The sequence below is a fragment of the Aquimarina addita genome (assembly GCF_039539305.1).
GTDB lineage: Bacteria > Bacteroidota > Bacteroidia > Flavobacteriales > Flavobacteriaceae > Aquimarina > Aquimarina addita.
This window is the reverse complement of sequence record NZ_BAABCW010000003.1, coordinates 230687-288357: the sequence shown is the minus strand read 5'-3', so window position 1 is coordinate 288357 and position 57671 is coordinate 230687. Positions and strand designations below refer to the sequence as shown.

General features: G+C 34.0%; 52 protein-coding genes and 2 pseudogenes (2 of these 54 running past the window's edge). 35 read left to right on the top strand and 19 right to left on the bottom strand.

What is annotated here, in order from left to right:
• Nucleotides 1-1545, top strand: the 3' portion of a protein-coding gene (locus ABD816_RS06165) for an immunoglobulin-like domain-containing protein (protein ID WP_344925625.1). The gene continues 414 nt to the left of window position 1, outside the view; the window shows 1545 of its 1959 coding nt (coding positions 415-1959); its start codon lies off the left edge, out of view; its stop codon occupies nt 1543-1545.
• A gap of 477 nt (nt 1546-2022) precedes the next feature.
• Here the strand turns inward: ABD816_RS06165 and ABD816_RS06160 are convergent, their stop codons facing one another.
• Entirely contained in the window at nt 2023-8127 is a 6105-nt protein-coding gene (locus ABD816_RS06160; RefSeq protein ID WP_344925622.1) for an alpha-2-macroglobulin family protein, read from the bottom strand.
• Nucleotides 8128-8434: 307 nt separating this feature from the next.
• Between ABD816_RS06160 and ABD816_RS06155 the strand changes: the two genes are divergently transcribed.
• A complete protein-coding gene (locus ABD816_RS06155) occupies nt 8435-9787 on the top strand; it encodes a UDP-N-acetylmuramate--L-alanine ligase (RefSeq protein ID WP_344925620.1) in 1353 nt (450 codons plus the stop codon).
• Between the two features lie 88 nt (nt 9788-9875).
• On the opposite strand, the gene ABD816_RS06150 is transcribed toward ABD816_RS06155, so the two are convergent.
• The 3 genes from ABD816_RS06150 to ABD816_RS06140 form a co-directional block, all read right to left on the bottom strand.
• A complete protein-coding gene (locus ABD816_RS06150) occupies nt 9876-10475 on the bottom strand; it encodes an FMN-binding negative transcriptional regulator (protein ID WP_344925618.1) in 600 nt (199 codons plus the stop codon).
• A gap of 6 nt (nt 10476-10481) precedes the next feature.
• Entirely contained in the window at nt 10482-10925 is a 444-nt protein-coding gene (locus tag ABD816_RS06145; protein ID WP_344925617.1) for a DUF1569 domain-containing protein, read from the bottom strand.
• A gap of 129 nt (nt 10926-11054) precedes the next feature.
• Complete coding sequence (locus tag ABD816_RS06140; RefSeq protein ID WP_344925615.1) at nt 11055-11513, bottom strand: hypothetical protein; 459 nt, start codon at nt 11511-11513, stop codon at nt 11055-11057.
• 228 nt (nt 11514-11741) lie between these two features.
• Here ABD816_RS06140 and radC point away from each other — a divergent pair, with 228 nt between their 5' ends.
• The 6 genes from radC to ABD816_RS06110 all read left to right on the top strand — a co-directional run bounded on the left by radC (nt 11742) and on the right by ABD816_RS06110 (nt 17389).
• Nucleotides 11742-12440, top strand: a complete 699-nt coding sequence (gene radC / locus ABD816_RS06135; RefSeq protein ID WP_344925614.1) for a RadC family protein — start codon at nt 11742-11744, stop codon at nt 12438-12440.
• A 118-nt stretch (nt 12441-12558) separates the two neighbouring features.
• The gene (locus ABD816_RS06130) at nt 12559-13869 is read left to right on the top strand and encodes a polysaccharide deacetylase family protein (RefSeq protein ID WP_344925612.1); all 1311 of its coding nucleotides are present in this window, start codon (nt 12559-12561) and stop codon (nt 13867-13869) included.
• Nucleotides 13853-14539, top strand: a complete 687-nt coding sequence (locus tag ABD816_RS06125; protein ID WP_344925611.1) for a YjjG family noncanonical pyrimidine nucleotidase — start codon at nt 13853-13855, stop codon at nt 14537-14539. Before ABD816_RS06130 ends, ABD816_RS06125 begins: the two co-directional genes overlap by 17 nt.
• A 47-nt stretch (nt 14540-14586) precedes the next feature.
• Nucleotides 14587-15177, top strand: a complete 591-nt coding sequence (locus ABD816_RS06120; protein WP_344925609.1) for a hypothetical protein — start codon at nt 14587-14589, stop codon at nt 15175-15177.
• Between the two features lie 29 nt (nt 15178-15206).
• A complete protein-coding gene (locus ABD816_RS06115; RefSeq protein ID WP_344925607.1) occupies nt 15207-16574 on the top strand; it encodes a DUF5723 family protein in 1368 nt (455 codons plus the stop codon).
• 5 nt (nt 16575-16579) lie between these two features.
• Nucleotides 16580-17389, top strand: coding sequence for a hypothetical protein (locus tag ABD816_RS06110; RefSeq protein WP_344925606.1), 810 nt, complete (start codon nt 16580-16582; stop codon nt 17387-17389).
• A gap of 115 nt (nt 17390-17504) precedes the next feature.
• Here ABD816_RS06110 and ABD816_RS06105 read toward each other — a convergent pair whose 3' ends face one another.
• Both ABD816_RS06105 and ABD816_RS06100 read right to left on the bottom strand, forming a co-directional pair.
• The gene (locus ABD816_RS06105; RefSeq protein ID WP_344925604.1) at nt 17505-18785 is read right to left on the bottom strand and encodes a replication-associated recombination protein A; all 1281 of its coding nucleotides are present in this window, start codon (nt 18783-18785) and stop codon (nt 17505-17507) included.
• A 20-nt stretch (nt 18786-18805) separates the two neighbouring features.
• Nucleotides 18806-20449: an aryl-sulfate sulfotransferase gene (locus ABD816_RS06100; RefSeq protein ID WP_344925602.1), complete on the bottom strand. Its 1644-nt coding sequence runs from the start codon at nt 20447-20449 to the stop codon at nt 18806-18808.
• Between the two features lie 202 nt (nt 20450-20651).
• Between ABD816_RS06100 and ABD816_RS06095 the strand changes: the two genes are divergently transcribed.
• Nucleotides 20652-21356, top strand: a complete 705-nt coding sequence (locus ABD816_RS06095) for a rhomboid family intramembrane serine protease (RefSeq protein ID WP_344925600.1) — start codon at nt 20652-20654, stop codon at nt 21354-21356.
• Here the strand turns inward: ABD816_RS06095 and rlmB are convergent.
• The 7 genes from rlmB to ABD816_RS06065 all read right to left on the bottom strand — a co-directional run bounded on the left by rlmB (nt 21351) and on the right by ABD816_RS06065 (nt 30329).
• Nucleotides 21351-22085 carry a 23S rRNA (guanosine(2251)-2'-O)-methyltransferase RlmB gene (rlmB, locus tag ABD816_RS06090; RefSeq protein ID WP_344925598.1) on the bottom strand — a complete coding sequence of 245 codons (735 nt, stop codon included), beginning with the start codon at nt 22083-22085 and terminating at the stop codon, nt 21351-21353. The two genes, ABD816_RS06095 and rlmB, sit on opposite strands and share 6 nt — an antisense overlap.
• 240 nt (nt 22086-22325) lie before the next feature.
• Complete coding sequence (locus tag ABD816_RS06085) at nt 22326-23066, bottom strand: hypothetical protein (RefSeq protein WP_344925597.1); 741 nt, start codon at nt 23064-23066, stop codon at nt 22326-22328.
• Between the two features lie 181 nt (nt 23067-23247).
• Nucleotides 23248-24153 carry a hypothetical protein gene (locus ABD816_RS06080; RefSeq protein ID WP_344925596.1) on the bottom strand — a complete coding sequence of 302 codons (906 nt, stop codon included), beginning with the start codon at nt 24151-24153 and terminating at the stop codon, nt 23248-23250.
• A 21-nt stretch (nt 24154-24174) separates the two neighbouring features.
• Nucleotides 24175-25917, bottom strand: a complete 1743-nt coding sequence (locus ABD816_RS06075; RefSeq protein ID WP_344925595.1) for a SusD/RagB family nutrient-binding outer membrane lipoprotein — start codon at nt 25915-25917, stop codon at nt 24175-24177.
• Between the two features lie 10 nt (nt 25918-25927).
• Complete coding sequence (locus ABD816_RS06070; RefSeq protein WP_344925593.1) at nt 25928-29167, bottom strand: SusC/RagA family TonB-linked outer membrane protein; 3240 nt, start codon at nt 29165-29167, stop codon at nt 25928-25930.
• A gap of 453 nt (nt 29168-29620) precedes the next feature.
• Nucleotides 29621-29797: a RagB/SusD family nutrient uptake outer membrane protein gene (locus tag ABD816_RS22280; protein WP_425549109.1), complete on the bottom strand. Its 177-nt coding sequence runs from the start codon at nt 29795-29797 to the stop codon at nt 29621-29623.
• 79 nt (nt 29798-29876) lie between these two features.
• Nucleotides 29877-30329 carry a RagB/SusD family nutrient uptake outer membrane protein gene (locus ABD816_RS06065; RefSeq protein ID WP_344925592.1) on the bottom strand — a complete coding sequence of 151 codons (453 nt, stop codon included), beginning with the start codon at nt 30327-30329 and terminating at the stop codon, nt 29877-29879.
• Nucleotides 30330-30867: 538 nt separating this feature from the next.
• On the opposite strand from ABD816_RS06065, the gene tnpA reads away from it, so the two are divergent.
• Nucleotides 30868-31305, top strand: a complete 438-nt coding sequence (gene tnpA, locus ABD816_RS06060; RefSeq protein WP_344925590.1) for an IS200/IS605 family transposase — start codon at nt 30868-30870, stop codon at nt 31303-31305.
• A gap of 1175 nt (nt 31306-32480) precedes the next feature.
• Here tnpA and ABD816_RS06055 read toward each other — a convergent pair.
• From ABD816_RS06055 to ABD816_RS06045, 3 genes and pseudogenes are all read right to left on the bottom strand, one after another.
• On the bottom strand, nt 32481-33965 hold the full coding sequence (locus tag ABD816_RS06055; RefSeq protein WP_344925589.1) for a RagB/SusD family nutrient uptake outer membrane protein: 1485 nt from the start codon (nt 33963-33965) through the stop codon (nt 32481-32483).
• A 14-nt stretch (nt 33966-33979) separates the two neighbouring features.
• Nucleotides 33980-37066, bottom strand: coding sequence for a SusC/RagA family TonB-linked outer membrane protein (locus ABD816_RS06050; RefSeq protein ID WP_344925587.1), 3087 nt, complete (start codon nt 37064-37066; stop codon nt 33980-33982).
• A gap of 308 nt (nt 37067-37374) precedes the next feature.
• Nucleotides 37375-37587 (bottom strand): annotated as a pseudogene (locus ABD816_RS06045) (transposase); the annotation flags it as partial.
• 75 nt (nt 37588-37662) lie between these two features.
• On the opposite strand from ABD816_RS06045, the pseudogene ABD816_RS06040 reads away from it, so the two are divergent.
• Nucleotides 37663-38548: pseudogene (locus ABD816_RS06040) on the top strand (IS982 family transposase).
• A 205-nt stretch (nt 38549-38753) separates the two neighbouring features.
• On the opposite strand, the gene ABD816_RS06035 reads toward ABD816_RS06040, so the two are convergent.
• From ABD816_RS06035 to ABD816_RS06025, 3 genes are all read right to left on the bottom strand, one after another.
• Nucleotides 38754-40307 (bottom strand): SusD/RagB family nutrient-binding outer membrane lipoprotein, encoded by a 1554-nt coding sequence (locus tag ABD816_RS06035; protein ID WP_344925586.1) that lies wholly within the window; start codon nt 40305-40307, stop codon nt 38754-38756.
• Nucleotides 40308-40317: 10 nt separating this feature from the next.
• Nucleotides 40318-43599 (bottom strand): SusC/RagA family TonB-linked outer membrane protein, encoded by a 3282-nt coding sequence (locus ABD816_RS06030; RefSeq protein WP_344925584.1) that lies wholly within the window; start codon nt 43597-43599, stop codon nt 40318-40320.
• A gap of 143 nt (nt 43600-43742) precedes the next feature.
• Entirely contained in the window at nt 43743-45437 is a 1695-nt protein-coding gene (locus ABD816_RS06025) for a ShlB/FhaC/HecB family hemolysin secretion/activation protein (protein ID WP_344925581.1), read from the bottom strand.
• 182 nt (nt 45438-45619) lie between these two features.
• On the opposite strand from ABD816_RS06025, the gene rpsL reads away from it, so the two are divergent.
• The 24 genes from rpsL to rplO all read left to right on the top strand — a co-directional run.
• The gene (rpsL, locus tag ABD816_RS06020) at nt 45620-45994 is read left to right on the top strand and encodes a 30S ribosomal protein S12 (protein WP_024770883.1); all 375 of its coding nucleotides are present in this window, start codon (nt 45620-45622) and stop codon (nt 45992-45994) included.
• A gap of 25 nt (nt 45995-46019) precedes the next feature.
• A complete protein-coding gene (rpsG, locus tag ABD816_RS06015; RefSeq protein WP_344925579.1) occupies nt 46020-46496 on the top strand; it encodes a 30S ribosomal protein S7 in 477 nt (158 codons plus the stop codon).
• Between the two features lie 6 nt (nt 46497-46502).
• The gene (gene fusA / locus ABD816_RS06010; RefSeq protein WP_344925577.1) at nt 46503-48629 is read left to right on the top strand and encodes an elongation factor G; all 2127 of its coding nucleotides are present in this window, start codon (nt 46503-46505) and stop codon (nt 48627-48629) included.
• 10 nt (nt 48630-48639) lie between these two features.
• Entirely contained in the window at nt 48640-48945 is a 306-nt protein-coding gene (gene rpsJ / locus ABD816_RS06005) for a 30S ribosomal protein S10 (protein WP_010181931.1), read from the top strand.
• Between the two features lie 228 nt (nt 48946-49173).
• The gene (gene rplC, locus ABD816_RS06000; RefSeq protein WP_344925575.1) at nt 49174-49791 is read left to right on the top strand and encodes a 50S ribosomal protein L3; all 618 of its coding nucleotides are present in this window, start codon (nt 49174-49176) and stop codon (nt 49789-49791) included.
• Nucleotides 49791-50420, top strand: a complete 630-nt coding sequence (gene rplD, locus ABD816_RS05995) for a 50S ribosomal protein L4 (protein WP_344925573.1) — start codon at nt 49791-49793, stop codon at nt 50418-50420. The genes rplC and rplD overlap by 1 nt, the downstream gene beginning before the upstream one ends.
• Before the next feature lie 5 nt (nt 50421-50425).
• Nucleotides 50426-50716 carry a 50S ribosomal protein L23 gene (gene rplW / locus ABD816_RS05990; protein ID WP_344925571.1) on the top strand — a complete coding sequence of 97 codons (291 nt, stop codon included), beginning with the start codon at nt 50426-50428 and terminating at the stop codon, nt 50714-50716.
• Between the two features lie 9 nt (nt 50717-50725).
• Nucleotides 50726-51550, top strand: a complete 825-nt coding sequence (gene rplB, locus ABD816_RS05985; RefSeq protein ID WP_344925568.1) for a 50S ribosomal protein L2 — start codon at nt 50726-50728, stop codon at nt 51548-51550.
• Nucleotides 51551-51556: 6 nt separating this feature from the next.
• Nucleotides 51557-51835: a 30S ribosomal protein S19 gene (rpsS, locus tag ABD816_RS05980; RefSeq protein WP_027392549.1), complete on the top strand. Its 279-nt coding sequence runs from the start codon at nt 51557-51559 to the stop codon at nt 51833-51835.
• 8 nt (nt 51836-51843) lie between these two features.
• Complete coding sequence (rplV, locus tag ABD816_RS05975) at nt 51844-52251, top strand: 50S ribosomal protein L22 (RefSeq protein WP_344925566.1); 408 nt, start codon at nt 51844-51846, stop codon at nt 52249-52251.
• A 5-nt stretch (nt 52252-52256) separates the two neighbouring features.
• Complete coding sequence (gene rpsC / locus ABD816_RS05970; protein WP_344925564.1) at nt 52257-52988, top strand: 30S ribosomal protein S3; 732 nt, start codon at nt 52257-52259, stop codon at nt 52986-52988.
• 20 nt (nt 52989-53008) lie between these two features.
• Nucleotides 53009-53428: a 50S ribosomal protein L16 gene (gene rplP / locus ABD816_RS05965; RefSeq protein ID WP_344925562.1), complete on the top strand. Its 420-nt coding sequence runs from the start codon at nt 53009-53011 to the stop codon at nt 53426-53428.
• A gap of 15 nt (nt 53429-53443) precedes the next feature.
• On the top strand, nt 53444-53638 hold the full coding sequence (gene rpmC, locus ABD816_RS05960) for a 50S ribosomal protein L29 (RefSeq protein WP_344925560.1): 195 nt from the start codon (nt 53444-53446) through the stop codon (nt 53636-53638).
• A 12-nt stretch (nt 53639-53650) separates the two neighbouring features.
• Nucleotides 53651-53908, top strand: coding sequence for a 30S ribosomal protein S17 (gene rpsQ, locus ABD816_RS05955; protein ID WP_344925559.1), 258 nt, complete (start codon nt 53651-53653; stop codon nt 53906-53908).
• Between the two features lie 2 nt (nt 53909-53910).
• Nucleotides 53911-54279: a 50S ribosomal protein L14 gene (gene rplN, locus ABD816_RS05950; RefSeq protein WP_344925558.1), complete on the top strand. Its 369-nt coding sequence runs from the start codon at nt 53911-53913 to the stop codon at nt 54277-54279.
• 13 nt (nt 54280-54292) lie between these two features.
• Nucleotides 54293-54604, top strand: coding sequence for a 50S ribosomal protein L24 (gene rplX, locus ABD816_RS05945; protein WP_344925557.1), 312 nt, complete (start codon nt 54293-54295; stop codon nt 54602-54604).
• 2 nt (nt 54605-54606) lie between these two features.
• Nucleotides 54607-55158, top strand: coding sequence for a 50S ribosomal protein L5 (gene rplE / locus ABD816_RS05940; protein ID WP_344925556.1), 552 nt, complete (start codon nt 54607-54609; stop codon nt 55156-55158).
• Between the two features lie 2 nt (nt 55159-55160).
• Nucleotides 55161-55430, top strand: coding sequence for a 30S ribosomal protein S14 (rpsN, locus tag ABD816_RS05935; protein ID WP_010521648.1), 270 nt, complete (start codon nt 55161-55163; stop codon nt 55428-55430).
• A gap of 68 nt (nt 55431-55498) precedes the next feature.
• Nucleotides 55499-55897: a 30S ribosomal protein S8 gene (gene rpsH, locus ABD816_RS05930; protein ID WP_344925554.1), complete on the top strand. Its 399-nt coding sequence runs from the start codon at nt 55499-55501 to the stop codon at nt 55895-55897.
• A gap of 20 nt (nt 55898-55917) precedes the next feature.
• Nucleotides 55918-56460: a 50S ribosomal protein L6 gene (gene rplF, locus ABD816_RS05925; protein WP_344925552.1), complete on the top strand. Its 543-nt coding sequence runs from the start codon at nt 55918-55920 to the stop codon at nt 56458-56460.
• 10 nt (nt 56461-56470) lie between these two features.
• Entirely contained in the window at nt 56471-56827 is a 357-nt protein-coding gene (rplR, locus tag ABD816_RS05920; protein WP_344925549.1) for a 50S ribosomal protein L18, read from the top strand.
• Between the two features lie 6 nt (nt 56828-56833).
• A complete protein-coding gene (gene rpsE / locus ABD816_RS05915; RefSeq protein WP_344925548.1) occupies nt 56834-57358 on the top strand; it encodes a 30S ribosomal protein S5 in 525 nt (174 codons plus the stop codon).
• A 12-nt stretch (nt 57359-57370) separates the two neighbouring features.
• Entirely contained in the window at nt 57371-57550 is a 180-nt protein-coding gene (rpmD, locus tag ABD816_RS05910) for a 50S ribosomal protein L30 (RefSeq protein ID WP_344925546.1), read from the top strand.
• Between the two features lie 9 nt (nt 57551-57559).
• On the top strand, nt 57560-57671 hold the beginning of the coding sequence (gene rplO / locus ABD816_RS05905) for a 50S ribosomal protein L15 (RefSeq protein WP_344925544.1). It continues 341 nt past the right edge of the window; 112 of the gene's 453 nt are visible here — the first part of the coding sequence; its start codon is at nt 57560-57562; the stop codon falls past the right edge of the window.

The window sequence follows — 57671 nt, the reverse complement described above, 5'->3', positions numbered from 1 at the left end:
ACTGATACTGCTTTTATATTGAGTGCTTCTCTTTCTTCTGAAACCGCATATTTAGGGGAGCCAGTGGATATAAACTTAAACATTACTGGATTAGATACAGATGACTATAGTTTAGAATATGCTTTTGTAACCCTGGATGATATAGATGTTATTGGAGCAGGAACTATAAGTATAGATCAAACAACCTTAGATCAGAATACAGCTATTGAAGTTGCTACAGGAGATTTTGTTTGGCAGTTTGAAGGAAATACTATGGGGACTGTTGATATTTTGTTTACGGCAACCAATAGTTTTGGAATCACAGTAGAAGAGTTGTTTCGTTTTGAAGTAGGAGATGCTCCTCTTTTTGCATTTGAAGCCACTTCTGATGCTGTAGATTCAAACCAACTGTCCACTGTTCCAGTAGATATTGTTATTGATATAAGCGAAGCAATAGGGACTTCTTCTTCATATACAATGGTGTACAGTTCTTCTAAAGCAGGAAACTTTACCTATGATAATGTTGTCTATGAACCAGGAGATGAAATCCCTGTAGTAATAGGAACATCTGTAGGAAAATACAGTGCTTCTGGATCCGGGGTTCATGAGATTACTTTTACCGTATCTAATGGGAATGCCAGTCCACTAAGTCTTGTGTCATCGCTTACCATAGAATTTTTCCCACCAGATTCACAAGCACCATTTTTGATTTTAGGAGGAGAAGGATCTATAGTTACTTTAAATGTTTCAGAACCTTTTATAGAAACCATTACAGCGCGAGATATTACTGATGGTGATCTAACCGATCAAATTGTTATTGGAGGAGATACAGTAAATACCAATGTTATAGGAACATATAACATAACATATAATGTGCAGGATTCTTCTGGTAATGAAGCAAATCAGCTAGTTAGAACTATAAAAGTGGTAGATACAGAAGCACCAGTCATTCGTCTTAATGGTCCGGATTTAGTGATTTTAACTATCGGAGATGCATATTCAGAGGAAGCTACAGTGTCTGATAATTCTAATGAAAATATAACCATTACTTTTGGAGGAACATTTGTAAATACAAATATAGCGGGCGATTTTCTGATAACCTATGATGCAGTAGATTCATCTGATAATGAGGCTATTCAATTGACTAGAAGAATAATAGTGCAACCAGAGCAAGGAAATACCGCCAGTTTTGATAAATTAACAGGTGTTTTAATAGCTCCGTTAGAATCAGAAATTGTAATCACTATGCTATCTGTAGAAGATAATAATGAAGAACATGGAGCGGCTAGAATTTCTATTGAAGGGTCTGATTTTTTTGCTGAAATCGCAACGTGTTTTGGCTCTCTGGGCGATTGTGATTTATCAGATCAAGATACTGACCCCTCTAATGAAAGTGCAAAAATTACCTTTTCTTCTAGAACCATAAATTCATTTGTGCTCATTGGTTCTCATACACCACGATTTGATTTCTCACTAGATACAAGTACAACAGCGGTTGTTATATCCGTAGATGGCGTAGAAGTATTTAATGGAATTATGGATGCTGATAATGGTATCCCGAATTAATTTAATAATAGAACAAGAATAGATAGTAAAAAAATCCCTGGAACAATATTGTTCTAGGGATTTTTCTTGCTTATAAAATATCGATAACCGTTTCCGGTCGGTGTACTCATAATAGTATTCTTGTGTTTTATAATAGTAAATTACTCTATAAGTTTAATATAATCGTACACGGTTTTTTTATTAATGGTATAATTCATAATTCCCATACATTTATCGCTGTTGGATTCTAGAATTTTCATAGTGAAATTACCTATTTTGATATTATATTTATGATGAAGGGATCTTTAATTACCTTCTCAAATTCCGATATTTTTTTCAGAATCACTCATTTTTTTTAAACTGTTACTCTTCTTACTATAGAAAAACTAACTACAACCGTCATATATGGTTCCTGAATTCAAAAAAATAAATCTTTGTGTGATATATAAGCGAATAGTGATTGATAAGCCTAAAATCAAATCAATTCAATACTACAAATTATTCCACCGTAACTCTTACTCCCTCAGAATGACTGCTAAACTCTGGAGCATACATACTCTGTATGGTATTAATACCATTAGAGAACGCTCCTTTGTTATTAACACGCAAATCGTATTCAAAAACATACACCCCTTTTGGTAAATAATCAAAGAAGAAATTGGTAGACGCATCTTTAGTACTTTCATAATATCCTAAACCATCCTGATACTTGTATCTGGAGATGACATTGACTGGTTCTAATCCGGATGCTCTCATATCTTTCATATGTACAAACTCCATCGCACGATCTGATCTTAGTTCAATTCTTACACGTACGAGATCCCCTAATTCTAATATTGTTTTTGAAGTGATCTCTTTGATTTCTTCGCCTCTATCGGTATTCTCTTTTAGAAATAGTTTTTTCTTTAACTGCAAGGGGGTTTCTGCTGAAGTGATTTTATCCAGATTTTCAAAATATTGCCAGTATAGTGCACCCCATGCAATGCCTTTCCCTTTTTTAGTGATTTTAGCTGTCGCCATATCAGGCTTGATCTCCTCCCCATTCCATGAAGTTTTGAAATACCCGGTACCTGCTTCTACTTGTACGTCTTCCATCTTGCTTGGGTCAATTTTCTGACCTCCTAATACAATATCCACCATATCGGTAACAGAGAGCCAGTCACTACCTTGTAGTAATAATGCATAAATAGCTTCTGTAGTTGCTTTAGTAGTACTCCATCGGTTGGTTTGCTTATTTTTCAGTAACCATACTTTTAAGTTATCTACCGTTTTAGTTCTTTTAGGCTCTTGCTCTATTTCATTAAAAACTTCAATCATCAATGCCTGAGTTTCTATAGGTGCCTGATACCAATACCAACTGGCAGTATTAGACTTCCAGTACATCCCAAGTTCTTCATTGTTAATACTGCGTTCGTCCAGTGATCTAATGATTTTAGTAGCAGTAGTAGTATCATTATTTCTATGTAAAATCAGTGATAACATGCCTTGTGCATATAAGCTTCGATTTAACCAATACTTTTTTGATTGTCCTAAATAATAATTCCAGGCTTCATCTGTGTTCTTTGCTCTTTTGATATCTGTAAAGAAGCTACGCATATACAGATAATGCATCTGTGTGTAACTCAGGTGATCATCATTAATATTCGTTTTATACTTTTTACAATCCGCTTTCATTTTTTCATATTCACGTACAAATTCTTTGTCCAGATACCGCACTGCTTTTTGAAGCATGTTCTGAGTAGTACCATCATACTTAGTAACACCTAATTTTTGTAAATGCCCGAACCCTGATGCAATATGTTGAGTGATATATCGATTCTCTTTACCGCCCTGAAACCAAGGGAATGCTCCTGATCCATATTGCATTTGTTGTAGCTTATTGATAGCAGCTTGCAATTCTGAATTCATCTTATTAAGATCAAAAAGTAAGGCGATTCTCTTCTTTTGCTCTGTTTCGCTTTGTGCATCCCGTAGCCAAGGTGTCTCCTCAATAATCAATGATTTTAGTTCTTGATTTTTTTCGAGATTGCTAAGGAGTGCATCTGTATTTTTCCATTGATTAAATACTTCCTGTATTCTTGGATTAGCATTTGCAATATGACTAGCCAGTGAATTGGCATAAAATCTGGAAAATGTTTGTTCTGCACATTCATGAGGATATTCCATCAAGTAGGGGAGAGCCTGTACTGCGTACCAAGCAGGATTAGACGTCATCTCCAGAGTCAGCTTATGATTTTTTAAGGTAGTAGAGGTATTGTTTTTTAATTTATCTAATGTAAACGTTTTAGTCTGATCCGAACGAATCCACATAGGGAGCGTTTCTGTGACCATCATTCTATTAGATAAAACGGGCAATACATTTTGTTCACCATCAGAAAATGTTCCGGCTTTAGCTACAATTTTATATTGTACCGTTTGTACATTGTCAGGAATCTCTAATAACCAAGAAACATTAGTATTACCTGTGGCTTTTACAGAAAAATCCTGACGAATTTTATTGTTTTTTAATTCACTATTAATGGGTTTTCCTGTAAGTGCATCCGTTAATTGCAATTCGATGACGCCAGTTAAGTCTTTTGAAGAGATGTTAGCGATTTTAGAACTAAATTGAATCTGATCACCTTCTCTCAGGAATCTGGGTGGATTGGGTAGAATCATCAGTTCTTTTTGCGTCACAGTTTCCAGTGTTTGCGTAGCTGCATTAAGTTCTTTTGTATGTGCGACTAATTGTAATTTCCACTTTGTCAATGCTTCCGGAGCTGAGAAATTAAAACTCACATTTCCTTCTGCATCTGTGGTCAACTGCGGAAAGAAAAAGGCAGTTTCCTGTAGGTTTTTACGAATACTTACCCCATCCAGTGATGGGGGTTGCTGATCTTTGTTTATCTCTGTAGTATCTGCTTCTTTTTTTTGATTGGATCCTAAAGCACCAGCCATATCTGCTGATTCTTCTACTTCCTCCATCATTATTTCATCATCCATCCTAGATAGTTCTGCAGAAGCCATGGGAGCGGCAGCTTTTGCCATTCTTCTCTTTTGTATTTGATTACCGTAAAAATAAGTACGACCAAAATATAGCCCAAACCAATTCAGCCGGTCGTAACTATGGCTATAATATGAAAATGAATTGTTTGAATAGTTATGTATTCTAAAACCGGCGTTCATAAAACTTTTAGAAGCATTACGGTACGAATTTATATGATAATATGGTCGTACAATTGGATTAAATGCCCATTGATGGGGTCTAAATTGATCCAGAGAAGCATCATACATACTTGCTAATAACTCTGCAGTGACTTTGTCTCCTTTAGGTCCTTTTATAGTGAAGCTCCAGGTTTCATCTTGCCCAGGTTGTAACTTATCTCTAAAGGTCTTGGTTTCTATGGTCAATTCTGTGGGTGCATATGGTACTTCTATATGTTGAGCGCCATGTTGATACGCGTTATATTTTACAAAACTATAATGTACAGAAAAGCCTCCTAAATCCTCAGTAGTCACGGGTATTTTGATAATTTCACTACTGTTAGATAAAGTAACAAGTTGCGTTTTAATGATCTGATAATTTTTTACGATATCTATCGTCACCGTCATATCTTCTGCAGCAGAACTTATTTTTAAAAGCACTTCATCACCAGGTGTATATGTAGGCCGATTGGTAGTTATTTCAAATAGTTGTTGATCAGTTATTTTAGTATCTGATTGGTCATACACATGAACATATCTGATGTCCTTTACATCTTGCCCAAACTTATCTTTTGTTTGCAATTCGATACGATACTTACCAGATTTCCAATTTTTGATGCTTCCTAGGGAGAGTTTTTGAGTTCCTTTTGGAGAATCTCCTTTCTCTTTGGTATCATAAGTTTTGTCATAAACCAAGGTGCCTTTTTCCCAATTTCGGAAATCATCTCCATTCTGATACGCTTCATGCGGAAATAATTTTTTAAATGCTTCTTTTGTAAAATTACTGTAATCAGGGGCTTTCCATGGGCGCTTACGAACGGGGATTTTTGGAGCTACCAATTTATAAATTTTAATATCCCCACTGCTTGCTATAAATTCATTATTTAAATTTTGGGTAGTAACCGTAAGAGAATGATCTTTCTTTGTTTTATCCAGTGTGTCAGGAATAGCTACCGAAGCAGTTATGGCGTGATATCCAACTTGTACATAGGTTGTAGTACTTCTGGTTTCACCATTGATATCAGTGACATCTGCAGTAATCTCATACGTAAAAACGGGTTGATTATCCTTAGAAACACTTTTGTCAGGGATCGCTGCAAACGTAATGTTATATGTTCCTTTTTCATCAGTGATAGTTTCTCCATGTATAATTTCCTGAGATGCAGAATTATAGCTGGGATACCAATAGCACCATCGAGGATACTGTACTTTTCTTTGTACTCGATAGACAACTTTAGCATCGGTAATATTACTGCCGGCATATGCGGTAGCAGTACCAACAAGCTGAATACTATCATTAATCTTGTACGTCTCTGTGACTGGCTCAAAACTAGTTTCGAACTTAGGACGTTTATATTCCTCTACAGAAAAAGTTGTGGTATGGTAACCTGCAGTTCTGATACTATAGTTGCCGGGTAAGCCCGATGAAGGAAGTATAAATTCTCCAGCAAAAGATCCATACTCATTCGTAACAAATGTGAGGCTTTTAACAATTTGTCCGTTTACATCGATCAATTCTACAGAGGTTGATGCATTGGCAGTTACCTGAGCATTTCCATTTTCTGCGCCAGACATCATAATACCTTTAAAAAAGACCGTTTGCCCGGGGCGGTAGATACTTCTGTCTGTAAACAAAAATGTATTGGATCTGATACCAGGTCTGGAGGGTTTATATTCTCTATACTCATCAATATAGAAACCATTAAAATACGCGAAGTCTTTTTCATGGGTTACTTCTGCTTTTACCTGATAATAATAAGTGTTACTTCTATACGAAGCATGTCCTTTTTCATCTGTTGTTATCGTAGTATTTAGTTTTTTATTATTGTAACCTTTTGCAGTCAATTTTATTTTTGCGCCGGCAATTGGTGTTCCATTGTTTCTGTCCAAAATTTGAAAACTTAGGTCCCTCTGACCTTGATCTTGATTCTGAACCAGTACTAAATCTGATACCTGAAAATCTCCATAGGCAAATGTCTCCTGATGACTTAATTCTTTAGATAGAGAGCCTACCACCATGTAGGTACCCGCTTTTTCTATAGCTGGAACAGCTACTTCTATACTATGATTTTGATAGTCCTTTTTATCAATGACTGATGATTGCCAGGTCGTGGTTACCGGAAGGCTGTTAAGAAATTTTACTTGTTCTTCTTTGTTATATAGTTTTTTGAATGCAGCTAATTGTGTTTGATTAATTGCTATCGTTTTAAAATAAAGTTGATCAATGTTTTTGTAGTTTACTAAAAGCTTAGCAGGTTTATGGATAGGTATAAAAGCTTCTGCCGTAATCGTATTCACGTTTTTGACCAGGATGGTCTGCTTAAGATGTGCACAGTTTTTTGCTCCTTCAGATGATGGATATCTTTCTAATGCACTATCACATACTTCTATTGCGGTTTTAAAAGTCCATCTTTCGGTCTCATTTTGCTCTGGGATATAGGTAGTAACTGCACGTTGTTGATACAATTTTGCAATTTCATAATCATACGCTGTAGAGAAACTACTACTTTTTGTACGATCTCTTTCTGAAATAAAAGTCTGTAATAACAGCTCATTTTTGTCTTCAAATGTAGCGTGGGTTGATATAAAATGTAATCGCTCTATATTGACATCGATTAATGCCTGCGGTTCAGCATCTCTTTTGTGAAAATTAAGTAAGTTTTGATATATTTTTAGGGCATGAAATTGTAGTGATAAAGAATCTTTAGTAGTGATAGTAAGTGCTTCAAACTGCTGGTATCCTTTTATATAATCAGGAGTGTTAATTTCAAAAGCGTAAGCAGGTTTTGTAATATTAGTCTCAGAAGTTTTGTAGAATTCTAATGCATTATGGGATAAAAAATCATAAAGTGTCGGTCTGTAAATTTTAGAATTATATCCTTTTGATAGAATTTCATCAAATTTCTCCAGACTTGTTTGTTGAGCTAAAACTCCATTTTGAAGTGATTTTTGATAATAGAGATGGATTTCTTCAAATAAGGTTTCTAAATCCCAGGTTCTAAAATCTTCTGCATCTACTTTTTCTGAAGTTTTAGTTCTATTATAAAATTTCCATCGGTTTTGTTGAAAATATTGCCAGTATAGGTTAGCAAGGACGCTCTCCATAATATTTCTGGTAGGAAATTCGCTGGCACTAATTTCGGATTTTAACTCATCAATAATAGTGAGTTGTGCATTTTCTTCCAGGGTAAGTGTATATCGTGATTTATAAATTAAGGCTTTTATGATTTGATTGGTATTTTTATCTTTTTTTGCTTGACTGTAGATGTTTTTAACTATTTCTAATGCAGTTTTAGGTAAGCCTTGATTGTCAGAATCTTCTACTTTTTTCCAGTCACTTTGATAATTTTCCTGTTGAGCCATTAGATAGGATATGTTAATGATAGAGAATATAAAAACTAAGATGAGGTACTTTTTCATTTTCTTTATTGATTTTAGATATACACCCTAAAGATAAACTTACATTGATGCTTCTTTAAGTTGTAAAAGAACTATATAAAACTACATAATTACAATGATAAATTAGGGAAACAGTAAAAATGTTTAGTTAAAGTATTGAATTGTTTAGTTAATTGAAGGATTATTTAATGAAATGGTGTCTTGATAAAAATGTAATAGTATACTTTTTATTGTTATGTTTTTTTGTTGATCATTTGAATTCCTTACTGCATCTTTTCATTACCTCAAGGTTAATTGTATATTTACTTTTTTATCAAAGAATAAAACTATGCGTGTACATTTTATAGCGATAGGAGGAAGTGCGATGCACAATCTGGCTATGGCACTACATCAAAAAGGCGATCAGGTAACTGGAAGTGATGATGTGATTTTTGAACCTTCTAAATCTCGATTAGATCAATATGGATTGCTTCCTGTAACATTTGGTTGGTTTCCTGAAAAAATCAATGAGAATCTGGATGCGATTATTTTGGGAATGCACGCAAAAGAAGATAATCCAGAATTATTAAAGGCACAAGAACTAGGGGTAAAGATATATTCATATCCTGAATTTTTATATGAACAGTCAAAAAATAAAACGAGAGTAGTTATCGGGGGTTCTCATGGTAAAACAACGATTACCTCTATGATCCTACATGTGTTACATTACCACGATAAGGATGTTGATTATATGGTGGGTGCACAATTAGAAGGATTTGATACCATGGTGCACCTTACAGAAGAGAACGATTTTATGGTATTAGAAGGAGATGAATACCTTTCATCACCCATTGATCTCAGACCAAAATTTCATTTATATCAGCCTAATATTGCATTGGTTAGTGGGATTGCCTGGGATCATATTAATGTATTTCCAACCTTTGATGGGTATGTAGATCAATTTAGAATTTTTATGAATTCTATCGTACACGGGGGAGCCTTAGTGTATAATGAAGAAGATCAGGAGGTAAAGAAATTAGCGGAGAGTGCAGAAAATCCAATGAGAAAGTTTCCATATACTACTCCCATATACAAGGTAGACGATGGTCAGACATTATTAGAAACTCCAGAAGGCGATATGCCAATAGCTATTTTTGGTGCGCATAACTTAAGTAACCTTGCTGGGGCTAAATGGATTTGTCAACATATGGGAGTGGATGAAGATGAGTTTTACGAGGCGATAGCATCTTTTACCGGGGCATCAAAACGATTAGAAAAGATAGCAGAAAGTGCAACCTCGGTAGCTTATAAAGATTTTGCTCATAGTCCTTCTAAAGTAAGTGCTACTACTGCTGCAGTGAAGGAACAATATCAAAATAGAAAAGTAGTAGCTTGTCTGGAGTTACATACATATAGTAGTCTTAATGCAGAGTTTCTAAAAGAATATGAAGGTGCACTGGATGCAGCCGATGAAGCGGTAGTGTTTTATTCACCAGATGCTGTAAAAATTAAACAATTAGAAGAAGTCTCAACAGCGCAAATTGAACAGGCTTTTAAGAAGAATGATTTGATTACCTATACCAATCCAGCAGAATTTAAAGCCTATTTGACACAAAAGGATTTTTCTAATTCAGCGCTATTGCTAATGAGTAGTGGTAATTACGGAGGTTTGGATTTTGATGAGGTAAAATCGATGATATGACCCTAGCAAGCGTTTGTTAAGTCTCAGTAAATTGATGATAGAAAAAAGGGTATTGATTAGCTGCTTTTTGAAAATGTATAGTTTTTAACTAGAAATGTTTCTTAAATAATTCATTCACAAAATCAGCAACACTTTTCTGATTGTTTTTGATTAATTCTTGTTTTGCATTTTCAATATCGGCAGGAGTTTTATCCTGACTTAGTTTAAATTTTCCTTCCCATTGGATGTCTGTTATTTCAAAACAATGGATATATGGTACTAGCCGATTCATTCTAGGGTCATCTATGTCCAGAGTAAATTGCTGAGAAGGAGTTTCCAGAAATTCAGTCATCTTTACGATAGAAGCCTTGACCAGATAAGAATTTGTTATTTCTTTTGCTAAACCAATGGCATGTGCAATGATGTAGTTCCATGTGGGTAATTGTTTTGTAGTATAAATTGAAGGGGAAATATAGGTCTGTGGTCCTTGAAAAATTGCAATACAAGGATGGTTATCTTTTAATAATTGGCAATGGGGATTATTAGCATCAATATGACCTACCAGTTTGTTTTCATGAAGGATTAAGGGGGCGTGAGTTATAAGAGGAGCTTTTCCGTCAGCAGAAGCCAGAGTGGCAAAAGGATATGCATAAGCAACATCCATTATTTTTTCAGGATGATATTCCTGATGATGTTTTGGTGGGTACATGAAGGTCTATACATTAAATTGTCGGAGGTGATGATCAAGATGTTTATACTGCATTTTACCCCATTGTTCATAGGTGAATTTCCCGAACATAGGATGAGGATTCCATTCCTGCACTTGTCTTTTATTGTAAAATTCTAAGATTAATGATAATAGAAGTTTTTGCTCCTCATTAAAATTTTTAGAAGTATTTACTTTTAATTTAACATGTGTAGGTAGGTTTTTTCTCCAAAGTTTATCATTATACAAAGCCTTTTTAAAAAACAACCTTGCCAGAAGGCTATTTTTCAATCTAGGATGTTCCTTTTGTAGTACTATTTTAAGCGGGAACTGACAATGATGCAGCATTTGAGAAACATCCATGGTGCCCCAGACGGGTGTACTTGTATTAGATAATCTGAGAATACGTTTTTCTATTTCCTGATACACACGTTCATTAAAGAGGGATTTCATCTCCTTTGATTGTTTGATTAAGAATGCATATCAAAAGTAATCAAACTTTTCTGAAGATAATCCATACAGAAACATATAGTTATTTTAATAACAACTATAACGTCTTAAAATAACCTACTTAGTATGCTATTATCCTACTTGTGCAGTATCAAAAAATAATTTTAGAAAACCTTCCAGATCTGATGTTCCCGTAATATCTGTAGGAGTTCCTAAATTTATCATTAAAGGTTGCCCCTTAATAGTACCTTTAAGAAAATATTGAAAAGCTTCTCCTGTTTTAAATTTAAATCCAGTTAATTGTGCTTCAAAAGAAGTAAAAGTTACTTGAGTCTTTGAAGAATTATCAGCACCGAATGCCTCAATAGTAGCATCAAATACGGCAGATAGCATGTCATCACTATAATAATCCCACTTTATAGATGTGCCATTACACGCCTGCAATTCATATTCAGATTGTGCCTCACACCCTCTTGGAACTTGTATGTTGTTTCCTACAAGATTTAAAAATGAAATACGCTTAGCTGATGCCTCTTGACCATAGAAACTTACTGTCAAAAGAAGTAAAACGAGAGTAAAAATGTTTTTCATAAATAGGTTAATTTAAAGTTGTAAAATTTAACTTTTCTAGATTTTGGGTTTTCAAATATAGTAAAACTTTCATTTTCAAGCAAATGTATGGTGATATAAATTTGGATAACAACCTGATTAGTATGAATATCCGGTTGTTTTTTTATTAAATATAGTACTGTAATTGAGTTAAATAGCGTATACTTACATAGCTAAATCTAAGGGAATAAAACTATACAGGTATTTTATATGAATACATATAATTCTTCATTTTCTATTAAAAAATGGAATGAAAATGATCGTCCAAGAGAGAAATTAATCGTTAAAGGTAAGAATGCATTGAGTGATGCAGAATTAATTGCAATTTTAATTGGTTCTGGTAACCGGGAGGAGAGTGCCGTAACACTAAGTAAACGAATTTTATCTAGTGTAGATCATCAGATACATGCGTTGGGAAAACTATCTTTAAAACAATTAATGAATTTTAAAGGAATAGGAGAAGCAAAGGCAATTACAATCATTGCTGGTTTAGAATTGAGCAGAAGGAGAATACATGAAGAAGTACCAGTGGTTCCTAAAATTAATAGTAGTAAAGACGTCTTTAATATCCTCAATCCTCTTATAGGAGATTTAGAACACGAAGAATTCTGGGTTCTTTATTTAAATAATGCAAATAAGGTACTACAAAAGAAGCAAATTAGTGTAGGAAGCAAAACAGGTACATTGGTAGATGCTCGAATAGTTTTTAGAGCTGCACTGGAATTTGGAGCTACCTCCATAATTTTAGCTCATAATCACCCAAGTGGTTCTTTGACTCCTAGTAAATCTGATCAATTATTGACTCAAAAATTAAAATTGGCTGGAGGAACGGTGGATATAAAATTGCTAGATCATCTTATAATAGCAGAAAAAGGGTATTTTAGCTTTGCTGATGAAGGTAATTTTTAAGTACATACATTTTCTGTGTTATAAATAGGATGGTAAAATGAGAGATTTAAAATATTAGGCGCTCCCCTTACATTTATTGGCTATTAATTTACAATACACGCAATTCATTACCTATGACATGTTATTAATTTATGTACATAAAATAACACCGAGAGTTTCTTATACGTTTAAGCAAATTTGTAAACGTATTCTTGGGTTGGATATTGATTTTACTTCTAAAATAGAATCTTTTATTGCCCATGATGGTCCCAAATTTTCTTATGGAAAGCAGCCGTTAGGGAAAGAATTATATTTTCAAAGTGTAGAGTTGCTTTTTGAGCATGGGTTTAATGAAGTTGATATACAGGTGACTTCCTGGGGTGAGGTTTCTTGCTTTTTTCCAGTGAAACATCCAGAAGCAGCATTACCCTTTGATGTTTTTGCGGCATCTTTCTATTTATTAACAAGATATGAAGAATATCTGCCTCACGTAAAAGATGAGATGGGACGTTTTATTGCAACAGAAAGTATAGCTTATATTCATGATTTTTTACAAGAACCGGTAGTAGATATTTGGGCATTAAGCTTTAAGAAAATTTTACTGGAAAAATATCCGGATATTCAATTCCTTAAAAAGACATTCAGAATGCTTCCTATAGTGACAGTTTCTCAAACATTTGCATATAGAAAAAAAGGAATTTTGAGATCAATAGGTGGAGGAGTAAGGGATGTGTTAAAATTAAGACTCCATGAGGTAACCAATAGAATAAAAGTGGTTATAGGGGTAAAAAAAGATCCTTACGATACTTTTGATTTTATTATAGACTTACAGAAGAAAAAGAAGAGAACATGTGCAGTCTTATTTGGTTTAGGCGATTATTCTAATACTGAGATTAATATAAGTCATAGTGCTCCGGCAAACAGAGAGGTTATAAAACATGTTTCTGACTATATGGATGTCGGGTTAAAGGTATCTTATGACGCAATAACAGATTTAATACAATTAAAAGAAGAAAAAAAGCGAATAGAAAATATTGTAAATAGACAATTAGAAATCTCACTTTGTTCGTTTTATAAAATTAAACTTCCAGAAGCATATAGAAATTTTGTGGAACTAGAAATTAAAGAAGATTTTTCTATGGCGTATCCGGAGCATGCAGGGTTTAGAGCAGGAACCTGTACTCCTTTTATGTTTTATGACTTAGACTACGAAGTACAAACCCCATTGATTATTTATTCTCCTTGTTGTAACCCTCTTAGTTTTACTACAAACAAAAATGAAAGTGAAATTAAAAAGGAACTCCTGGCGTACGTATCAAAAATTAAGAAAGTAGATGGAGTTTTTATTCCTTTTTTTAGTAATGGGTTGTTTAGCGAACTGAACAATCAGCAGTTTTGGAAATCTATTTTTGAATTTATTTGGAACTTAGAAGATGACACATACAATTAAACACGTTTTTTTTGACTTAGATCATACTTTATGGGATTTTGATAGGAATTCAGCGTTGGCATTTGAAATGATGTTTGAAAAATTCAAGATTCATATTACTGTTGCCCGGTTTCTGGAAATATATCAACCAATTAATCTGAGGTATTGGAAATTGTATAGAGAAGAACAAGTAACTAAAACAGAGTTAAGAAGGAATCGGCTTATAGAAACATTTTCAATTTTGGGTCATCAATTACCATTGCAAACAATCGATATGCTTTCTGAGGACTATATTTCTTTTCTTCCATTTCATAACTATCTTATTGAGGGAGCAGAAGAATTGTTAATGTATTTACAGCCAAAATATCAATTACATATTATTACAAATGGTTTTAAGGAAGTTCAACATATTAAATTAAATAATGCAAACATTCATCACTATTTTGAAACAATTACAAATAGTGAAGAAGTAGGGGTAAAAAAACCAAATCCATTAATTTTTGAACATGCATTAAGGCTGTCAGGTGCACATATAGAGAATAGTGTAATGATAGGAGATAGCTATGAAGCAGATATTTTAGGAGCTGATGCTTTAGGAATTAATACTATATGTTTTAATTATCACCGGGAAAAAATCCCAAAAAAAATTACACAAGTTTCACATTTGAACGAGATAAAAGAATATATTTAGTAATAATTTTTTGTATTATTTCGTTATTCATTAAATAATCCCCCTGAATGAAAAAAAAACAATCGTTTATTTTATTCTTTTTAGTAGGAATAGTAATGGTCTCAGTTTCCTGTATTAAGGATGTGGATTTTGAGCAGGTAGAAGATATTGCAATCACTCCTGTTTTTGAGTTAGATTTTATTTATTCGCATTTTGATATAGAAGATTACATTGATGAAGATTTAATACCTGATACTGATTTTACTATTCTACCAGAACAACTGAGGGATACTGTAAACTACGATCTTGTAGGTTCTGATTTTGCTATTGAATATATAGATAGGGTTGAGCTGGTGTTTGAGATGCGTAATACAATAGAGAGTGGATTCAGGCTTCAATTTCAGTTTTTAACGGATAATGACGAACCGCTTGGTGTACTTTATTTTATTGAAGTATTACCTGGTTCCGGAGAAGATTCTGAACCAGTAACTTCATTTTCTTCACCTAATCCCATTGTTTTAGATAACCCCACAATACAGCAGTTGGCTAATGCTCAGAAAATTGCAGTAGAGCTTGTTACACCTACTATAAATTCGAGTCTACGAGGTGTTCTTGATGTAAGATCTAAAGCTGCATATTATATAAATTACAGTCTATGAGGGTGTTTGTATATATATGTATAATTTGTTTGGGGTCTAGTACATATGCTCAGAATAAAGAAACCTTATATGACTTTACTTATTTACCGCAATCATTAATGCTTAATCCTGGAACAGATGTGCAGTTTGATTCTCATATCGGAATACCATTCCTATCACAGATTCACATAAATGCAGGATTAAAAGGAGCTTCTTTATATGATGTTTTTGCCGATGATGGAAGAGATATTAATGATAAAATAGAAGAAACTTTATCTAAACTTACTAGTGACGATTACTTTACTATAAATGAACAATTGGAGATTGTAAACATAGGTTGGAAAAGTAAACGTAATAAAGATCTCTACTTTTCTGCGGGATTGTATCAGGAACTTGATATGATTGCTTATTTCCCAAAGGATTTTGTATTACTGGCATATGAAGGAAATCAGGATTATATCGATCAACCCTTTAGATTTTCTAATATAAGCGCTACCGGAGAGCTAGTAACTGTCTATCATTTTGGGTATAATAAAAAGGTAAGCAAGAAGTTAACTTTTGGAGCGAGGGCTAAGGTGTATTCGAGTATTGTAAATTTTAGGAGTACCAAAAACTCAGGAACTTTTACAACTATAGAAACTCCAGAGGGAAATAATATTTACCAACATATTATAGCAGGTGCCGATGTAAGTGTGGAAACAGCCGGTTACGCATCCTTACGAGATGTTGAATCAGAAGATACTGCTGATGGAGCCAAGCAAGTGATCAATAAGTTCTTAGGTAGAGTTTTTCTTGGTGGAAATCTAGGGATTGGAGTTGATGCAGGCTTTACCTATAAACTAGAGGATCAATGGACGGTTACCGGAAGTGCTACTGATATTGGAGTTATTTTTTATACAAAAGATGTCGAATCCTACACAGCAAAAGGGAATTATGTTTTTGAAGGACTGGAAACACCTGTCACAGAGGAAAGTGGTCAGGATATTTTGGATGAATTAGAAGCTGCCATACCAATAGATACAATACAATCAAGTTACTCTGCACTACGTCCTATAAAATTAAATGGATCAGTTAAGTATTCGTTTAATAGATATGATGGTGATGCCTGTTACTGTTCACTTGATGAAGAGGATGCTCCTTATATGGATGCATTTGGATTACAGGTTTTTACTCAATTTAGACCCAGAAAGCCGCAGTATGCAGCTTCTTTATTTTATTCTAAACGGTTATCAAGTATTTTTAATACTAAAATGACATATACAGTAGATGATTATTCCTTTTATAATATAGGTTTGTTAGTTTCTACTCATATTAAGGATTTTAATTTCTATATTTCTGGTAATAATCTTTTAGAATATTCTAATTTAGCCAATGCCAGAGGAATATCTGTGCAATTAGGGTTTAATTTAATAATGTGAATAAAATGCGTGGTTTTTTTTGGGGGTTTGTTTTCTGTTTTGCAATGCATCAGACCTATAGTCAACAAAGTGTATCTAATTATAAATATGTAGTAGTTCCCGAAGGATATGAATTTTTGAAGGAAAATGATGCTTATCAATTAAATTCTTTGACAAAATTTTTATTTAAAAAGTATGGATTTACCGCTTTTCTAAGAGGTGAGGAGCTTCCTGAGGAACTCAACGCAAACGGGTGTTTGGGTTTAACCGCTAATGTCAGTAAAAACTCAGGCGTATTTGTAACAAAACTGATAGTAACACTGAAAGATTGTACTGGTACGATTGTGTTTACTTCTAAAGAAGGAACGAGTAGAGAAAAGGAATTTAAAGCGGCCTATCATGAGGCATTAAGAGATGCGTTTACAGATGTAAAAAACTTGAAATATGTTTATGACGGAAAAAACACCAATGAAGAAGATATCCCGGTAAAGCCAGAAGTAGTTCCAGTTCCGTTAGTAGAAATTGCTGATTCTTCTCAAATAAAGGAAGTACCTGAGAAAGTTACTGCCGAATCTGAAAACTCTATATGGTATCTATATAATGATGTAAAGTATATGTTGAAGAAGCAGGAATATGGATATGAATTATTTCAGGATAAGAATGGTAACATCATTTCTATCGGTAAAATTGTAAAGTCAAATAGAGAAAATAGTTTTATTGTCAAAGCTGGCGATCTTAGTGGCAATGGTTATTTTGATGCATATAGAAATTTTATACTAGAAAGAATCAATCCTGCCACGGATAAAGTTATCACAGATACATTTGCCAGACAATAAGTAACCTGTAGTTGTTTAGTAAAGCTGTAATACTATAACCTAACTAGTGGACCAAGTATAGATGTAAAGTAGGAAAATGACGTAAGGAAGCAATACAGCTAGTACATAATGCTTCCTAGTATCCGTATTTATCACCCCATCTGGATTTAAGAAATTGTCTGAATGCATTTTCTCTTTGATTATCGCCAGGATCATATAATTGGGTATCCTTAATTTCTTGTGGTAGAAATTCTTGTGACACAAAATTATCCTTATGATTATGAGCATATTCATAATTTTCTCCATATCCCAATTCCTTCATTAACTTAGTAGGAGCATTTCTAATATGTAACGGAACAGATAAGTCACCTGTTTGTTTTACAAGTTGCTGTGCTTTGTTAATAGCCATATATGAGGCATTACTTTTAGGTGATGTTGCTAGATAAACGGCACATTGACTTAGTATGATTCGGGCTTCGGGATATCCCACAGTAGTCACTGCCTGAAAAGTATTATTAGCCATTATTAATGCAGTTGGGTTAGCATTTCCAATATCCTCTGATGCTAATATGATCATTCTGCGAGCTAAGAATTTCAGATCTTCACCTCCTTCAATCATTCGGGCTAACCAATATACCGAAGCGTTAGGGTCACTGCCACGAACGGATTTGATAAAAGCTGATATGATATCATAATGTTGCTCACCGGTTTTATCATATCTTACTGTATTTTGCTGCACTAATTTTAGCACTAGGTCATTTGTAATAATAATATTTTTTTTGTCCTCCTGATTCGCAACAATTAATTCAAAAATGTTTAATAATTTACGAGCATCTCCTCCGCTAAGCTTCAATAAAATGTCAGTTTCTTTAAGCTGTATTTTTTTAGATGATAGATATTCATCTTCTCTTATTGCACGTGTTAATAAAGCTTCTAATTCCTTTTTGCCAAAAGGATTTAAGATATACACCTGACAGCGCGAGAGAAGGGCAGGAATTACTTCAAAACTTGGATTCTCAGTAGTAGCGCCGATCAAAGTAATCCATCCTTTTTCTACAGCTCCCAGAAGTGAATCCTGTTGAGATTTACTGAAACGATGAATTTCATCAATAAATAGGATTGGATTTTTTGAAGTAAATAAACCTCCACTTTGTTTAGCTTTTTCAATAATTTCACGAACATCTTTGACACCACTACTGATTGCACTTAGTGTATAAAATGGCCTACCGGATTCGCTGGCAATAATATTAGCTAGAGTAGTTTTACCCACTCCAGGTGGTCCCCATAAGATTAAAGAAGGAATGATTCCTTTTTTAATTTGTTGCGTAAGAGAACCATCATCTCCTACAAGATGCTCTTGACTTAGATATTGTTCTAATGACTTAGGACGGATTCGCTCTGCTAGAGGTTTATTCATAAGGTTAAAAGACTGAAATCTTAAGTTTTAATAATTTTTTTAGTTAAGGTTTTATCATTAAATGTTATCAATACAATGTATATACCAGTATTCAGATGAGATACATCTACCCAATTATTAATTAGTTGAATTGGAAACTTTTGCCCGTGGAGACCTCTTATTTCTAATTGTAAAGTTTTATTTTTATTATTATTTATATACATTATATCATTAACGGGGTTAGGGGATATACTTACGGCTGGTAGTCGATCATATTGTTCTGTGGAGAGTATATTAAATAATTCACAATTTTCTGGAATCGGATTTGATTCTATGAAGCCTACAGGAGAAAGATCTTTATTAGAAAATGCTGAATAATCAGGACTGTATCTTTTTGATCTAAAAAAGGTTAAGGGGGTTCCTGTATGTGTTTCACCTTGTGAAATAGCTTCGTCATTGAATGGTAAAGGATTGATGTATTTCCAAACTATAGTTGCACTAGAATTGATTTCAAAAATTTCTCCTACAGCCCCATTTGTTATTAATGTATTGCCATTAGATAATCTATAAGCGCCAGAAATAAAGCTTGAATAAAAGTTATCTGGGTTTTCAGGATCTGTATAAATCCATTCTGATTCTGTTGGTCCATAGGCTGTATTAGGTATGTATTCATAATCGCCGTTTTCATTAATTGGAGGGTTTATAATTTCTACAGAAGAGTATGTTCTATTTCTTCCGTTGTTAAAAAACATTATTTTATTGGCGTCAGGAAATCCTTCTGGAATCCAATTCACATTATGTTGTCCATCAGCTTTTTTGTCAGATGTAGATCCTTGATTATATGCTTCTGGATTACCCCAACGATATAGAAAATCTCCACCCTTTCCAATATTTCCGCCGACGCTCGATGCTGCTTCTGTTGTTGTGGTAGAATGATCAATAATGTAAAATTCATTGAGATGTCTGGAACTAATTATTATTTGATCTAAGTTTTCGTTGTAATCTAGGGCATTGATATGAAGCCAATCAGCAATAGCTTCAGAATCTCCTAGATAGTTAATATTTAACAACTCAGGATGATCAGATACAACTCCAAAATTTTCTTTACTAGTATCAAAATCCTGAATAAGGTGATCCCACAATCTCCATTCCCACACAATTATGCCTTGATCTAATCCAATGGGTTGTACTTCTATGATCCGCTCGTCATAAAGCTCCTCTTGTGGCAGAAGTGAAGGGTTTCTTCCGCTTTCTAAGGCTTCCGTTTCTGTCATTCTATGCGCTACTAACATTAAAATATTTCCATTTGATAGTGGATAATAATCGTGATGTAAAGTGTAGTCTGTGTCACTGTAAGAAAACTCCCATAGTAAGTTGTTATCCCAATCTTTTTTTTCGATTCTTCCAGAAACTCCATTTAATAATAAAGATGAATTTCTTTCAAGATTAGAGGTGTAGATTGATCCATCTTCCATTAAGAATTCTCCCCCTGTATTCTGAAAATTACTAGTCCATTGATTAATAATTTCTCCACAATTATTGATTAGGTAAGTGTCTACAGTAAATCGAGGAGAAAACAAAGTGTATCCATCATAAGAATTTTGAGTGTTCACTATGGTTCCTACTGTATTTTGCGAAAAACAATAGGTGGTTATAAATAAATTGATAAATAATATGTACTTCACTCTTATAGTTCAAAGGTTAAATCATAACAAAAATAGTATTTTAAATAGAACTAATTCATTTTGAAATGATACAAGTAATTATTTTACTGACATTTTTTCTTATGAATAGTATTTGGAAGGTTTTTTGATACTGATGTTTTATGATGAATACTAAAGATGAATTTACACTAAATACTGAGTCATAGGCTATCCTATACTTTTCGTGCTCTTAATATGGTCTGTTTTTTGGTTTGAAATTCGTTTTGGTTTTGATTTTAATCATTTTGGTATTTATCCGCAAAAGATTTTTGGGCTGAGAGGTATTTTGTTTTCTCCATTTATTCATGGAGATATCGAGCATCTTTGGCATAATACCTTACCCTTATTGATTTTATCAGCAGCGCTTTTCTTTTTTTACCCTAGAAATGTTTGGAAGGTCTTGTTTTATGGAGTGATACTCACAGGAATATGTACATGGCTATTAGGAAGACCAGCAAACCATATAGGCGCAAGTGGTGTGATTTATATGCTTTTTGGTTTTTTATTTTTTAAGGGTATAATTGCCAGACATTACCGCCTAATAGCACTATCATTTGGTGTTGTTTTTATGTACGGAAGCTTACTATGGTATACATTTCCGATAGATCCTAAAATATCTTGGGAAGGTCATTTGTCAGGGCTTTTAGTAGGGATTTTATTAGCATTCGTGATAAAAAGAGGAATTATAAAACCAGTGAAGTATCCATGGGAATCTCCTGATTTTAATCCAGAAGAAGATGAATTTTTAAAGCATTTTGATGAGCAAGGTAATTTTATAGAACGGTTACCAGAAGAGGATACTAGTGAAGAAGAGTTCAAAATAAATTATGAATATAAACCAAAAGATGAATCAAGTACTAACCATGATAATAACAACATCTTGTTATAGTCGTTGTCTTATGGTTTCATATAATAATACTCCACATGCCACAGAAACATTGAGAGATGCGATATCTCCATACATAGGAAGTTTTGCCAGATGATCTGACAGTTTTAATACAGAATTAGAAATACCTTTACCTTCACTACCCATAACAATAGCAATAGGGATAGTAAGATTAATATCATAGATAGGGTCTGCCGCCTTTTCTGTGGCAGCTACGACATATACTCCAGATGCTTGTAGATAAAAAATAGCATCCTTAATATGATCTACTTTGCAAATTGGTATTTTAAAGATAGCACCGGCAGAAGTTTTTACGGTATCCTCACTTACGGGTGCTCCACCTTTTTTCTGAATAATGATTCCATGAACTCCAGTACATTCTGCTGTCCTTATGATTGCACCAAAATTACGAACATCAGATAATTGATCTAAAATTAGAAATAGAGGAGTCTCACCTGATTCAATAACTTTGAGAACAAGGTTTTCTAAGTTATAGAATTCTATAGGAGAGGTTTGTGCCACTACACCTTGGTGATTTTTGCGAGTGAGCCGATTTAATTTCTCTACAGGTACATGTGAAAAACCAATACCATTTGATTTCACTAACGCCATTAACTCTTTAGCAATATCTCCTTGCAACCCTTTTTGAACAAAAAGTTTATCAATTGTTTTTCCGGAGTTGATCGCTTCAATAACAGCTCTGATGCCAAAAATTTGTGATTCATTTTTCATAGAGGGCAAAGATATGTATAAAAAATAACCTTCTGAAAATTTCACAGAAGGTTGTATTAATGTTGTTTAGATTCATGAAGGATTTTTGATCTTCGTAATTATCAATATCTACACTCTATTTTGTTGTGTTATTAACTTCATCCGTCATAATTTTATCAGGTTTATAATTATTTTTGTAAAATTAAAAGAGCGTAACTATACCAATCCATAGCATACAAAATTAAAACATATTAGGTATTCTTAACTTTTTGGAGTAAGACTATTCAAATGAATAAATAATTTGATCAAATCTTGTTCTTTTTTTAAATTGATATTTTTTTCTTTTACATATTCTTTAATTTCATTCTTAATTTCTGGAAAATATTCTTCTAGTCCTTTTATTTTACTTTTAAAATTATTTAGTTTTTCATCGTTATTGGCAATAAAGTAATTTTCATAAGTAGTAAATTTAGCATGCTTTTTTCCTACTAATGAGTTTTCCGCTTCTTTAGGTTCTGAGAATTTTGACCAGATTTTCTTTACTAATTTATAGTCACCATCAGCTAAAACTACAAAGAAATTACGCTTATCATATTTATTGCTTTTAGGGTCATCAAATACTTTGATCAGCGTGTTGTTTTCTAATTGTATGGTAATCCCTTTAATCTTTTTTACACTTTCAGTAATAGAGGATTCATTTGATTTAAGTTCGATTTCATCCTGATATATATTATATCTAAAGAGAAAATTACCTAAATCTGATCCGTTGAATGTTAAGTTTCCTGGTAAGAAATATTCAGTGAGAAATGGAGAGCCAACAATATCCTTCATATCATAATAAATAATTTTATCCTCCCATAATTTTTCCTCGATGATATCAAAAATTTGGGAAGAACTTTCAAAATTACTAGGCTCTTTTAAAGCGCCACGTTGAGCAAAAGAAGTAATATGTATGAGCATCATTAGTAACAATAGGCTTATTTTTTGTAATAACAGGTTCATAATTTCTGGATTTTAGTTAACTAATAACTTTATTCATAAATTAATTAAAAAAATTCAACTATATGTGAATTTCTTGTTAAGAATGTGACTTGATGCCGATACTTAACAATTAAGCCATCCCGTTAGAGATGGCTTAATCTATAGTATATAATTTTTATTCTTTTTGAAAATTGAATATTAATTATAATTCATTACATAGATTTAATGGAATTGCACCTTCGGTAGTTCCGCCGCCAGAACCTACCAAGTTTCCACTAGGAGCAAAGATTCTAAATGTAATTTCGCTATACGTATCTCCTGGGAAATACCAATCTGCGGTTAATATTCCATCAGGGATAGTAACTACAGCAGTTCCACTACTTAATTCATTTGTACAGTCATAATCACTTGGTTCGTATGGAGAGCAAAGTCCTACTTCAAAAACTTGTCCAGTATTCAAGGTAATAGTAATACCGGGACCTCCGTTATCTACGGTTTGCCATCCATCTCCATAAGAATCTTCCATTTCAACTATCCAATCTCCAGCCGGTACTTCTGGTAATTCACACACTACAAGAGAAGTGAAATTAAAATCAGAAGATTGATTATCAAAATTAGCACTGACCTGATCAACACTAAAAGTTCCGTTTGGATTAGTAACAGCTATTCTAAAATCAAAGGTATCTCCACCTTCTAAATCCTCCACAACCAAACCAAGCGTAGATAAAACTTGTCCTCCATCAAGTAATACTGTAGCTTGAGGGTACTCTTCTCCTTGTGTAAAATCACTTGTACTCAGCGAAGTATAGAGAACTTCACTTACCTCTTTATTAACTCCAGTAAAGGAAATATAATAATCCAATTGAGTAATATCATCACCTCCTGCAGGGCTCACCAAATTATAAATTTTGGTGTAAGAAAAGGTGCTTGCATCAAGTTTGTTAAACGCTCCTGAACCATCTGGGGGGCTAACTTCTTCGGCATAAGCGCCACCACTAACTTCAAGATCTTTGAAGTCTATAGGTAGTTTGTCATCATCAGCACAGTTCCACAATAGCATAGTAGAAGCTAAAATTGCTAAAGCTGTTATATATTTTGAATGTTTCATACTATTCTTTTTATCGTTAATTTATTGAATAAAGCCATCAGGGTTGGTATCCCAAAAAGATTTATCCGTCAATGATTTTTGAGTAATATTTAAATTTCTCTCCACAGATTCTGCAGGGTATAGGAAGCTTCTTGGGAATGTGCTTGTCCCCAATAATGTTGGTTGAAGTGTGTTAGGCATTCCAGTCCTTTTATAAAGGTTATAAGCCTCAACACCATTACCATATAAAGCAATCCAGTATTCTTTACCAATAATCGCCATTTGTTGTTCTGTTCCTGCCGCTGCGCCAAAAGAATTTGTTACAAATTCTACATAATCCTCAACATCTTGATCTACTGGTAAAAAATCACCACCAAGTACGGTTTCATCAGCTGCGGTATCTTCGTCATCAGCAACAACAACTACAGCAGAACGAGAAATTACATAACTTGAATTAAGCGAAAAAACATCATCCATTGAAGCACGAATTCCTTCTTCTAACATTAATTGTGGGTCTTCTCCAGTCCCTAAATATAAAGCTGCTTCTGCTCTCATAAAATAAGTAAAAGAGCGTGTCATGATTGGCCATATACCAGCACCGTTTATACCGTCTCCTGTACCAACTTCATCAAACGTATCAATATCTAGATTTCCTCCGATAGGATACAATCCAAATGTACTTCTTAGTGAATTATCCGGAGGGATACCATCAGCTTCCGCATGATCTCTACCCCAATATCCATCAGCTCTATCAAACAAAGCGCAAAAAGGAAGTGGAGTATCTAATATAGCATCAATTGCTGCATAGGTTGCGGGTCTTGGATCATTCCAACAATCAATTACATTGTTTAATGTTGCTTCATCTGTAGGGAATTCTCCTGATTGTCTATATACATAATATCTTAGTCTTGGGTCTTCAAAACCTTTTTCTACAGCCAGGGACCACATAAGATAATTAGGAATATATTCGCCCACATTAGCAGCATCATATTCTTGAATATAATACGGGTGTTTACTAGCAGGAACTTCTGCAGTGCCAAATTGAAAAACAAAATTATCATCAGATGCTTCAATAAGATTTCCTTCAGTCAAAAGAGCATTAATACCTGCAGTCGCAGTCGCTTGATCTGCTAGTCTTAAATTTAAATAGTATTTAAATTTGAGTGTATTTATAAGCGTAATCCACTTGTCAGTACTACCACCATAATATAAATCATTGGCTGGTTCACCTAAAGATGTATTATTAAACTCTACTAAAGCAGTGTTTAACTCTTCTAGTGCTGCTGCATATACTTCTGATCCTGGATCAACACTAGGAAAAAAAGTATCAGTATCGGTATTAGTGGCAATTAAAGCCTCAGAATAAGGAACGTCCTTAAAATAATCAACCATAGTCATTAAAGTATACGCTTTAAGCGTTCTTGCAATGGCAGAATGGATATAGAATTCTGAATCTGTAGCGATAGGTATTAATGTTTCAATATCCTTTAATAAGTCAGCATAAGCAGTACGCCACATCACTGTTATATTAGCATTAGAATTATTGTAATTGACATCATATTCGTCAAACATATATTCTAATCGTGTAGCAGCACCTCCTGCTTCTGTTGCTTGTTCAAAAAATTCTGCAAAATCCAATTGAATTCTGTTCAGTGTAAAGTCCACATCTAAATTATCTGGACTAGGACTATTCGGATTCGTAACCAAATCTAGTTCTGTAGTTTCGCAAGACCAAGTTGCAACTAGCAGAAGGATGACTCCGATTTTATTTAAATAATTTTTCATTTTTTTTTTTTTAGAAAGTTACCTTTACATTAAATCCATAACGTCTAGAGTTCCAAGAAGTCAAATAATCTAAACCTTGAGAATTTCCTACACCTAAACTATTAAGTTCAGGATCAAAATTGACACTTTTGGGTGTATTGAACGCTCTTACAAAAAGGTTTTGTCCTACCAATGAAAGCGTCAAACTACCAAATGGAGTTTTGTCAAGGAATTTAGCAGGCATATTGAATGCTAAAGATGCTTCTCTTAATCTAAGGTGGCTTGCATCATAAACAGATAATTCGTCAACACCAAATCCTATATTATTAAAATAAGCTTCAGTAGCCGTTAATTGAATATCGTTTGATTCTCCAGTAGCTTGGCGTACACCAGGTAAAATAATTCCTTGAGTTCTATCAAAGTCTGTGTCTTCAACTAATCCTCTACCAATTAATGCACCTATAGATGTAGACATAATGTCACCTCCATGTTGGTATTCCCATTGTGTACTCAACGTAAATGCTTTGTACCGTATATTTGTTCCTAAGGTCATGAACCATTTAGGATTTGGATCTGCAATAATTCCGTTTTCTGGATCTTCAATATAATATCCATTTTCATTAACCAATTTATTTCCTTCATCATCACGTAGTACTCTGCTTCCAACAATAACACCAAGTGGTTCTCCATTGATAGCATAATTAGATGGTGTTGTAAATATCCCTCCCACAAAAATCTGTTCGCCATCTTCAAGACCACTTACTTCGCTTACATTAATCGTATAGTTTCCATTAAGAGACCAAGTAAAGTTTTTTGTGTCAATTGGTGTTCCATCAAACGCTAATTCAATACCTTTATTAGTTACATTACCAGCATTAACCGTAGTTTCTGTAAAGCCAGTTTCTGGAGCTAATGGTCGATTAATAATTTGATCTTCTGTTTCACGAGTATATACTGTAAAATCAAAACCTAAACGATTACTAAGCATCCTAGCTTCAATCCCTACCTCGTATTCTTTTGATAACTCTGGTTTAAGATCAATATTGGCTAAAAGATTATCTACACTAGTAGTAGTAACGTTTGTACCTCCATTAGTTTGAAACTGTGCAGCATTAAGCTCTAGGATATTTCTAGTTCTATAAACTGCAGGGAAACCTGGAGATGTACCAAAAGATCCTCGTATTTTCATATAATTCAAACCTCTTTCAGATTTAATATCGGTAAAAGCTGCCGTTGGTATAAAAGAGATGGAAGTACCCCAAGAAAACTGAGATCTATTATTGGCTTCTAATCCAGAGAACCAATCATTTCTTGAATTTAAAGAAAGAAAAACAAAATTTTTATAATCTAAAGAGCCTGTTGCATATATAGCAGGATTATTACTTTCAGATATGAATTGGTAGGTGGTAGTATTAGATGGAAAAAGAGTTCCTTCTCGTATAGGGCTATGATCTAAATAATTACCATGATTTTGAAGGCCGAATACAATTTGATTTCTACTTTCATTGCCATCTCTTTCAAATTCTGTACGTCTCACTGTAGCACCAAGAGTTCCTTGCAAACTAAATTCTTCTGATAAGTCTTTATCTATATTAGCAGAAAACGTATGATCCCAGATAGTATTACGTTGTTGCGTGGTTTGGAGATATCCATTAGGATGTATACCATCGTTAGAACCTTTGTTAAGAGATCTTTCTGTAGCAGTATTATAATTATCCAAGGTTGTTCTCCATCCTATATTTAACCAATCTTTTAATTCATAGTTTACATTAAAATTACCGAATACTCTATTGGTATTGTTTTTATCTAATGTGTTATTTAAAACCCAAGCTGGATTTGTTCTGTCATTTCCTCCTCTATACCAGATACTTTCTCCAGTTAAAGGATGTTGAGAAGGCAAAGTTATATCAACACTTCTTGGTAGATATAAAACATTCCAGATAGAAGAAATACCACCAGCACCACTAGCAGCTACAGTTACATCACTACCATCAGATGCATCGGTAAAAGGGCTTTCAATATTTGTTTTAACATAATTTAACTTTGAAGTAATGGTTAATTTATTATCAAAATTATAAGTTCCTCCTACAGAAAAGTTATTTCTCTCTAAAGAGTTATTAGGAATAAAACCTTCGTCATCTGTATGTGCATAAGAAACACTAAAATTACCTTTATCAAAACCTGCAGCTGCAGTTACAGACGTTGTAGAGATAGTTCCTGTCTTAAAGAAATCATCTTGAGCATCATATGGTCTATATGCAATTGTTGGTGAGTCTAAATCCGGTCTATTTGGAAACAGAACAGATGGTTCGACACCAAAATTATTAATAATGGAGGTTCTAAAAGCATTATCAATTGTTTCTTGACTATCAAACCTGGAGCCCCAGTTGCTAAAAAATGCTCCATATACATTCTGGAATCCATTCCCCCAAGTATCTTGATAATCCGGTAAAATAATATCATTAAAGAATATTGATTGGTTTACGGTAACTTCGAATTTTTTATTACTACCTCTTCCTGATTTGGTTGTAATAAGAATTACACCATTTCTACCAGCACTACCATATATTGCTGTAGCACTTAATCCTTTTAAAATATTTACACTTTCTATATTATTAGGATCCAGATCAGCAAATCTACTAGCAACGTTACCAGATTGAAAAGATCCAGACGAAGATCCTTGATTGGCAGTTGCAGAACCAGCATCAAAAGGAATACCATCTACTACAAATAGTGGTTGATTATCCCCTGTAATAGAGGAAGATCCTCTAATAATAATATTTGATCCACTACCACTGACACCACCAGAGCCTGTAATTCTCACCCCAGCCGCTTTACCTCTAAGAATTTTTCCAATATCAGTGTCTGCACGCGATTCAAGTTCTTCGCTTGATACCGTTGAAACAGCGTATCCTAAGGCTTTCTTTTCCCTACGAATACCTTGTGCGGTTACGATAACTTCCTCTAGAACAGCAGCACCTTCTTGTAATTGAATATTAATTTGATCACTTGTACCTACTGTTGCTTCTGCAGTTGTAAAACCTACATAACTAAAGGAAAGGATAGATCCTTGATTTGCCTCGATAGTATATTTACCATCAAAGTCGGATTGCGTACCGTTAGAACTTCCTTTTACAACGATATTTACTCCAGGAAGTGGAAGACCATTAGGATCTGTTACATTCCCTGAGATCGTTTTTTCTTGTGCAAATGATAATTGCACAACAAACGCTAGTAGTAGCGTTAAAAATCTACTAAACTTTGTTCTCATTTTATAATTTATTTGAATTAGCCAAAGCCAAAAGTGATAATAAAATACTTACAAAACAACTTTTTAAAGGTAAAAATCAAATTATTGCTTTATTACTGTTGTAATCTAAAAAATGTTACTATAACGTTAGAGTAGTGTGTTTTTGAAGTATTCTTGTCTTGGTTGAAGATAGTATGTCTTTGCAAAACAGAAGAGAATTTGAGATTACTTTAATAAAGGTTAGATTAATAAATGAATTGAATAAAAAAGGCAATGTTAATTTTAGATTATGATAAAAATTAGTGTAAGTCTGTGGATTTTGATTTTGTATCATAAAAAAAAGACTGCTTGAAAAGACAGTCTTAAATCAATTAAATATAAACATTGTTTTAAATATTCTAATAGCCTATATTTTGAGATATATTAGAATTTAAAGCTATTTGTTCGTCAGGAATTGGTAATATAACTTTATCTCTACCGGGACGCAGATTTAGTATCGTTATCAATTTTTAAATTTTCATTATTTCTAAGTAAATTAATTATTCTATGTCCTTCAAAACATAATTCCTTTCTTCTCTCATTTAAAATATCTTCTAAAGATATTGATTTTAACGGTAAAACTATACCTGCACTTAATCTTATTGCATTTATGTCTTCCAGTGAAGCAGCTCCTGTTTTCGTGCTTCTCTAAAATTCCCTTCAGCTCGATTTGGATACTATTCTGCGATTTTTAATACTGTAGTATCAGATGAACTTCATAAAGCATCAGGATATTAAGTGTAAATAAGGAAGGGTTGTTCCTCACATCAGGAGTATCTTTACTTAGTTCAGTAAATCTTTTATCTTCTGGGTATTCAGAAAATACGTCTATAAGATTTTGTACAAAAGGAGCATCTTTTCTTCCATCGTTCCCTGTATAATTATAAAGATTTACATAATGATTTTTAACTTCGTGATCTGCCACAGTATTGATCATTCTAGAAATTTTTTCGGAAGAATCGGAATCGTAAAAAGTGAAGTCTGGAGCTAAACTATATTGACTTGCATTGATTACCTCATGAGAAAAAGTAGCAACCATATTCCAATTTTCTTGGTATACATATAGTCTTGATAAGATAGCTCTTGCAGCTCCACTTCTTGCTGGGTCACCATTATCATCTGGTAAATAAACTAATGATTTCAATAAATTTTACTCAATGGCAAGATGGTTTCATTCACTATAGATCGCTATAATTGGAAAGGAATAATACGATTTGCGGTTAATTAGTTCGAATAAAAATCCTCTAAATAATGATGATTTCTAACAATAGATTTTATTATTTTTTGTCCCATGCTTTCAACAAATTGCTTTAACCGATCTTTTAAGTCTTGTAAATTTTCATAGATTTTATTTTGAATATTTTCTATATAAGTCCATACTCGCTAATACGGATTCAATTAAGGAATATATGGTGGTATTATAAGGAATTTAATATGATTAGGTATTATTATATTTTTTGTTCAACGGAATCCTATATTATCAATTACTACTATTTTAACTCATTATGTTTATGCTTTGATAGTCGCTTTAAATAGTTATAAAAAATTTCTTTATTGACATTTTATACCTCTAAAACAATACAGTCACATTGATTGGGGAATACGCACCATAAAGATAAGTGTTTTTGAATCTCTGAGGGTTTATTCCCGGCTGCTTGCAGCGTAATAAATTATCTTTGTGTATGAAGGAAAGTGAATATATACACAAGTCGCATAATGTATCTGTTTTGTTGTACCATTTTGTGTGTTTGGCAAAATATCGGAAGGTTGCGTTTAGCCCCGAAGTTGACGATACACTTCGAGAAGTTTGTTTAGAAATAGAAAAGCGTTATGAGTTACATTTTTTAGAGATTGGTACGGATAAAAATTGTGTTCATTTTTTATTGCAATCAGTACCAATGAAAAGTCCAACACAAATAATAAAGATTTTAAAAAGTATTACTGCAAGAGAGTTGTTTCGATTGCATCCTGAAATCAAGAAGCAATTGTGGGGTGGTTCATTTTGGTCTAGTGGGTACTTTGTTAACACAGTAAGTAAGTTTGAGGACGAGAGTACCATTTTAAAATATGTGAGAGATCAAGGAATTGAAAAGGATTATCAGGTGTTGGACAAAATCTAACCAATTGAAATTATTCTGATACCTCGTATGCTTGTATCGAGGTAGTTCATTTTATGTTGAAACTTAACTTTTGGGTAACAGATTTAGCTGTAGTAACTATAGCGACCCGGGTCCTTAAGTAAAACGGTACCAATCTTGAAAATAAAGATTTAGTGAAACGTAGCTATCTTTATTTAGACTTTATTATAATTTTGAAACTAGATTTGGTGGGTTTTAAAAAATTAGCCTGAACTTTTGGATCCTTTTTAATATGAGTTTTTCTTGGTTATTTGATTTGAGAGCCAAAACCATCAATCATATATTTGCTTAAGACATTGTATAGGTAGTTAATACCGTATTGCTCTTTAATACAATTTACAGCGTAAACATAACTCTCAAAACAATGCTGGCTATCATTCAACCTTACGGATAAACCAGTGTGGACAGCTTTGGTAATTTTACATCTCCTAGACTTTGAACCTATTAATATAACTCCATTGTGCAAAAATTATAACCCAAAATGATTGGCTAAATCAGATTGTTTTTGAAAGTCTTTTTTTAATAAGAAGTAATTAATTGTAATCGTAAAATTTTCTTAGAATCTGACTCTTTACGAATCATAGAACTTAATTGTGATGAAGTCTCTAATACCTTAAATGATAAATGTTTGCACATATCACAAGTATTCGAAATATTGTGCAACTCGTATTACCCTTGATTCATCATTCAGAAAGAGTATTACAATATTGCTTTAAGGATTATTAGGATTTACTCTATAAAAACCTGATAACAAAAAGAATAACTAAAAAAAATGACCCTTGTAAAAATGTAATTACCGACCGTGTTAATGGAATTTTAGAAAAAATTAATATGTCTAAAGAATTGAAATTAGTCAATACAAAGAAGGTACTTATAAATGATACCGTTCATATATACAACAATAAAAGACTGCACCTATTTAAAGATCAAGATCAATTGTTGTGTTTATGCAAATATTCTTGTTAGCCTAAAGAGGAAGAATCTAATCACATGCTGCCTCAGTGCATATGCAACAACAAAATAAATTAAAATTCCCAATGAATATAATTTCATTGGGAATTAAATAATAAATTTAATCTAGTGATAATCCGTATCAATTACTTAATACTAGTCATAATCCTATAATAATCTGTAGGAGTAGATAAGTTTTAAAATTTCTAGTAACCAGGGTTTTGTTGGTCACCAATGTTAGGATTAGCATTTAATTCTATAATAGGAATAGGCATTGTAAACCTGTAATCGGTTGGTTCTAAGCTACAAGCATTGTTTATAGCGCAATCGCTAGGATCTCTAAGAATTCCTCTATTGCCTCTAATACCCATTCGTTTCAAATCTTTCCAACGGTGACCTTCGAAAGCAAATTCAATTCTTCTTTCATCTAATAAAGCTCCAAATGCTTCTTCTGAACTAGCGTAAGTTGGAAGTGGTTGATCGGTACCAAATCTAGCATCTCTCAATTCCTTAATTAAGGCAGCAGTAGAATTAGAAGCTCCATTTATATTTCCTGCTGCGGCAAGAGCTTCAGCTCTTATCAGAATCATTTCAGCAACTCTAAATACTTTTAAATCATTAACAAGCTCCTTTTCATTTCCAAGATATTTGCCAATAACTAATGTGTCACGTGTATCATCAGTATGTATAATCGAAGTTTCATTTAGTAAAACGTCAAATCTAATATCCAAGGGATCAATTTCATTGAATAATGATCTGCCCATTTCATAATATGGAGAACCGTCAATCGTACCATTCACAAATGCAAAATTTGCACCTACCCAACCGGATCCAAAACCGCTACCAGTGCTATTCTGTGTGTCATGAGGATCACCTATGGTTCGTTCTAATTTAAAAATCACCCCTACGTTAGACAAATCTTTAAATACGTCTACATATTCATCTCTTGTGGCTAAAGGATATTTAGCAATTAATTCAGAAGCCAATGTTTCAGCTAAAGCATATTGTTGACGATAAGCAGCAATTCTTGCTTGTAAGGCTACAACAAAATCTTTGCTTACTGAAGTAGAAGCATTTTCAGCTGCAATCATAGTTTCAGCTTTATTTAAATCATCTTCTATAAGTGTAAAGATTTCTCCATTTGTACTTCTAGGTAATAATTCCGTAACTGAAGGAATAAAATCAACTAAAAAACCACCTAGTGCGCTGTCATCTGCATAATCAGTACTAAAATAACTTATGATATGAAAATGAGCCCAAGCTCTTAATGCATAGGCTTGTCCCAATATATTTATTAGTTCATTTTCTTCTCCTTCATCAGGGATAAGGTTTTCTCCAGCAGAAATTATTCTATTAGCTGCGTTTAAAGCGCCGTGAAAACTTATCCAGTTTTCGGTGGGAGCATCACTTCCTGCGTTTAAGCGAAAGCCATATTCACCATCACCGATACCTTGACCTCCATTATCAAAGCCAATAGCAACTTCATCAGTAAATACTGCATTAAATTGAATTTCAGGTGATAGATCAAATATGTCATAAACACCCAGCAATCCAGAATTTAAATCTGCTACAGAGTTAAAAGCTCCATTTGGATTGAGTTCTCCTGGTTGGATTATATCTATTGCATCATTGCAAGACCATAAAAGTACGGTGCTTGTCAGAAATATGATTAATATGTTTCTTGTTTTCATCTTTTATTTTTTTTTTAAAATCCTAATTCAAAGCCTAAAGAAAATGTTCTACCCGTTGGAAATAAATTCGCAGAGGCTTGTGCGTTAATCGCAACTACATCTGGGTCAAAACCTCTCCAGTCTGTTATTGTAAATAAATTTTCTCCACTAACAAAAACACGAACGTTTTCAAAACCAGTTCCTCTTAAATATTGCTCTGGAAAGGCATATCCTATCTGTGCAAATCTTAATCTTAAAAAATCAGAATTGGTGATATAGCGATCTGAATTAGCTGATAGGTCTAAATTAGAAGCATTAAGAGCGGGAATATTAGAATCTGTGTTTGTTGGTGTCCATGCGTCTAGAAGTTCTAGAGAACTTCTAAATTGCCCTATATTAGTGGGATCTTGAAAACCTTCAAGATCATTATCAAATCTGTCCACACCTAATGTATATCTAAATTGTGTAGATGCAAAAAATCCTTTATAATCGATATTGAAACCAAAACCTCCCTCAAAATCAGGGAAAATATTCTTATCCAAAAATACACGATCATTGTCTACATCAGGAGTTTCGGTTTCTTCCCCATCAGCAGTTAAAAATAATAAGTTACCATTATCAGGGTTAACACCAGCGTATCGATAAGCATAATACTCTCCTAAAATACCTCCTTCTCTCAGCGATGTGGTTGCCCCATTTATGATCTCTCCCTCTTCATTAGCTAAATCTATGATTTCTTGTTTGTTATAATTCCCAACTAAATTAATGGAAAAATTAAATCCATCAGGCAGTGAACTTCTGAATATATCAAAATTTAAAGTAAGATCTGCTCCAGTATTCTGAATTTCACCAACATTAGCTGATAATGTAGTTTGAAAACGATTTAAAGTTGTGTCATCTCTATTGAAAACTGTTGCTAACGATGATATAGGATTACTTAGAAATAAGTCCGATGTTACTCTATCATAATATTCTAGTGTACCACGAAGTCTTCTATCAAATACTTCAAAATCTAAACCAAGATTTAGTTGAGTAGTTGTTTCCCATTTTAAATCGTTATTTCCAATAATAACTTGAAATATACCATTTTGAGCATTGTATGTTGTTCCTGTGCCAAATAAATCTCGACTATCGTTCGGGGTATCAAAAAACACACCAGGTATAAGCGGATCATCATCGATATATTGATTTCCAGTCGTTCCATAAGAAACTCTTAATTTTAAAGCATCAAAACCAGAGTTTTGCATAAATTCTTCGTTTCCAATATTCCATCGCCCAGATAATGAGAAAAATGTACCCCATCTGTTAGAGTCTGAAAACCTAAAGGAGGCATCTCTACGAAGTGTTCCGGTAAAACCAATTCTTGTATCATAATCATAATCAACTCTAGTGAAATATGAAAAAAGACCAGATTCTAAACGATCTGCAAAGATATCATCTACGTATGCATCATCATCTGGAGTGTCCCCGATAAAACTAGCATCATCTCCTATAGCAAGAGTTAAAGGGTTTAAACCTTCTGCAGAAAATCCAAATCTTTGATAGTGAGCTTTAAAGTATTCTGTAAATACACCTATATCCAGAGTGTTTTTACCAAAAGCTTTATTGTAATTAAGGCTACTAACTTGATTAAAGCTAAATTGTCTTGTATTCTGAATTGTTTGTGTACCAGAGGGATCTTTACCTTGTGCAAAAAGTAATGCGTTAAATGATTCTGGATCTTCTTGGTTTATTAACTCTTCATTTCTATATTCGGAAGTCATTTCTACCTTTGCAGTAAGTCCTTTAACAATTTCATAGCTAGCGTTTATTCCTCCAAGTAATTGTACTTCATCTTCAGTTCTCACTTGTGTTCTTTGAAGATCAAGAATGAATAGAGGTGTGTTAGCAAAAGATAATGGACTTAATAATGACTCACCATCAATATAGTCATTGGGACTAATATATGGAACCGATTGATATGCACCTAATATAGGGTTACGATTAATTCCAGTGCCACCAATTCCATTAGGTTCTCCAGAAGAAGAGTAATTAACAGCTAAGTTTACACCAAACTTAAACTTATCATTTGATGATTTACCATCAATATTACTTTGAAGGTTAAACCTTTGTAAAGAACTTTTTTCTAAAATTCCTTCTTGATCAAAGTATCCTATTGAGGTAAATTGACGTGTATTTTTACCACCACTTGATAGAGACAAATTGTGACTTTGAGTTAATGCAGTATTAAAAAAAACTTCAGTCCAATTTGTTGTTTCTGATGCAGCTATTTCATCAAGTGAAAGAGTAGAACCTCTACCAATAGATTCACCTAACAACTCTCCATAAGTTCTCTCTAATGTTAATTGATCAGGTGAGTCTAATAAATCATAACTATTCCCCATTAAATTAGAATATTGCACAGTACCGGAATAGCCTATTTTTAGACCTGAATTGAAACTTCCTTTTTGTGTTGTGATCAAAATTACTCCATTAGAGCCTCTATTTCCATATATAGCAGTACCTCCTGCATCCTTTAAAACTGAAACAGATTCTATGTTGTTAGGATTCAAACTTCTAAAAGCATTCGCATCAGTTGGAATTCCGTCAATTATATATAGTGGTTCAGAATTACCATTAATTGATCCCACTCCTCGAATTCTAACTACAGGAGCAGCTCCAGGTTGACCACTACTCGATATAATATTTAGACCAGCAACTTGACCCTGTAGTGTTTGTAAAGCACTAGCGTTAGGACGATCAACAATATCCTTAGAGCTTACAACAGATACAGAAATGTTAGATGTTGCACGGGTTGTAGTTCCATAAGCTTGAACAATAACTTCTTCTAGCATCGCTGCATCTTGGTTTAAAGTGATATTTATTGTATCATTATCGCCAATGGCAATTTCCTTTGTAGAAAACCCAACGTAACTAAAAGTAATTACAGCACCTCGATTTCCTTGAATAGAATAATTTCCATCAAAATCGGTTTGAGTACCATTACTTGTGTTTTTTATTACAATATTAACTCCTGGTAGTGGAAGACCGGTATCATCCGTCACATTGCCAGTGATTGTTTTTTCTTGCGCAAAACTGATTTGCACTATTAACACCAAAAGCAGTGTCAATATTCCCTTCATTTTTTTTATCATCTTAATTTTAATTTGAATTAGCCAGTTCCAAATTTGATGATAAATTATAAAAAGTGAAATTTGTTTGGGTTTTTTTTAACTCACAAGCGTTAGTTTAACTTATTGTTAGCATTAATTAACATATATTTAAGATTTATAATTGAGATTATCTGGATTTTAACTCTTTTTATTGATCTATTTGAGCAGAATCTAAAATGATGAGAATTCTACGTTTTATTATCCTGCTAAATACACAATTTGTTCTATGCTGGGGTCAGTATTTAAGTTATCATCAAACCTGAATCCGATCTAATGTTTTAATAAAATAATGTTAATGGGTTAGATTTTGTATTTTCAAATTTGATAACTAGTTTCTTTTCTTGAAAAGAATAAGCAATAAGACTAGCTACAAGATTAGTAATAAAATTACCAAAGCTTCTATGCCTTGAATGCTTTGCTTGAGCGATATTTTTTAGTTGATCACTTATAGTTTTCATTACAGATCGTTTTCTTAATAATATTTTATCTCTACCCGCTGTGCATTTAGAAAAAGTTGTGCAAACTGCTAAAAGACAGTAAATTGTAGTTACCACAGTATAATTTATATGTACAACTTTCAAGCAAATTGGGTTAAAATACTCAAGGTTTTAAAAGAATTAGGTTCAGAAATGGATTATTTACATCAAATACGTAAACCTAAACTAAGAGATAAAGAACATATTGCGATTGATTTAACCTCAGAATATATGAGTATTGACAGTGAATGTCAGCTATTTCGAATTTTACCTATTGATTTATCTGATAAAATAGAGCATAGTGTTTACAATAGAGGAAAGCGCAAATTATTTCCTTTTAGAGAATCGCTTCGCAAAGAAATTGGTATTAAGGTTGAATTGGTTTCAGCGCTGTTATATTGTTGGCAGCATGCCTTTAGAAGTCTGTAAATTATCGAGAAGCTCCTGAAGTAAAATATGTAAAGATCAAGACTATAGTTTACCCGAAAGAGGTTATTGTGCCAGTCAATCAAGCCATTATTATGGTTATAAACTTCACGCTGTTTGTTCTGTTCAAGGCGTTATAGAGAGTATGGATATTAGCCCTGCTTCTGTACACGATATTAACTATTTGAAGGATGTAGATGTATAACATCAATTAAAGGATTGTGTACTACTTGGTGATAAAAGGTATTTATCAGAACAATATCAACTAAACCTATTTGAACATCATAATATTAGACTTGAAACTCCTATGGGGGTTAATCAAAAGAATTATAAAGAATAATCTTCTATTTTCAAGAAATCCAGAAAACGTATCGAAACATTATTTTCTCAACTTTGCGATCAATTGATGATTCGAAGAAATTATGCTAAATCTTTTGAAGGGTTTAAAAATCGAATCTTATCTAAGATCACTGCAATGACAGTTCTTCAATACATCAACAGGTTTGAATTCAATAGAAACATAAATAATTTGAAAATTAATATTGTCTAAATGCACAACGGGTATGTTTATTTAAGATTTTACTATTTATGGATTAAAGTTTGTATTTGCAATTTTCAGTAATCCTATAGCAAAAAATAAATCAGATGCCAATATTGGAAAAATTTAATTAAGCAATAGCAATTACAAAGATTTTAAAAAAAAACGTTTAGAGCTTGAAGTTTCTAAACGTTTTTTAGCTCAAAATTTTAAGATATTAATTAATATCCCAAAAAATTGGAGTAGATACATTGTCACCTCCAATACTATTAGCAGCATCAGAGTAACTGTCTCCATTTAATGTTTGTTCTACAATTGGATAAGTATATCTTATTGGTGTATCTGATACGGGATCTGCTGGCGAAGGTAAAATAGGTTGATCCAAAAGCTTCCAGGAATTCCACGAAGAAAAGCCTCTATTGTAGAGAGCAATCCATTTTTGGGTTCCAATTTTTTCTTTCCAATCACCAGATGCACTGGTATAGGAAATATCCGTTAAATTTAAGTAAGTGTTAGCTTCTTCAGTAGTTCCTCCCCAGTATAAAATTGAGGCGGTAATAGCCGAGTTATAAAATTCTTCTGCTGTTCCACTTACATTAATGCCTCTTTCTATAGCTTCGGCTAATAAAAAGGACACTTCGGAGTAGTCTATTAAAATTGCTTCAAAAGAAGGGTCTGATGCAATCATTTCGCCAATATGTGAATAATTTGGGTATGCATTACTTGCTCCTGGAGTTCCTCCTAAATATACAATTTGTTCTATGCTGGGGTCAGCATCTAAGTTATCATCAAAATAAAATTTCATTCTTGGATCTGTATAAGTGACTGAGCCAGGAACAACTGTTTTGTTATCACTTTCATCAATGGTTCCATCTTCATTAGAATCAGTAAGAAATTCATATGCTCTTGGTTGCATATTGTCAATAATGGTGCTTGCGGGTATGAAATCCTGTCTTCCACTTAGAGTGAGATCTACATATATAGGGTTTGTGTTTGGAGTAGAGCTTAAATATGATAATGCCGCATTATCATCATTGCTTTCAAAAACGTTTGGTGCAGATTCTAATATCAAAGATTGTGCAACTGCCGATAAAGAAGGAACCTCACTGACTGTAATTCCGATTCTTAATTTTAACGAGTTTCCGAATTTTATCCATTTAGAAACGTTTCCTTGATATATATTATCTGAATCTGTGGTAAAACTACCACTTGTATCGTCTAAATTATCTAAGGCTGTATTAAGTCTATTGATAAGATCTTGATATATAGTAAGTGCATCATCGTATTTAGGTAATAAGTTGTCAATATCTAGAGCTTCAGAATAGGGTACATTTCCAAAGGTATCTACTAATACGGAGTATGTGTAGATAGTCATCAATTCGATAATTGCTAGTTTATTAGACTTGGTTTGTGGATCTTCTGTAGTTAAAAGCTCTGTGTTTTCTATGATGGTATAAGCTTCTGCTAAATCTGTTAATACATCCTTATATAGTGCGTCCCAATGATTTTGAGGAATCGTTCTTGTAACAATATCGTAATTACTTTCGTCTGTGTAAGTGGTAGCAGTCCATTGCTGCATAATTAATCTAAAAACATTGCTATTTACATTGGTGCTGGCCATTTGGTCTACTAAACTCTTTTGAGCACTTACAAATAATGCTTCTCCTGGAACAGAAACAGGGTCTTTTATGTTGACATTTAGTTCTTCCAAATCTGAACCACATGAGCAAATTAGGATTGTTATAATCAGTATGTTTAATATCTTTTTCATCTTAAATAATTTAAAATTGAACTTTTACATTAAAAGCAAAATCGCGAGTGGATGGTAGTGACCCTGTAGAGTATCCCTGAAGATTTCCTGATCCCAGCCCTGATTCAGGATCTGCATGAGGTAAATTCTTGTCTATAATCCAAAGATTGGATCCTATTATGCTAAAAGAAACGGCATTAAGAGCAGCTTTTTCGATAAGCTTTTTTGGTAAATCATAAGATAATACTACTTCTCTTAGTTTTACAAAACTAGCGTCATATACAAAAGCTTTATCTGGTAACCCTCTTCGATACCCTAAAGCTCCAAATCTGTCAGCTCTGATTCTGGATGTGTTTGTGCTTCCGTCTGGATTTACTCCCGGATTGATAAATCCTCCACCATTATCTAATGTGTTTCTAACTGGGTTTCCGAGATCATTAATAAAGGCAGTTTCTTCATATAATCCCGTCGCCAGACCATAATATTGATCTAAAGAAAATATACTTCCGCCTTTTTGGATATCAATAAGAAAACTAAAAGAAAAGTCTTTATAGCTAAACCTATTGTTAATTCCTCCATTCCAATCGGGATTGACATTACCAAGTACATTGTCAGATGTTCCCGTCTTGATATATTGACCAGTTTCGGGATCCACTACTCTTTCTCCATCGATGTATGTGTAATCTGTTCCTTGGATAGTGCCATAAGGCTCACCTACAGTGGCATTAATTGTGATTCCACCTTGAAAACTGCCTAATTGGTAGTTCGTGATTTCATTTCCGTTTGCATCTGTGAATAGAGATAGTACTTCACTTTGATTTTTGCTCCAGTTGAGATTAATACCCCATTTAAAGTTTGAAGTCTCTACAGGCGTTGCATTAAGTGAGAGTTCTATACCTTTATTCTGAATTTCGCCAGCATTGATTAATTTAAATAAATAACCAGTAGCTGATGAAACACTTAGAGGTATTATTTGATCTTTTGTATTGTTAACGTAATATGAAGCGTCGAATCCTATTTTACTATTTAAAAAGGACATCTCTAGACCTGCTTCAACACTGGTTGTAGTTTCTGGTTTTAAATCAGGATTGTTTTTAGTGTCTTTTACGCTGGCACTGGCACCGTTAAAAGCGGTATTTATAGCATATGTGTCTAGAATTCTGTCAAAGCCTGGACTGTTTCCTACTTCTGCATAATTTAATCTGGCTTTACCAAAAGTTATTATATCGTTTTCAATAAATTTAGAAAAAACAAAACTTCCTGATATAGAAGGGTAGTAGAAAACACTGTTTTCTGTAGGTAGAGTAGATGACTTGTCTCGTCTTATGGTACCATCCAAGAATAAGAAATTGTCATAACCCAAAGAGGCACTTGCATAAATACCATCCACTCCAATCTCTTCATCTCTTTCTATTGGATATAATAATGGGGATACAGTGTTTTGAATTGAATATACTCCAGGGATTCCAAGCCCTCCGTTGGTGGACGCATAAATTGATTTATAAGTAGACCTTCTTACATTGAGACCAACTACACCTCTTATATTTAGGAGATCGGTGATATCTTTGTCGTAATTCAACATAAGATCGTAATTCAATTCACTAAATCCAATATTTCTTCTGGCATAGCCTGATTCTGCAGCAATTCTTCCGATACTACCATCGCCACCACCTGTACCTATACCAAAATTATTAGGGACACTACCTACAGCTCTTCTTTCTTCTTGTAACTCATCATATTGATCTACAGCAATTCTTCCATAAATATCTAGCCAATCATTTATTTTGTAATTTAATGATGCATTTCCTATAAATCGGCTTCTTTCGTCATTTTGATAGTTTTCGTATCTAGTCCAGTAGGGGTTGTCCCAAAAAATAGGAACAGTACTATCATAAGCATTTGGATTCCAGGTAATATTTCTTCTGGTAGCAAAATATGCATCTTTTTGATCTTGAATATCCACGTTAGTTTGCCACCATTGCCTGAAATTACCAGTTATATTATCATTGTATCCTGTAGAATTACGACCTAATGCTTCAGTTTTAATGAAATTAGCAAATCCCGTCGCTGTAAGTTTTTCTGTAAGTTGATAAGAAGCATTTAGAGAAACACTATTTCTTTGTAAATTACTGTTAGGTAATAATCCGCTTTGATCAAAATTTTGAGCTCCTAGTCTAAAACTACCCTTCTCATAACTTCTAGAAAGAGAAACCGAGTTGGTAAGTGTTATAGGTGTTTCAAAAAAAGTGATGGGTCCGTTCTCTGCATTGACCCAGGGTGTTTTAGTTAAATACGTAGGAGACTCCGGATAAAATGCGTCCCATTGATATACTAAAAGATTGGGGTCGAAAGCTGCTCCATAAGATGCATCTTCTGTTACTAAAGATACCAAGTCATCTGTACCATCTTGATCAATATCAGCAACTGTCCAATTATTACCTGGACCATCATAAAAAGGTCCATAACCAGCGCCATATTGATCCTGATATTTGATAAAAGTTGATTTGTCAATGGTTCCAATTGTAATGCCAGAATTAATGGTAATGCCAAAACCTTTAGTTTTTTCACCTTTCTTTGTAGTAATTATAATAACACCATTTGCTGCTCTTGATCCATATAATGCAGAGGCTGCTGCCCCTTTTAAAATGTTCACAGATTCTATGTCATCCGGATTTATGTCGGAAGCTGCATTTCCATAATCATAACCACTACCAGCTTGTTCTTGTGATCTGGTATTTGAGTTGTTATTGCTAATGGGGACACCATCAATAACGAATAATGCTTGGTTGTTGCCTGTTAATGATGCGTTACCTCTGATGACAACATTTGTAGAACCTCCGAGATTAGTATTTCTCCTAATTTGGACACCTGAAGCCTTACCTGAAAGCGTGTTTACAAAGTTGGAAGTTTTGACTGTGTTAACTTCATCTCCATCGACCTCCTGAGTAGAATATCCTAAAGATTTTTTATCTCTCGAAATACCTAGCGCTGTAACAACGACTTCATCTAGCTGAGAAGCAGAGGGAGTTAGTTGAGTATCAATGACAGTGTCGCTACCTATTAATACTTCTTTCTCAGAAAATCCAAGATAACTGAATACTAGTGTTTGCCCTCCAGTTGCCTGAATATTGTACATTCCATCAAAATCGGATTGAGTACCGTTTTTTGTGTTTTTTACCGTAATATTTACGCCGGGTAACGGTAAGCCCTGATCGTCTATTACTTTTCCTGTAATAGTAATTTCTTGCGCATACGAGAGTTGCACGACTAATGCTAAAAATAGCATTAGAATTAGTCTGATTTTTGAGTTCATTTGTATGTGTTTATTTGAATTAGCCTTGTCCAAAGCTGCATAAAAGATTCTAATAAAACAACTAATTTTCAGGGAATATATGCTTTTTTGAAGGCTATGGGATTAGCTTAACATTTTGTAAGTAAGAATTAGGATTAATTTAATCAGAATCTCGCGGTTAAACTAATATGAACTTTCGTATTTGAAAATTTAAAATTGGAATCACTGTTTTTTCCATTTGCAAAAATAATTTTAAAAAGACCGGTCTGTGTGTTCAAACCAAGTCCAAACCCGAAGCTAGTAAGATTGTCAGTTAGGTTTGTGGTTTGATCTTCAAAATATGAATAGTCAATGATGGAATGAATGTATAGATTGGATGCAAGGATGTATTGATATTCAGTATTAAGAACATTATATAAAGAAGCATTAATGCTGTTTTCTTCAAACCCTCTCATGGAGTTAATGCCTCCAAATCGTAAAAGTTCATTCACAAATAAATTGTCTGATAGAATTGCAGCGGCTGAATTGCTAATAAAAATTGAATTTCTACCGTTTAATCTAAAGAGGTATTGCAAGTCTATTTGACCAGTTGTTTGATCTATTGTTTCTGTAATTGTTTTTCTAGAACCAAATTCAGTAGTTATTGCGTATCGGTTTTTTATAGGAAATAATAAATTGTTTTGTCTTGTTGTATAATTTGCTCCAGCTCTGATAAAAGAAGATGTGTAATCGTTTATGTTTAAAGTTGGAGAAGGGGTTTCTAATAGATTGTCTGATGTTGTTGCGCTATAGCCAACAAAAATATTAGCTTTGTTCGTGATTAGATAGTTTAGGTTGACATTTTGATTTGTGATTAAGAAACTTGAGTCTTTTTTGAAAATAGAAAGACCAGCCTCAATTCCAATAGGACTCTTTAGTATATATGGTAAAGAAATATTTGCTTCAAACCTTTGCTGTTCGCTACCATCATTCTTATACAGGATGTTTAGTTTTTCTCCAAAATTGAGATTGTTTACAAGGTTTAAATTGAGATATCCATTGATTTCGAGATCTCCAGTTTCAGTATCACTTGAAAACCCCAGAAAACCATCAAAGGTATTAGCGGATTTTTTTTCTAAATATAGATATACTCTTGTAGAATCGTTTTCAAATAGTACTTCGGGCGGCTTGATGTTTTTCGCAAAGCTTAGATTGTCGATGATAAGGGATTTGTTAATGATTTCTTCTTTTTTGAAAAGGATTCCATTTTTTAATCTAGTGTAATATTTTAAATAGGAGGAAGGAAAATTAGTATATCCTTTAATAATAATATCATCTACGGTTCTGGTTTGAGATTCAGAAACTATTAATTGAGCATATATAGCGTTATTGTTTTGTTGAATTTTGTTTAGTGAAATATTGCTAAATGTATTTCCTTGATTAACTAAATAGTTAGTTAAGTATTGTAAGGTTTCTTTTGTTTTATGGAATGGAATAGTGAAAGAAGAATCGGTAACAGTGAGAGATTTTTTTTGTAGTATTTCATTAGGTATGTATTTGGGGTCATAAAAAACGTTTAATGTTTTGTATTTTAAATTTAATTGTAATCTTTTCTCTAAAAGGGTATCTGATTTCTTGTGTAAATTTTGTGATGTTAAATCCAGGTATCCTAATTCTAAAAGTTTTTGCTGAAGTGTTTGTACTTCTTTTTTTAATTCGGATAGACTTTGAAATGATTTAAGATATGATATACTATCAATAATTGAGGTTTCTGTAGAGTCTTTTCCTTTTATATTGAGTTGAATCATGGGGGTTTGTGCATGACAAACAGCGTGCATACCTATATATAATATAGAAAGGAAAAGTAATGAGGCTTTCAATGTGTCTTTTAATAATGGTAAAATAACGGAAAATAGAGTGAATTCTTACAGTCTTCCAGAATGATTTTAAATCTATTTGAAAATTAATGAATTAGAGTTTGATTTACAGAAAAATATTTTTACATTTGCAGCCCTCGTAAAAGAGGTATGTAGAATAATTTAATAATCGTGTAAAGCAAATTATGCCAACAATTTCACAATTAGTAAGAAAAGGTAGAGCCAAAATAACTAAGAAGAGTAAATCGGCTGCTTTGGATTCATGCCCGCAACGCCGCGGTGTTTGTACGCGTGTTTATACTACTACACCAAAAAAACCAAATTCAGCTATGCGTAAAGTAGCTCGTGTAAGGTTAACAAATGGTAAGGAAGTAAACGCATACATCGGTGGTGAAGGTCACAATCTCCAAGAGCACTCGATAGTATTAGTTAGAGGTGGAAGGGTAAAAGATTTACCAGGAGTTAGATATCACATTGTACGTGGAGCTTTGGATACCGCCGGTGTCGAAGGAAGAACGCAACGTAGATCTAAGTATGGTGCAAAACGCCCTAAGAAGTAAATTTAAAAAACTTTAAGAAGAAGACATGAGAAAAAGAAAGGCCAAAAAAAGACCTATTTTGCCGGATCCACGTTTTAACGATCAATTAGTGACTCGTTTTGTAAACATGATGATGTGGGACGGTAAAAAGTCAACTGCTTTCAAGATTTTCTATGATGCAATGGATATTGTTGAAGAGAAAAAACAAAATGAAGAAAAAACTGCTTTGGAAATTTGGAAAGACGCTTTGTCTAATGTAATGCCGCATGTAGAGGTGAGAAGCCGACGTGTTGGTGGAGCTACATTCCAGATTCCAAACCCTATTCGACCTGATCGAAAGATATCTACTGCTATGAAGTGGTTAATTCAATTCTCTCGTAAGAGAAATGAAAAATCTATGGCGCTGAAATTAGCATCAGAGGTTATCGCTGCAGAAAAAGAAGAAGGAGCTGCTGTTAAGAAGAGAGTAGATACTCATAAAATGGCAGAAGCAAATAAAGCATTCTCACACTTTAGATTTTAATCAGAAATGGCAAGAGATTTAAAATATACAAGAAATATAGGAATCGCTGCACATATTGATGCAGGTAAGACAACAACAACTGAGCGTATTTTATACTACACAGGTGTGAGTCATAAAATAGGTGAGGTCCACGATGGTGCTGCTACTATGGACTGGATGGAACAAGAGCAGGAAAGAGGTATTACAATTACTTCTGCTGCAACTACTTGTGAATGGAAATTTCCTATCGAGAATGGTAATGCAACTCCAGATACTAAAGGATATCATTTTAATATAATTGATACCCCTGGTCACGTAGATTTTACTGTAGAGGTGAATCGTTCATTACGTGTTTTAGATGGATTGGTTTTCTTATTTAGTGCGGTTGATGGTGTGGAACCACAATCAGAAACTAACTGGAGATTAGCTGATAATTACAAAGTACCACGTATTGGGTTTGTAAATAAAATGGATCGTCAAGGTTCTAATTTCCTTGCTGTTTGCCAGCAGGTGAAAGATATGTTAAAGTCAAATGCAGTTCCAATAGTTTTAAATATTGGTGATGAGTCTGATTTTAAAGGTATTGTCGATTTAGTAAAGAATCGTGCTATTGTATGGCATGATGAGACACAGGGAGCTACATTTGATATTGTTGATATTCCTGAAGAATTGAAAGAAGAGGCTAAGATGCTACGTGGTAAGCTTATTGAAGAGGTTGCTGCTTATGATGAAGATCTTTTAGAAAAATATATGGAAGATGAAGATTCTATTACAGAAGAAGAAGTGCATGCTGCACTTAGAGCTGCTGTGATGGATATGTCTATTATTCCTATGATATGTGGTTCTGCATTTAAGAATAAAGGTGTTCAGTTTTTATTAGATGCTGTATGTCGTTATTTGCCTTCACCAACTGATAAAGAGGGTATTGTGGGAGTTAATCCAGATACTGAAAAAGAAGAAATGCGTAAGCCTGATGTGAAAGAGCCTTTTGCAGCACTTGCATTTAAAATTGCTACAGATCCTTTTGTTGGACGTTTAGCTTTTTTTAGAGCATATTCTGGTCGATTAGATGCTGGTTCTTATATATTGAACAATCGTTCAGGTAAAAAAGAGCGTATCTCTCGTATCTATCAAATGCATTCTAATAAACAGAACGCTATCGATTATATAGAAGCTGGTGATATTGGTGCAGCAGTTGGTTTTAAGGATATCAAGACTGGAGATACTATGTCTGATGAAAAAAATCCTATTGTATTAGAATCAATGGATTTCCCTGATCCTGTAATAGGAATCGCTGTGGAGCCTAAGACAAAAGCTGATGTTGATAAATTAGGTATGTCTTTAGCAAAGCTTTCTGAAGAAGATCCTACATTTCAGGTAAAAACTGATGAGGCTTCCGGACAGACTATTATATCTGGTATGGGAGAACTTCACTTAGATATTATTGTAGACCGTTTAAGACGTGAATTTAAGGTAGAAGTAAATCAGGGTCAACCCCAGGTTGAATATAAAGAGGCTATTACACAAGCTGCTGATCACCGAGAAGTATATAAGAAACAATCGGGTGGTCGTGGTAAATTTGCTGATATTGTATTTACTATCGAACCTGCAGATGAAGGTGTTGAAGGACTTCAGTTTGAATCTACTATTAAGGGAGGTAATGTTCCTAAAGAATTCATTCCTTCTATAGAAAAAGGATTCAAAATGGCTATGGTAAATGGTCCATTAGCTGGATATGAAGTTGATTCTATGAAAGTTACTTTAAAGGATGGGTCTTATCATGATGTGGATTCTGATCAATTGTCTTTTGAGTTAGCTGCTAAATTAGGATTTAAGAATTCTGCTAAAGCTGCTAAAGCGGTAATAATGGAACCTATAATGAAGTTAGAAGTTATTACTCCAGAAGAAAATATGGGTGATATTGTGGGTGATTTAAATAGACGTAGAGGACAGGTTAGTGATATGGGTGATCGTGCAGGTGCGAAAACTGTCAAAGCTACTGTGCCACTTTCAGAAATGTTTGGATATGTTACAACCTTAAGAACTTTATCTTCTGGTAGAGCAACATCTACTATGGAATTTTCACACTATGCCGAGACTCCTTCTAATATTTCAGAAGAAGTAATCGCAAAAGCAAAAGGAGTTAACGCTTAATATTACAGCAATGAGTCAAAAAATCAGAATAAAACTAAAATCTTACGATCACAATTTAGTAGATAAATCTGCTGAAAAAATCGTAAAGACGGTAAAAAGTACAGGTGCTGTAGTAACAGGTCCTATTCCTTTGCCAACACATAAAAAAATATTTACTGTATTACGTTCACCTCACGTAAATAAAAAATCAAGAGAGCAGTTTCAATTGAGTTCTTATAAAAGACTTCTTGATATTTATAGTTCTTCTTCAAAAACGATTGATGCGTTAATGAAGCTTGAATTACCTAGTGGGGTTGAAGTGGAGATTAAAGTGTAGTTCTTAGTTTTAGAATTGCGCAATCGCTAAGCGAAATCAAAACAAAAATGTCCTAAGCTGCGTGCGAGGGAAAAATGGTAAAAAAAACATTCAGGGTTGAAGTGTTTTGACCCTGTTTTGTTTTCTCATAATTAATGATGAGAACTATAAAAAATAATAAATAACGAAGGAGGAAAAGAGGAGAGTAAGATTTCTAAATTCTAAATTCATAATTCTTAATTAATAAATATGTCTGGGTTAATAGGAAAAAAGATCGGTATGACCAGCATCTTCGACGAGAATGGAAAAAATATTCCATGTACCGTAATTGAAGTTGGTCCATGCGTGGTTACCCAAGTCAGAACTGAGAAGGTTGACGGTTATAATGCTGTGCAGCTAGGTTTCGATGACAAAGCGGACAAGAATGCTACAAAAGCGGCTTTAGGTCACTTTAAGAAAGCAGGAACAGTTGCTAAACGTAAAGTTGTCGAGTTTCAAGGTTTTGAGGAGGATTACAAGTTAGGTGATACTATAACAGTGGATCACTTTGAAGAAGGAGAATTTGTAGATGTATCTGCAACTTCAAAAGGTAAAGGTTTTCAAGGGGTTGTTAAGAGACATGGCTTTGCTGGTGTTGGGCAAGCAACTCACGGTCAACATAACCGTTTAAGAGCTCCTGGTTCTATTGGTGCGGCATCGTATCCTGCAAGAGTTTTTAAAGGAATGCGAATGGCAGGAAGAATGGGTGGAGACCAAGTAAAAATTCAAAACTTAAGAGTGTTGAAGGTAGTAACTGACAAGAATCTACTGGTGGTTAAGGGATGTGTCCCTGGTCATAAAAACGCTTACGTAACTATTCAGAAGTAATGAAGGTAGCAGTAATTGATATAAACGGAAAAGAAACAGGAAGAAAGGCAGACCTTTCGGATGCTGTTTTCGGAATAGAACCAAACACTCATGCTGTTTATTTAGATGTGAAGCAGTACTTGGCAAATCAACGTCAGGGAACTCATAAGGCTAAAGAGCGCGCAGAGATTGTAGGTAGTACAAGAAAGATTAAAAAACAAAAAGGAACTGGTACTGCTAGAGCAGGTAGTATAAAATCTCCCATCTTTAAGGGTGGAGGTAGAATTTTTGGACCAAGACCGCGTGATTATTCTTTTAAATTAAATAAGAATTTAAAAAGGCTAGCACGTAAATCGGCTTTCAGTATTAAGGCTGAAGATAAAGCTATTGTTGTTGTAGAAGATTTTTCCTTTGATACAATAAAAACAAAGAATTTTACGTCAGTTTTGAAGTCATTAGGACTTGAGGATAAAAAATCTCTCTTTGTGTTGGGTGAGTCAAATAAAAATGTATATTTGTCGTCACGCAATTTAAAAAGCTCAGAAGTTGTAACTTATTCAGAATTAAGTACTTACAAAATACTTAATGCGAATAGTGTTATTCTTCTTGAAGGTTCTTTGAAAGGAATTGAAACAAATTTAAGTAAATAGAAGCCATGAGTATCTTAATAAAACCTATTGTTACAGAAAAGGCTACCACTGATAGTGAGGTGTTTAACCGCTATGGGTTCGTAGTAGATAAGAAAGCGAATAAGGTAGAGATCAAAAAAGCAGTGGAGGCTGCTTATGGTGTATCTGTTACTAAAGTTCGTACAATTAATGTCCGTCCAGATCGTAAAACCCGTTATACAAAAACAGGTATGGTTACTGGTAAAACAAATGCTGTTAAGAAAGCAATTGTACAGGTGGCGGAAGGTGAAGTAATTGATTTATATAGTAATCTTTAAGACTAAAGAATGTCAGTAAGAAAATTAAAACCAATTACCCCAGGGCAGCGTTTTAGAGTAGTTAATGGATTTGACGCCATTACTACTGACAAGCCGGAGAAAAGTTTATTAGCTCCGAATAAAAGGTCTGGTGGTAGAAACAGTCAAGGAAAAATGACCATGCGATATATCGGTGGTGGTCATAAAAGAAGGTATCGTATTATTGATTTTAAACGTGATAAGCATGGGATTCCTGCTACCGTATCAACGATAGAATACGATCCAAATAGAACCGCATTTATTGCTCTTCTAAATTATCAAGACGGTGAAAAGCGTTATGTTATTGCTCAAAACGGTTTACAGGTTGGGCAAAACATTGTCTCTGGTAATGATGTGGCTCCAGAAATTGGTAATGCAATGCCATTAAGTGGAATCCCTTTAGGAACAATCATATCTTGTATTGAATTACGTCCTGGTCAGGGTGCTGTTATGGCACGTAGTGCAGGCTCGTTCGCTCAGTTGATGGCTCGTGATGGTAAGTTTGCTACGGTAAAATTACCTTCTGGAGAAGTACGATTGATATTAATGGATTGTATGGCAACTATCGGAGCAGTCTCTAATAGTGATCATCAATTATTAGTATCTGGTAAAGCTGGTAGAAGTAGATGGTTAGGAAGAAGACCTCGTACAAGGCCAGTTGTGATGAATCCAGTTGATCACCCAATGGGTGGTGGTGAAGGTAAATCTTCAGGAGGACATCCACGTTCTAGAAAAGGACTTCCTGCAAAGGGATATAGAACCCGATCTAAGACGAAAGCGAGTAATAAGTATATTGTAGAACGTAGAAAGAAATAATTAGATATGGCACGTTCATTAAAAAAAGGACCTTACATTCACTATAAATTAGAGAAGAAAGTAGCTGCTAATGTAGAAGCTAACAAAAAGACTGTGATAAAGACTTGGTCAAGAGCATCAATGATATCACCGGATTTTGTAGGGCAAACAATTGCAGTGCATAATGGTCGACAGTTTGTTCCTGTATATATTACAGAGAATATGGTAGGTCATAAGTTAGGAGAATTTTCGCCAACCCGTTCTTTTAGAGGACACGCTGGTGCTAAAAATAAAGGTAAAAAATAATTTAAGCTATGGGAGTTCGTAAAAGAGAAATGGCAGATAGGATTAAGGAAGAGAAAAAGCAAGTTGCTTTTGCTAAACTTAATAACTGTCCTACCTCACCTCGTAAAATGCGTTTAGTAGCGGATTTAGTTCGTGGTGAAAAAGTTGAAAGAGCGCTTCATATTCTTAGATTTAATCCTAAAGAAGCATCACGTCGTTTAGAGAAATTATTGCTTTCTGCAATAGCAAACTGGCAGGCGAAAAATGAAGACGCAAATATTGAAGAGGCAGATCTTTTTGTAAAAGAGATTCGTGTAGATGGAGGAAGTATGTTAAAAAGACTACGTCCAGCTCCACAAGGTCGTGCACACAGAATAAGAAAACGCTCTAATCACGTTACAATCGTGGTAGATGCAAAAAATAATACACAAAGCTAAATAGTATGGGACAGAAAACAAATCCAATCGGAAATCGCCTTGGTATCATTAGAGGATGGGAATCCAACTGGTATGGAGGTAATGATTACGGCGATAAACTTGCTGAAGACGATAAGATTAGAAAGTATGTACACGCACGTTTATCAAAAGCTAGTGTATCAAGAGTAATTATTGAGCGTACGCTTAAACTTGTAACCGTTACTATCACCACTGCCAGACCTGGTATTATTATTGGGAAAGGTGGACAGGAGGTAGACAAGTTAAAAGAAGAGCTTAAAAAGATTACAGATAAGGAAGTTCAGATCAATATCTTTGAAATTAAGAGACCTGAGTTGGATGCATTTTTAGTTGGTTCTAGTGTTGCAAGGCAAATTGAGAGTCGTATCTCTTACCGTCGTGCAATCAAGATGGCAATTGCGGCTGCAATGAGAATGAATGCAGAAGGGATCAAAATTCAAATTTCAGGACGTTTGAACGGGGCAGAAATGGCACGTGCAGAGTCTTATAAAGATGGTCGTATTCCCTTATCAACATTTAGAGCAGACATTGATTACGCACTGGTAGAGGCTCATACTACCTATGGTAGATTGGGTATCAAGGTGTGGATTATGAAAGGAGAAGTATATGGTAAACGAGAACTTTCTCCTTTAGTAGGTCTTTCTAAAAAACAAGGAAAAGGAGATAGATCTGGATCCGGACGAAGTGGTGGGAATAATAAATCACGTCGTAGAAAGTAATTTTTTAAAGTAAATTAACAATGTTACAGCCTAAAAGAACAAAATTCCGTAAGCAACAAAAAGGTCGTATGAAAGGAATCTCTCAGAGAGGTTTTGAACTTTCAAACGGAAGTTTCGGAATAAAATCATTGGATTCAAGTTTTATTACTGCCAGACAAATTGAGGCAGCTCGTATATCTGCTACTCGTTATATGAAAAGAGAAGGTGCACTGTGGATTAAAATATTCCCGGATAAACCAATTACAAAAAAGCCTCTTGAAGTACGTATGGGTAAAGGAAAAGGTGCTGTTGAATATTGGGCTGCGGTAGTAAAACCAGGAAGAATATTATTTGAGATCGGTGGTGTTTCACTTGATGTAGCAAAAGAGGCTTTACGTCTTGCTGCACAGAAATTACCAGTGAAAACTAAGTTTATTGTGTCAAGAACCTATCAAGGTTAAAATTCAAAAGAGACTATGAAACAATCACAAGTAAAAGAATCGTCTACAGCTGAATTGCAAGAAGAACTTGGTAAATCCAGAAAAGAGTATTCAGATTTAAAAATGGCTCATGCAATGTCTCCTTTAGAGAACCCTTTACAAATTCGTAAAGTGAGAAGATCTATAGCGAGAATGGCTACAGAGTTAAGTAAAAGAGAATTAAACGGTTAATTCTGCTGAAAGATGGAAAAAAGAAATTTAAGAAAAGAGCGTATAGGTGTAGTTACTAGTAACAAAATGGTTAAGTCAATCGTTGTTGCTGAAGTTAAAAAAGTAAAACACCCGATGTACGGAAAGTTCGTGTTGAAAACAAAAAAATATGTTGCACACGATGAGAAAAATGACTGCAATATTGGTGATACTGTAAAGATCATGGAGACAAGACCTATGAGTAAAACCAAATGCTGGAGATTAGTAGAAGTAATTGAAAGAGCTAAGTAAATATGGTACAACAAGAGTCTAGATTAAAAGTAGCAGACAACACCGGTGGTAAGGAAGTTTTAGTTATCCGTGTTTTAGGTGGTACAGGAAGAAGATACGCCTCTGTAGGAGACAAGATCGTTGTCAGTGTTAAAGAAGCAACTCCTAATGGAAACATTAAAAAGGGAGCTGTTTCAACTGCAGTTGTAGTTCGTACCAAAAAAGAAGTTCGCAGACCAGATGGTTCTTACATTCGTTTTGATGATAATGCTTGTGTTCTATTGAATCCAACAGGAGAAATGAGAGGAACCCGCGTTTTTGGACCTGTAGCGAGAGAGCTTCGTGACAAACAGTTCATGAAGATTGTTTCACTAGCGCCAGAAGTGCTTTAATACATTTGTTAAGATGAAAAAGCTAAAAATAAAAACAGGAGATACTGTAAGAGTAATCGCTGGAGACAATAAAGGTCAAGAGGGAAAAGTTCAGAAAGTATTGATTGATAAAAACAAGGCGATTGTAGAAGGTGTTAATTTGGTGTCAAAACATCAAAAGCCTAGTGCATCAAGTCCACAAGGCGGAATTGTAAAACAAGAAGCGGCTATTCATATTTCTAATTTATCATTGCTAAGCGCTAATGGTGAAGCAACAAGAGTTGGTTATAGAATAGAAGGAGATAAGAAAGTGAGATTTTCTAAAAAATCTAATGAAGTAATATAGTTATGGCTTATATCCCGAGATTAAAACAAGAGTATAGTGACAGAGTAGTGTCAGCTCTTACAGAAGAATTTAGCTATAGTAATGTAATGCAGGTGCCAAAACTTAAGAAAATAGTTTTAAGTAGAGGTGTTGGTGCTGCTGTAGCAGATAAGAAATTAATCGATTACGCAGTAGATGAATTAACTACTATAACCGGTCAGAAAGCAGTTTCTACAATGTCTAAAAAAGATGTAGCGACGTTTAAGTTACGTAAAGGAATGCCTATTGGTGCTAAAGTAACATTAAGAGGTGAAAGAATGTATGAATTTCTTGATCGTTTAGTGACTTCAGCATTACCACGAGTTAGAGATTTTAATGGTATTAAAGCTACTGGTTTTGATGGTAGAGGTAATTATTCTTTAGGTATTACAGAACAGATTATTTTTCCTGAAATTGATATTGATAAAGTAAATAAGATTTCCGGAATGAATATAACTTTTGAAACTTCTGCAAATACTGATAAGGAAGCAAAATCATTGTTAACAGAACTAGGTTTACCTTTTAAAAAGAATTAATTATGGCTAAAGAATCAATGAAAGCCCGTGAGGTGAAAAGAGCAAAAACAGTTGCAAAATATGCTGAAAAACGAAAAGCTTTAAAAGAAGCTGGTGATTATGAAGCATTGCAAAAGTTGCCAAAAAATGCATCTCCAATACGTCAGCATAATAGATGTAAGTTAACAGGAAGACCTAAAGGGTACATGCGCCAGTTTGGAATTTCTCGTGTTACATTCAGAGAAATGGCGAACCAAGGGTTAATACCAGGTGTAACAAAAGCTAGCTGGTAATAAAATAAAATTAATTGGTCTAAGGTTCAATTAAAGAAGTTGAAAACCAAGATCATAAATTATAGATAATGAATACAGATCCTATTGCAGATTTTTTAACAAGAATTAGAAATGCAAACAGTGCTCAACATAGAGTTGTTGAGATCCCAGCATCTAAGGTTAAAAAAGAAATGACTAAAATATTATTCGATCAGGGATATATTTTGAGTTACAAATTTGAAGATACAACAGCACAAGGTAGCATTAAGATAGCGCTTAAATATGATAAGCTAACTAAAGAACCTGTAATTAAAGAATTACAGAGAATAAGTAAGCCTGGTTTACGAAAGTATTCTGGATCTAAGGATGTTCCAAGGATTCTTAATGGATTAGGGATTGCTATTATATCTACTTCTCATGGTGTAATGACTGATAAACAGGCAAGACAAGAGAATGTAGGTGGTGAGTTACTTTGCTACGTATATTAACACTATAAAAGACAAAAGAAATGTCAAGAATAGGAAAAAATCCAGTAACTATTCCGTCTGGTGTCACTGTAGAAGTGATAGGTAATGTTGTTACTGTTAAAGGAAAATTAGGAGAACTTTCACAAGAAATCGATAGTATCGAGGTGAAAGTAGAAGATGGGAAGGTTGTTCTTACACGACCTACTGAGGCCAAAGATCATAGAGCAAAGCACGGTTTGTATAGAGCTTTGATAAACAATATGGTGAAAGGAGTAACTGAAGGTTTTACTAAGGAATTAGAATTGGTAGGGGTAGGTTATAGAGCTTCTAATCAAGGTCAGAAATTAGATTTAGCATTAGGTTTTTCGCATAATATCGTTTTAGATATAGCGCCAGAGGTTAAAGTAGAAACTGTTTCAGATAAGGGTAAGAATCCAATTGTAAAACTAACTTCTTTTGATAAGCAATTGGTAGGACAGGTCGCTGCTAAAATCAGAGGCTTCCGTAAACCAGAACCTTACAAAGGAAAAGGAGTTAAGTTTGTAGGAGAACAATTAAGAAGAAAAGCAGGTAAATCAGCATAATAACGAAGTTATGGCATTTTCAAAAGATTTAAGAAGATTAAAAATCAGAAAGCGAATCCGCAGTAAAGTAAGCGGTACAGAACAACGTCCAAGATTGTCTGTTTATAGAAGTAATAAAGAAATTTATGCACAAGTTATAGATGATGTAACTGGTAAAACTATCAGTGCAGCCTCTTCTAGAGATAAAGATATTGTATCAGCTTCAGGAAATAAAGAAGAAAAAGCGAGCTTGGTTGGTAAAGCAATTGCGGAAAAGGCAAAAAAAGCAGGTATTGAGACTGTATCATTTGATAGAGGTGGATACTTATATCACGGTAGAGTAAAATCATTAGCTGTTGGAGCTAGAGAAGCAGGACTAAAATTCTAAGAAATTATGTATCAAAAATATAAAAACGCAGAATTAGTAAAACCAAGCGGACTTGAATTAAAAGATCGTTTAGTTGGTGTACAACGTGTTACTAAGGTAACAAAAGGAGGTAGAGCTTTTGGTTTTTCTGCTATCGTTGTCGTAGGAGATGAAAACGGTGTAGTAGGTCACGGTTTAGGTAAATCTAAAGAAGTTGCAGAAGCTATTGCAAAGGCAGTAGAAGATGCAAAAAAGAATTTAGTTCGGATTCCTTTAAATAAAGGGACCTTACCTCACGAACAGAAAGGAAAATACGGTGGAGCAAGAGTATTGTTAATACCTGCTTCTACAGGAACCGGGGTAATAGCTGGTGGAGCAATACGTGCAGTATTGGAAGCAGTAGGAGTTCATGATGTACTTTCTAAGAATCAAGGATCGTCTAACCCGCACAATGTGGTGAAAGCAACATTTGACGCTTTATTACAGTTGCGTAGTGCAAAACAAGTAGCTAGTCAACGTGGAGTTTCACTAGAAAAAGTGTTTAAAGGATAAATATTAGGAACGATGGCAAAGATTAAAATTACTAAAGTAAAAAGCGCTATTAACCGTACTCAGAGACAAAAAAGAACTCTGGAGGCTTTAGGTCTTAAAAAGATCGGTCAGGTAGTAGAGCATGACAATAGTCCTAATATCCTTGGGATGGTAAATAAAGTTAAACATTTAGTTTCGGTAGAAACAAAATAATATAAGCACATGGATTTAAGTAACTTAAAACCTGCTGCAGGTTCAGTAAAAAATAACAGTAAACGACTAGGTCGTGGTCAAGGTTCTGGAAAAGGTGGAACTGCAGCACGCGGTCATAAAG

Excerpts from the sequence above, each read along its gene's own strand:
- ABD816_RS06160 (WP_344925622.1), bottom strand. The coding sequence starts at position 8,127 with ATGAAAAAGTACCTCATCTTAGTTTTTATATTCTCTATCATTAACATA.
- ABD816_RS06155 (WP_344925620.1), top strand. The coding sequence starts at position 8,435 with ATGCGTGTACATTTTATAGCGATAGGAGGAAGTGCGATGCACAATCTG.
- ABD816_RS06150 (WP_344925618.1), bottom strand. The coding sequence starts at position 10,475 with ATGTACCCACCAAAACATCATCAGGAATATCATCCTGAAAAAATAATG.
- ABD816_RS06145 (WP_344925617.1), bottom strand. The coding sequence starts at position 10,925 with ATGAAATCCCTCTTTAATGAACGTGTGTATCAGGAAATAGAAAAACGT.
- ABD816_RS06140 (WP_344925615.1), bottom strand. The coding sequence starts at position 11,513 with ATGAAAAACATTTTTACTCTCGTTTTACTTCTTTTGACAGTAAGTTTC.
- radC (WP_344925614.1), top strand. The coding sequence starts at position 11,742 with ATGAATACATATAATTCTTCATTTTCTATTAAAAAATGGAATGAAAAT.
- ABD816_RS06130 (WP_344925612.1), top strand. The coding sequence starts at position 12,559 with ATGTTATTAATTTATGTACATAAAATAACACCGAGAGTTTCTTATACG.
- ABD816_RS06125 (WP_344925611.1), top strand. The coding sequence starts at position 13,853 with ATGACACATACAATTAAACACGTTTTTTTTGACTTAGATCATACTTTA.
- ABD816_RS06120 (WP_344925609.1), top strand. The coding sequence starts at position 14,587 with ATGAAAAAAAAACAATCGTTTATTTTATTCTTTTTAGTAGGAATAGTA.
- ABD816_RS06110 (WP_344925606.1), top strand. The coding sequence starts at position 16,580 with ATGCGTGGTTTTTTTTGGGGGTTTGTTTTCTGTTTTGCAATGCATCAG.
- ABD816_RS06105 (WP_344925604.1), bottom strand. The coding sequence starts at position 18,785 with ATGAATAAACCTCTAGCAGAGCGAATCCGTCCTAAGTCATTAGAACAA.
- rlmB (WP_344925598.1), bottom strand. The coding sequence starts at position 22,085 with ATGAAAAATGAATCACAAATTTTTGGCATCAGAGCTGTTATTGAAGCG.
- ABD816_RS06085 (WP_344925597.1), bottom strand. The coding sequence starts at position 23,066 with ATGAACCTGTTATTACAAAAAATAAGCCTATTGTTACTAATGATGCTC.
- ABD816_RS06080 (WP_344925596.1), bottom strand. The coding sequence starts at position 24,153 with ATGAAACATTCAAAATATATAACAGCTTTAGCAATTTTAGCTTCTACT.
- ABD816_RS06075 (WP_344925595.1), bottom strand. The coding sequence starts at position 25,917 with ATGAAAAATTATTTAAATAAAATCGGAGTCATCCTTCTGCTAGTTGCA.
- ABD816_RS06070 (WP_344925593.1), bottom strand. The coding sequence starts at position 29,167 with ATGAGAACAAAGTTTAGTAGATTTTTAACGCTACTACTAGCGTTTGTT.
- tnpA (WP_344925590.1), top strand. The coding sequence starts at position 30,868 with ATGAAGGAAAGTGAATATATACACAAGTCGCATAATGTATCTGTTTTG.
- ABD816_RS06055 (WP_344925589.1), bottom strand. The coding sequence starts at position 33,965 with ATGAAAACAAGAAACATATTAATCATATTTCTGACAAGCACCGTACTT.
- ABD816_RS06050 (WP_344925587.1), bottom strand. The coding sequence starts at position 37,066 with ATGAAGGGAATATTGACACTGCTTTTGGTGTTAATAGTGCAAATCAGT.
- ABD816_RS06035 (WP_344925586.1), bottom strand. The coding sequence starts at position 40,307 with ATGAAAAAGATATTAAACATACTGATTATAACAATCCTAATTTGCTCA.
- ABD816_RS06030 (WP_344925584.1), bottom strand. The coding sequence starts at position 43,599 with ATGAACTCAAAAATCAGACTAATTCTAATGCTATTTTTAGCATTAGTC.
- rpsL (WP_024770883.1), top strand. The coding sequence starts at position 45,620 with ATGCCAACAATTTCACAATTAGTAAGAAAAGGTAGAGCCAAAATAACT.
- rpsG (WP_344925579.1), top strand. The coding sequence starts at position 46,020 with ATGAGAAAAAGAAAGGCCAAAAAAAGACCTATTTTGCCGGATCCACGT.
- fusA (WP_344925577.1), top strand. The coding sequence starts at position 46,503 with ATGGCAAGAGATTTAAAATATACAAGAAATATAGGAATCGCTGCACAT.
- rpsJ (WP_010181931.1), top strand. The coding sequence starts at position 48,640 with ATGAGTCAAAAAATCAGAATAAAACTAAAATCTTACGATCACAATTTA.
- rplC (WP_344925575.1), top strand. The coding sequence starts at position 49,174 with ATGTCTGGGTTAATAGGAAAAAAGATCGGTATGACCAGCATCTTCGAC.
- rplD (WP_344925573.1), top strand. The coding sequence starts at position 49,791 with ATGAAGGTAGCAGTAATTGATATAAACGGAAAAGAAACAGGAAGAAAG.
- rplW (WP_344925571.1), top strand. The coding sequence starts at position 50,426 with ATGAGTATCTTAATAAAACCTATTGTTACAGAAAAGGCTACCACTGAT.
- rplB (WP_344925568.1), top strand. The coding sequence starts at position 50,726 with ATGTCAGTAAGAAAATTAAAACCAATTACCCCAGGGCAGCGTTTTAGA.
- rpsS (WP_027392549.1), top strand. The coding sequence starts at position 51,557 with ATGGCACGTTCATTAAAAAAAGGACCTTACATTCACTATAAATTAGAG.
- rplV (WP_344925566.1), top strand. The coding sequence starts at position 51,844 with ATGGGAGTTCGTAAAAGAGAAATGGCAGATAGGATTAAGGAAGAGAAA.
- rpsC (WP_344925564.1), top strand. The coding sequence starts at position 52,257 with ATGGGACAGAAAACAAATCCAATCGGAAATCGCCTTGGTATCATTAGA.
- rplP (WP_344925562.1), top strand. The coding sequence starts at position 53,009 with ATGTTACAGCCTAAAAGAACAAAATTCCGTAAGCAACAAAAAGGTCGT.
- rpmC (WP_344925560.1), top strand. The coding sequence starts at position 53,444 with ATGAAACAATCACAAGTAAAAGAATCGTCTACAGCTGAATTGCAAGAA.
- rpsQ (WP_344925559.1), top strand. The coding sequence starts at position 53,651 with ATGGAAAAAAGAAATTTAAGAAAAGAGCGTATAGGTGTAGTTACTAGT.
- rplN (WP_344925558.1), top strand. The coding sequence starts at position 53,911 with ATGGTACAACAAGAGTCTAGATTAAAAGTAGCAGACAACACCGGTGGT.
- rplX (WP_344925557.1), top strand. The coding sequence starts at position 54,293 with ATGAAAAAGCTAAAAATAAAAACAGGAGATACTGTAAGAGTAATCGCT.
- rplE (WP_344925556.1), top strand. The coding sequence starts at position 54,607 with ATGGCTTATATCCCGAGATTAAAACAAGAGTATAGTGACAGAGTAGTG.
- rpsN (WP_010521648.1), top strand. The coding sequence starts at position 55,161 with ATGGCTAAAGAATCAATGAAAGCCCGTGAGGTGAAAAGAGCAAAAACA.
- rpsH (WP_344925554.1), top strand. The coding sequence starts at position 55,499 with ATGAATACAGATCCTATTGCAGATTTTTTAACAAGAATTAGAAATGCA.
- rplF (WP_344925552.1), top strand. The coding sequence starts at position 55,918 with ATGTCAAGAATAGGAAAAAATCCAGTAACTATTCCGTCTGGTGTCACT.
- rplR (WP_344925549.1), top strand. The coding sequence starts at position 56,471 with ATGGCATTTTCAAAAGATTTAAGAAGATTAAAAATCAGAAAGCGAATC.
- rpsE (WP_344925548.1), top strand. The coding sequence starts at position 56,834 with ATGTATCAAAAATATAAAAACGCAGAATTAGTAAAACCAAGCGGACTT.
- rpmD (WP_344925546.1), top strand. The coding sequence starts at position 57,371 with ATGGCAAAGATTAAAATTACTAAAGTAAAAAGCGCTATTAACCGTACT.